This window comes from Chitinimonas sp. BJB300, assembly GCF_002735695.1.
Taxonomy (GTDB): Bacteria; Pseudomonadota; Gammaproteobacteria; order Burkholderiales; family Chitinimonadaceae; genus Chitinimonas.
In genome coordinates this window covers 1-41,102 of the sequence record NZ_PDZH01000032.1, presented here as the reverse complement: position 1 = coordinate 41,102, position 41,102 = coordinate 1, and the positions used below count along the sequence as shown (strand labels likewise).

The following is a 41,102-nucleotide window of genomic DNA, read 5'->3' as shown; positions in this document are numbered from 1 at the left end:
CAGTTCGGTTGCCGTGGCAAAAGCCAGTGCTGCCCCCATGCTATGGCCAAACAGGGCAACCGGTCGGTCGAGCAAAGGCGCGATGGATTCCAGCAATGTATCGACCAGTGCCCCGACTGCACGAAAAGGCGCTTCGCCGAATCGATTACCGCGCCCAGGCAGTTGAACTGGGCAGACATCGATGAATGCCGGCATGCGGTCTACCCAGTTGCGATAGGCCAACGCAGCCCCCCCTGCATGATGGAAACACAGCAGGCGAACCGCTGCCTGCGGGCGTGGCTTACGGAACATCAGCCATTTATCGGGCTTGGCCGTCAAGGTGTGATCCGTTGCTGGTAGAACGGTGGTGTTCATGGGGGAGTCCAAAGTGTTGTTTGAATCATGCAGGCTCTAATGCTAGGGCGCGGGCTTGCGACATCTGGACCAGGCGTTCGGCCAGTTTCTCGATGGTGGGGTAGTTCCAGATCAAGGTAGGTGATAGCTTGAGCGACAGCCGCGCTTCCAACCGGGTCAGGATCAACATGGCCCGCGCAGAGTCCAGCGCATAGCTTTCGAAGGTACGCCGTGGGTCGATGTCATCAGCGCTGACATCCAGTTGAGCCGCAACCTGTTCCATCAACCAATCGCGTATCGACTCCGCGTCGGTGGTGTCGGTATGCATGCCCTTCACAATCGTGCTGGTGCTACTGACTGGTTGACGTACAACGATGGCGGGCGGTGCGCTGCGTATCATAGCGACGGCGTTTGATGCGGCGGCTGGATATGCGGCAGCCGTCATCAGGGCATCGGCCACTTCAGCGACACGACGTGCTTCGAATGAGGCAAATACCGTGTCGGCAGCCCACTGATTGAATGCGCCCATCGCCGGGCCACACCAGATTTGATAGTCCATCGCCCGCTCGGGCACCCCTTCTATGGCCCAGCGCGACGATTGGCCCAGATACCAACGGAACACCAGGCCCATCATCACCTTTGGTTCCCGTTGGGCGCGTTCGGCCATCGTCGGATTCCGTTCCTGCCAAAAGGCAAGGGTCTGCGCCTGGACTGCTGCAAGCGGTTGTTTGTAAAGATCGCGCTCCAGCCGGTCGCGCTCGGTTTGCGGCAAGGCATCCAGGCTGGGATAAGTACGATACAGCGCCCACAAGGATGTAGCGCGGCTGGCGAACAGGGTGCCGCGCTTGAGTACCTGCACCTGCACGCCCAGTTCGAACATATCCGCCGCAGGTGCCATTGCCACATCAGCCAAGTCAGCGCCAGCCAACAGACGCCGCACGGCTGACGAACTGCCTGATTCGATGCAAGCCTGGTTGATTGAGCCCGTCACCACATAGTCGGCTCCCATGGCGAATGCAGCGCGGATGGCGGATGGCGTGCTGATGCCACCGGCAGCCCCCAGGCCAACGCTCGCAGCCGGAGGGAAGTCGCGCGCCACGCGTGCGCGCAGTAACATCATCGCCGGTAGGGCGCAAACGAGTGACTGACGGTCGGTATGCCCACCTGAGTCGGCTTCAATCGTGATGTCGTCCGCCAACGGCAGCAGGCGTGCTGCCGCGGCTTCGGTCGCGGTCAGCGCGCCTTGGTTCAACAGCGCCGTCAGCATTGCTTCGGGGGCCGGCCGCAGAAAGGGCTCCGCTACTTCACGGCGTGAGACCTTGGCAATAATACGTTGGCGCGCCACGGCGTGCCCGGTGGCATCGAAATGCGCGCCGCGTGCCCGGTAGAGCACAATCGCTGAGGTAAGCGCCATGAAAGCAGAGGCTTCGATGACCTCGATGCCGGCTGCCAGATAGAGTTCGACCAGTGAGTGTTCCATTGCCGGGTCATCAGGGGTATGGATCAGGTTGAAGCACAACGGCTGCCCCGGCAACGATTGGCGTAGTTGGGTAATGGCGGCGCTTACCCGCGCCAGCGACAAGCCGGCAGCGCCAAAGCTTGCCAGACAGCCTGCCCGGCTTAGCGTCTCAACCAGGGTTTCACCGGCAATGCCACTGGCCATTGCGCCGGCCATATACGCCAGGCGCAGCTTGTAGCGCTGGCGAAATGCCGCACTGCCGAGTTGTTCCGCTGCTGGTGCTGGGGTGAACGGAAGGGCTTGGTTCATGCGTGGACTCCGGCAAATTGAGTGGCGATGGCGGGGGTAGTGACAAGCTGGCCGACCAGGCGGATACCCAGGCCTTCTACGCGGCCTGCAACGCGGCCGTTATCGATCAGATCGACGTCGGCGATCAGATAGGGCTCGGGAGTAAGGCCGATTTCGACAATATCGGCGCGGTAACCGAAAATCTGGTTCTGTGGTGATACCTGGGCCCGAAAGCGCACCAGTACAGGCCGGCCCACCACGGGTTGAAAGCGCCCCCCGGTGATGGTGGTTTGCAGGCCTAGCGCCAACGCGTGCGTCTGTAGCAGCTGCATGGCGCCTTCCAGCATGCAGGGACCGGGGAAGACCGGGTCATCCTTGAAGTGGGCACGAATTGCCCAATGCTGGGGGTCAATGCGCCATTCGGCTTCGCTGTACCCCAGGCCACAGGTGCCGCCGGCTGTTTCGATGCGGACAACGCGATCGATAAACTGGATCACCGGTGGCGGTAGGCGTAACGATGGATTGCGGCCACCGCTGGCGTGGGCGGGCGACATCACCTCGCCAATCTCGCCGCGGGCGAGTGCGAGCAGGTCTTTATTTTCCAAGATCCTGGCGGGTGGAGCCAAGGGCGCGGTAAAGGCTGTCATGGCGGGCTGGCGCTTGGTACGGTGCTGGTCGGTGATGCCAGCCCCTTTGGCTAATTCGTCGTAAGTGAAAAAGCCCGCCGTGCAATGGTCGATCTTCAACACTGGTTTGCCATCGACATGCGCCATGAAGTCGGTGCGGAACAATGTGGTATCACCATTGCGAAAGGACTGCACGATATGGATGTCGTATTCCACCCGCTGGCCGGCGCGCGGCATATTGCCCAGGTAGGTCAGTTGTGCATCAAGCCAGCGATAGGCGCGATTTCCCTGGTTCTCGAAGTCGATACCTAGCCAACCGGCCAGGAACAACACACCCTGAGCATCGAGCGACAAGTACGATGCCTGTCCGTCAATGGCATTGAAAGCCGGGTTGGGGATATCGTATTCGGTGCGAATGCGGCTGCCTTCGAGCTTGCCGTAGCTGCCCGATAGATGCGTGATACGGCTGACTGCCATGAAGGGTGGACCGGGAATACGTACCCGGCGTGGCAGCGCGTCGATAGGCGCATATCTGGATCCGAGCACATTGGCAACGCGGCCTTCGGCAAATTCCATCACATCGGCTTCGTTGAACAATATCTCGCGCTGCGGCTGGCCGCTCGGTGTCGACGTGAAAAGTGCCATGGCAAGGTCCAGCGGTGCGACGGGGGTCGCCAGCGCCTGCAAGGGTGCCGATACCCGTGCGACGGGGCGGCGTGGACGCGCCAATATCTGGTCGAAGCCGTGTTGGCGCAGGTTGGCGGTGAGTTGCGCACGTAATGGCGGTTTACCAAACACCAAATCCTTGAGCAGCGCCGGCTTCTTTGGTGCAGGTGGAGGGAGTTGCAGCGCAGCTGGCAGATCAAACGGCACGCGCTGGGACAGCAGCAGCGACAGCAGTTTGCCAAACATCACGGTATCGTTCTGGTCACGGCGGCAAAGCGCAAACGTGGCATGAGGCCGACCTTGTAGGGTCTTGCCTATCCAGCGGCTACAATTGGCCCCCGGCCCGATTTCGAGGAAAAGCCGTACCCCTTGGCTGTAGACGCGTTCCACCAGCGCGGGGAAATCGAGTGGCGAGACAAGGTCGGCCGCTATACGCTCGGCTACCGCTTCCGGGGTCCAGTCACGTGGTGCGCCACCGGCAAACTGAAGGCCGGGCGGCCTGTCGCCCAGGGGCGCGATGAACTGTGCGGTGATGGCTTGTTGCTCCTGCGCTGCGGGTGTGCAATGCATTACCAGGCTATCTGGCGCGGGTACGGCATCCGCCCCCAATGCAGTGAGGATGCGCGCACAGGCTGCCCGCTCACCCACCAGCGTGACTTCATCTGGAGCATTGACGAGGCTGACATAGGCACGTGGTTCCTGTTGTGTGGCGGCCAGGACACGGGCGGCGGGTGCCAGTACCAATAAATTTGTCCAATCGACACGCGTACTGTCAGCCAGATTCCACGCTGCGCGCACTGCTGCCAATTCACCCGACAGGCGACCAAGACTTTCGCCCAGCGTGGTCATTCGTTGAATCCAACCATCGTCGGCCTGCCAGGCGCCGCTGGCGAACAACATGCTGGGTTGACCCAGGCTATGACCAAAACGGGCAGTGGATTGCAGACCGATGCGTTCGGTCAGTAGCTGGGTGTATTGCCAGCTGGTAATCACCCCGGCATTGATCAAGGCATCGTTGTCGGCCAGCAGGGCTTCTTCCAACTGCATGCGCTGCTCAGCGCTGATGGGCGCCAGTTGCCGGGGATAGAGCTGAGCGATATCGGCGCTGATATCACGGTGATGGCGGGTCAGTTTGTCGATACTGCCCGGCACCAATTGGCCAACTGTTGCGGCAATGCCGGTAAAGGCGGTGCTTAATGGCGGGTAGACGAAAGCTACGCCACCTTCACGGCCCAGTGGCTGCAGGCTGAAACGGCTACCACGTGGTGACTGCCAGTCGCCTGTGATGGTGGGCAACTGCACCAAAGCAGCCTGTACCTCTTCGTGCAAGCCAATGGCGTTTTCAGCCATCAGCACCAGCGCCAGTGACGCTTCGGGCTGATAGGCGCGAACGGCTTCAAGGCATAAGACGGTGGCATCGGCTCCGGTTTCCAATGCCTGTAAACGATTGGTCAGTTCCACCAGGATGTTGTCGCGGCTGTTACCGGCAATGGGTAGCAACAGTGGCAATGCGGGTGTGAACGGCTTGGCGGCGATATCGGCCGGCGCTTCGCCCAGCAAGGCCTGGGCGGCGCTGCCGTCATGGTCGCTTGCGAGAATGGCGGCGAAGCGGCAGCCGGTGCGTGGCCGAAGCCAGGGCCGGGGTTCGGTCGGAACATAGGCATCGTGTTCAGCCAGACCCAATACAAGCGATGATTCACGCCAACCTGCCCAAGCTGGTAATTGCCGTGCGTTGAGCGACAACGCGGCATGCAGTGTACCCAGCAACGGCGCGGCCATACGGCAGTGGCCAAATACCGCAGCCGCGCTGGCCAGTGCTGGCCGGCCTCCCAAGTTGGCGGCGGCAGGCAAGCCGGCACTGGTTTCCACCAGTGAGATTGCGGCAGCATGGATATGGGCATTGGCCTGCGCTTGTGTCGCTGCCGTAATGGGATCATCGGCGAACCCGGCGCCGCGCCATTCTGCATAGGCTGCACCACCACGTTGCCGCAGCGTTTCAGCTGGCTCTAATACGATGGCAACCGCCCCTTCGCCTACAGGCTCGGTAGGGTCAATGCCGTTGGCCTGGTGCACCAGCAGGTTTTCTATGGCCCCGGCCAAGTCGACTGCGCCGACCAATACGGCATCGGCTTCGTCATTGGCCAGCAGCTTGGCCCCAATATCCAGCGCGCGTACTGCGCCGGTTTCGTCGCCTGTCAGCATAAAGGCCGGGCCGGTCAAGTCCCAGGTGGCGGCGATACGACTGGCCAGCAGGCTGCCCACGTAGCTGAGCATCACCACCGCATCGATCGGGTTGTGCAAGGCTTCCCGCACCAAGCCACAAAGCGTGCTGCGCTCTTCTTCGCTCAGCGCAAAGCCAGCTGCATCCAGGCTGTCCTCCAGCCGCCAGACCGTTTCCCAGCGTGCCATCAACCGATGGCCGACATGGTCCATGGCACCGGCGATGATTACCGCCGTGCGACTGCCGGGCACGATGCCCGCATCACGCAGGGCAGCGTCACCTACCGCCAGCATCAGCAACTGTTGCGGGTACATGCGGTCGATATCATTGGGTGGTACGCGCAGGCGCAGCGCATCAATGGCGACACGGTCGAGGTAAGCCCCTTGGGGCGCGGCGAAATCCAGACCGGCATGGCGGTCGGGTTGTATTGGGCGCAGACGAGGCTCGGCTTTAGCCAGTGCGCGCGCCACGCTGGCGAGGTCGGGGCAGTCGCCGATGGCCGCGCCGAGGCCGCTTAGCAGCACTGGGCCGGCTGGCCGGCGGGGTGGTGCAGGAACCGGAGCCGGCTGGTCGGCTGCATCAAGTACCAAGTGTGCGTTGACGCCACCAAAGCCAAAGGCATTGATCGCGGCACGCCGGTTGGCGCTGGGCCAGGGCGTGGCTTCTGTCAGAATGCGCGGTTTACTGGTAATTTCGGCCGCGAGGGATTGCTCAATGCCCACCGTAGCCGGAATGATGCCCTCGCGCATGGCGAGCAGTGTCTTAACGAGGCCAGCCACGCCCGCTGCCGTCAGCAGGTGGCCGACGTTGGACTTGACCGAGCCGATGGCTTGACCCTCACCAAATACCCGGCCCACGGTTTCCAGCTCTACCCGGTCGCCCAGCTTGGTACCCGTGGCGTGGCATTCGACATAAGCCACGCTGGCGGGGTCGATGCCGGATTTGGTGTAGGCGCGTTCGCATGCCAGCTGCTGCCCTTTGGGGTTCGGGGCGGTCAGGGTTTGGCCACGGCCGTCGCTGGATAAGCCGATGGCGCGCACCACCCCGTAGACACGGCGGAGATGGTTGTCCTGGCGGCGTAGGATCAGCGCCACTGCGCCCTCTGCCGGTGCGACACCGTCAGATCGGGCGTCGAAAGGGCGGTTGGAATTGCCATCGGGTAGGGCCTGGGTTGCAGCAAAGCCGAAGGTGGCGTAAAGCGTGTCAAAGGCATTGGCGGCTACGACGACCATGGTGTCGGCTTCACCCGCAGCCAGGTGCAAAGCAGCGAGGTGGATGGCGTACAGCGAGGTCGCACAGGCGGCATCGATCGCATAGCGTGGTCCGCCCAGGCCAAGCGCCTGCGCCAATGTGGTGGTGATGCCGCCAGAGACGCGTGCGGATTCAGGATGGGTGCTGGGTGTGGGACGTCCAACCGTGAGCTGGAGCGGATCGGCCCCGGGTGCGACATCGGCAAATACCTGTGCCAGAGCATCGTCATAAAGGGGACGGGTAAGTGCATCACTGGCCGAACCTGCCGCCCAGGCATAGCTGCCAAGCACCAAACCGACCCGTCCGAGGTTCTGGCCCGGCCACATGTCGGCATCGATCAGCGCCTGGCGGGCGACATGCAAGGGCCATTGGATGCAGCGGTCCTGTGCCAGCAGGAAATCAGCCGGTAAATGGTAGCCGTGAGGATCGAAAACAAAGTCGCGCGGCTTGGCCAGTTCCAGGCTGGACACATGGTCAGCAATACCGCGGCCGGGGGCCAGGAAGCGGGTAGGTTCGACACCCCAGTCAGCCGCATCGGCATTGCGGATCGAACGCTTGCCCTCCAGCAGATTGCGCCAGAAAGTGGTGGTGTCTTCAGCATCTGGTACCAGACAGGCAAGGCCGATGATATCAAGCGGAAACATGAAGCATTCCTCAGTACAGACGTTATTGTGGATAAGCCAGGGCAGGTGACGCTGGCGCGGCAAAGGCGGGAGTGGGGGCTTGTGCCGGCAAGGTATCGCCGATCACAAACTGGAAGCCACCGGCAGCCTGCCCCATCGCCGCATCGGCAAACAGGGCTGTGCCATCGGCAACCGGCAACAGGCCAACACCGCGTTCTGCGAACAACTTTTTCAGCGCGGGTGTCACCATGCCGCCTTCCCATGGTCCCCAGGCCAGTGAAACGGCACGTGTGCCGGGCCAGCGGCGCGCCAACTGGAAGGCCAGCTTGCTAAGCGCTTCATTCGCCATGGCGTAGTCCGATTGGCCGGCATTGCCCGAGTAGCCGGCAGTCGAAGAGAACAGCAATACCCGTTGTGGCGGCAGGTCGTTCAGCGCTTCAACGAGCGTCAATAAGCCATCGAGCTTGGGGCGGAACACGGTCTCGATGTCTTGTGGCGTCTTGTCGGCAATGCGTCGGTCGGCTAACGCGCCTGCGCCATGTATTAATGCCGCGACCCGGCCATGTTGCGCGGTCAAAGTGGCGATCGTCGTGCGGGTGGTGGCTGCATCACCCAGATCCAGCGCCAGATAGCTGACCTTCGCGCCGGTTGCCGCCAGCGCCTGCATGTTCTGGCGTACCTCACGGCCTGCCAATACCGACTGGCATAGCGATTCGACAGTGCGTGGCGTGGGCATACCGCCCTCGAGGCGCAATTGCTGCAATGCTTGTGCTTTCAACAGCGTCATGTCGGTTATCCCGGCGGCCCAGGCCGGATCGGTCTGCGCCAGGTGCGTGCGGCCGATCAATATAAAGTGTGCCGGTAGGCGTGCCGCCAGCGCCTGTACACATTGGGCCGTAACGCCGCGCGCGCCACCGGTAACCAACACCAGTTCATGCGCTTGCAATGGCGGTATGTTCAGGGTGGATAGCCCAACGGCAGGGGGAGAACCGCAGACCAAGCTGCAACGGCCGCCGTGGTGCCAACCGATTTCAGCCGCTTGCGCCACTGTATCGCCTATTTCATTCAGCAAATACGTTGCCGCCAGTTCGGCGGGTAGCTCGGCAGCCAGATCGACGAAACGGGCCTGAGCGGTGGGCAACTCATGACGCAACGTCTTGATCAAACCTGCCAATCCACCCGCCACCGCGTCGCCTGTGCCGTTCAGACCGAGCCGCCCATCAAGCCGGGCTACGGCAAACAACCGAGTACCAGCCATGAGCGCAGGCAGCAATTCCTTCACCACACGCAAGGCAACGCCCAGCCGTTGGCGGCTGGCGCGTGCGTTATCGGGTGTTTGCAGCAACACGACAACCGCGGGTTGACCCGATTCATGGGTAAGGGTGGACAAGCATTCACTCAGACTGTCGAGCGTGGCCTGCCGCGATGGCCAAGCCTGCGTTCCCAATCCATCAATCGTCGGTGTCCAACCCGCCAAACGGATCAACACGGGCCGATAACCCCATTGCGCCATCTGTACAGCGAGTGTGGCTGTCAGGGCTGTGCCATCGGCGAATATCGCTGCGACTTGGCCTGGTGGCCGAAGCGGCCCGTGGGCGGGTGGCGCTGCCAGGGCAACGGACTGTACCGGCAACGGTTGCCAGCGGGATGTGCTGGTTAAGGTAGTGGTTGCGAATGGAGTGGGGGCGGACGATTGTGAGTTGCCAGCCAAAGCGACCAGTTGGGCAGCCAGTTCGGCCAAGGTTGCGGCGCTACGCAAGCCATCGTTTCCGGTATCGGCCTGGACGCCCAGCGCATCACGCACAGCTGCCAGGATTTCGACGCGCTTGATCGAATCGACACCCAGGTCCCCTTCCAGCCGCATATCGAGCGTCAGCATCTCAACGGGGTAACCCGTTTTGTCGGCAACGGTTTGCAATAGCAAACGGGCCATCGCGGCCATGTCGATGGTCGGAAGGTTATTCGTTGGCGGCAGGGCAGTTTCAGGTACGGGTGCCGGTACTGGCGCATTCGCTATGTTCGCCCTGGCAGCCGAGGCAATATGGGTAATTTCCACCGCGCCTTGTAGCAAGGCTGCTATCTGGGCCAGGGTCGTTGCGCTGCGTAACTCGTCGCTGGCGGTAGCCCCGGTGAGTCCAAGCGTATCGCGCAGGCTGGCGAGGATTTCGACCCGTTTGATCGAGTCCACGCCCAGATCGCCTTCCAGGCGCATTTCCAAGGTCAGCAGTTCGACGGGAAAGCCAGTTTTGTCTGCCACTGTTCGCAAGAGCAGTGCCCCGGCGTCGACCATCCGGTCCGTGACCGGTGTCGCCACCGGCGTGTATTGTGGCGGCGGTGCGACCGTAACTGGCTGGGTTGACGCTTCAAAGGCCTGTGCCGTTTGCAGGTGCTGGCCTACGGCCCCCAATAGCGCGGCGATTTCGGCCAGCGTACCCGCGCTGCGAAGGGCATCGCTGGTGGTGGTGTCGGTAAGGCCCAGATAGTCCCGTACGGCTGCCAGAATTTCGACCCGCTTGATCGAGTCCACGCCCAGGTCACCTTCAAGACGCATTTCCAGGGCCAACAGCTCCACAGGAAAGCCGGTTTTATCAGCCACGGTGCGGAGCAACAGTTGTGCTACGTCGCTGCCGGTATGGGCGCTTGCCTCCGCCGCCAGGGGTGAGGCGGGTACTGATGCTTTGTCTGTCACGGTTGCTGGTTCGGCTTCAGTCGGGGCAAGCGCTGCCAGTAGCGTCACCATATCCCCCAGTGTGCTGGCGCTGCGAAGGGCATCGTTGGCGGATGTTTCAGTCAAACCCAGTGCATCTCGTACCGCCGCCAGAATTTCGACGCGCTTGATAGAGTCCACACCCAGGTCGCCTTCCAGTCGCATTGCCAACGTCAGCATCTCAACCGGGTAGCCTGTCTTGTCCGCCACGGTGCGCAGCAACAGCTCGCCCAATGTGGTGTGCAGGTTGCTTACGGCTGGTATGGCAGAGATTGGGGTGGGCACAGGTGCAGGGGGCGTGGGTAGCGCAGGCTGATGCATGGTGCTGGGTTGAACCTGGGCGATGCACTGCGCCAGTTCGGCCAGGTTGCGCGTGGCGGCCATGGCTTCATTGGTAGGCAGCGTGCCGAATATATCGCGCATGATGGAAAGGATTTCCACACGCTTGATCGAGTCGATACCTAAATCGCCCTCGATCGACATAGAGGGTTCGATCAACGACGCTGGAAAGCCGGTTTTGTCCGCCACTACGGCGATAAGCCGTGTAAGCACGGTGGCCGCTACCGACGTGGTTTGCACATCAGCCTGAACGGCGGGTGCAGTGGGGAGGGACGGCGCGGCAACAGGTACCGTGGCGACAATACTGGTAGGAGGTACGCCATGTTTGTGGGTCAAGGCCGGCCAATCGCCCTCACCCCGTTGTCGTATCACCGCGGTGCTGACCCGGATTTCCAATGGCCCGGCCGGTGGCGGTAATACCTCGGTACTGTTCAGCTGCAAAGGCAGCCCAAGCACGGCTAGCCGCAACATGGCTTCGTCGAGCTGGCGGCTGTCGTTACCGGCGGGGTCTTGCGCCACAGGTAACACCGAGTGAGGCCTATCACCCAGGATGTCACCTATCAAACGGCTAAGGACGGCGCGTGGGCCAATCTCGACGAAGACCCGGCCACCTGCGGCATAGATAGCTTCAATCTGCTGCCGGAACTGCACGGTATTGAAGGGCTGGTGGGCCAGCAGGTTGCGGATGCCGGCTTCATCTGCCGGGTAGGTCTGTGCAGTGAGGTTGGCCCACACCGGGAAGCGGGGTGTTGCCAGTGGCATGTCAGCCAGTGCCGCAAGCCAGGGCGCTTCAGCATAGCTGACAAGGCTGGTGTGGAAGGCTGCTGCTACGGGAATACGCACGGCTTGGATGCCGGCTTGTTGCAATGTATTCAATGCCTGTTCGAGCACATCGGCGCTACCCCCGGCTACAGTTTGCTTGGGGCTATTGAGATTCGCCAGTGTCAGATCGGGCAATTGGCTTAGCAGGGTTTGTAGTTGTTCGGCCGGTGCGCTGATGGCGATCAACCCGCCCTCATCACAGCCTGGTGGCGGGGTGAGTGCCTCGCCACGGGCCAATACTGCGCTGCGGTAGGCGTCGTCGCTGAATACACCGGCAGCCCACAAGGCAGAGAGTTCGCCAAAGCTGTGGCCCAGCGCCATGTCGGGGCAAAATCCTGCACGTTGCATCAAACCATATAGCGCCATGTTGTAGGCCCCAATGGCTGTTTGGGCATTCTGGGTATGGGTCAGCGCTGCGCGTTGTGCATCAAGTCGACCACTATCGAAGGTATCTGGTGGGAACAGCAGGCTTGAAACCGGTGCAAGGCCACGGGCTTGGCCAGCGGCATCAAACGCCTCAAAGCATTGGCGGACCGCCGGGTGGTCGATACTCAGCCTCGCCCCCATTCCCACTGTCTGCGAGCCTTGCCCGCTGAACACGGCAACAGTTTTTCCACCGACTTCAATGGCTCGGCTACGGTAATGGATGCCATTGGGTAGCGACCAGGCTGTTTCTGCTGTGCGGCGGTTGAGTTGTTCGGCAGCGCTACGCAGCAGTGCCGGGGCGTCTTGATAGTTGCGCGCCAGTAGGCCGATCCGTGGTGCATCGGGTTGCAATGGTTGAGTCGGCCAAACCAGGGTGGCGGCATCTCCACGCGCAATCTGCTCGGCCAGCGCCAGGCAGCGCTGGGCTAGTGCGGAGGGGCTTTCTGCACCCAGTAAAATTGGAATGCCACGGTGGTGGATGGGCTGTGGATGGTGACGGTCATGTTCTTCCAGCACGACATGAACATTGGTGCCGCCAAAGCCGAACACACTTACGCCGGCCCGCCGTGGTGCATTTTCCGAACCCAGCCAGGGCTTTGCGTGACGCGGCAGGTAGAAGGGTTTTTCGCCTGGGTGGAGCCGTACGTTGGGCTGAGTGACATTAAGTGTTGGTGGAATCACTTTGTGGTAGAGCGCCAGCAAGGTCTTGATCAAGCTTGCAGCGCCGGCTGCCGCCTTGGTGTGGCCAATCTGTGCTTTCACGCTGCCCAGTGCGATGGGAGTTTGGGCGCTACCTAACACGGCTTCCAGTGCTTCAATCTCGATGGCATCGCCGACGACGGTCCCTGTGGCGTGCGCTTCCACTAAACCAATACTGGTCGGGTCGATGCCTGCATCGGCATAGGCCGTGAGCAAAGCCCGCTCCTGCCCAGCGCGGTTAGGTGCGAAAATCGCCCCGCCTGCGCCATCGGTAGAGGCACCAAACCCGCGGATAACACCATAGATGCGGTCGCCATCGGCAACGGCGTCGTCGAGCCGCTTGAGCACCAGCATGCCGATGCCTTCGCTGATCATGGTGCCATCAGCAGCCGCATCAAAGGCGCGTACCTTGCCTGACTTGGACAAGGCAGGCGTTTTGCTGAAGCTCAGGTAGGCGATGTTGGAATTGTCGGTATCTACCCCGCCCGTCAACATGACATCGGCTGCGCCGCTGCGCAATTCCAAGCAGGCGAGCCGGACTGCGGCCAGTGAACTGGCGCAGGCAGCATCCACAGTATGGCTGGCCGCACCGAGGCCAAAGCGGTTGGCGATGCGTCCCGCCACCACATTGGCAAGAAAGCCGGGGAAGGTGTCTTCATTCCAGTCGGGGTAGTGGCGGCGCATGGTGTCGGCCACTTCGGCAACGACTGCATCTTCGATGCCTGCCTGGTGCAGAACATCGACCCACTTTGCAATATCCGCACGCTTGGCCATCTCGGAAGAAAGCTTCATCGTATTGCCCGATACACCGAGCACGATGCCGGTACGCGCCATGGGCAGGCGGCGACCTTCCGTGGTTTGGTCAGGCTGGTAACCCGCATCTAGCAGTGCTTGGCGGCCAACGGCCAGTGCATAGAGCTGGGCCGTGTCGGTGAAAGCCAAGCTATTCGGTGGTATGCCATAGCGAAGTGGGTCGAAGCCGAGGTCGGGGATAAAGCCGCCCCGGTCGGCATAGGTATGATCGGCTACCTTGGGGTCGGCGTTGTAATACGCTTCTGCCCGCCAGCGATTGGTCGGCACTGGCTCGAGGCAATCCGTTTCATCGAGAATATTGCGCCAATATGCGGCAAGGTCTTGCGCACGCGGCATCATCGCTGCCATGCCGATTACGGCGATGGGCGCAGCAGGGTTGGAGAGGGCTGGATTACGGTCTGCTTGTGGGGTCGGGATAGACATTGCCGCTTTTCTCTGCGAATCGTGTGGGAAACGTTGATCGTCGCCAGTAGGGTGATGAGGCGTTGTTATGCCCTCACCCGGCTGGGTAGAAGAGGGAGGGGTAATCATGTTCCGGTAGTTCCAGTGTGCAGGCAGGCGTCGATAGCCTGGACGAGGCGGTCGGCAAGCATTGCAGCGTGGGGCTGAGTGACCATGGTGATATGGTCGCCCGAGGTCGCCAGCGTCGTTGCCACCCGTGCACAGTGCGCCGACCAACCCAGGCTTGGGTCGCTAGACTGTGGCGTGGCTTGCGCGTAGACCACACCTATTGACCCCAACCAATATCCGGGTTTGTAGTCGGCCAGTGCGGCGATACTTTGCCGGTAGCTCAACAACAAGCTGTCGATTACCTCGACCGATGCACTGGCGGCCAATGCACCGGCCGTTTGCAACCGTGTCAGCATCAATTGTCGCCTTGCCGGGCTGGCGAGCGGTGTCAGCTCGGCGCGCTCGATATGCACCGGGTGGCCAAAATAGTCACCCGCGGCCTCGGCAATCGAGACGATCCAATCGCATTCGTCGTAATGAGCAAATGCCTTGCCGCCATCGGGCACTGCGGTATCAATCAACACCAGCCCCGCGACATGTCGACCGGCCGCGCTGAATTGGCGTGCTGCTTCAAATGCCACGATGGCCCCGAATGAATGGCCGGCCAGATGCAGCGGCCCTTCTGGTTGTTGCAATCCAATGGCGCGGACCAGTTCGGCCGCCATGGTTTCGATGCTGGCGGGCTGCGCCGGATCGTGTTCTGTTTGCGCGCCAATAAGGGCATAGCGCCCTGATAGTGAACGGGCTAACGCCTGGTAGGCCATAGGGTTGCCGCTGGCCCCGGGCAACAGGTAGAGCGGTATGCCCTGGTCAGCCAACTGCAGCAAGGAAACACCGGCGCTGTTCGTCTTTCCTTCCAGCAAGCTGGCCAAGCCGGCGATGGTCGGTGTGCGTAAGAAGGCGGTGAAGGGCACGCTACGCTTGAAGCGGGCGCGCAGGCGATTCATCAGATCCAGCACTAGCAGTGAATGGCCGCCCAGTGTGAAAAAATCGTCATGGATGCTGATTTCAGTGCTGGCTAGCAAGGACTGCCAAAGCTTTACCAGTTCACGCTCAAGCGGACTGCGGGGCAAAACATGTTGCCGCTCGGGTAGGCGGCATAGGCGTGGGGTCTGCACGGGTAAACCGGCTAACACGTTGGCAAGGTCGATGTATTCGTCCATCAGGGCGGTTGCCAGTTGGGTGAAAGCATCGAGCAGTTGCTGGCCTTCGCTAGCTGGCATATAGGCCGTATTGCAGATGAGTTCACAACGCCAGCCTTCATCCGGCACGATCAACAATGTGATGGGGAAGTGCGTACGTGCGCCGTGGCCAGCGACAGCAACGATGCTGGCGGCTTCCTCCTGGTTTGGCTGTGGTGTATTTGGGTAGTTTTCGAAGATCAGCAGGGTGTCGCTGAGTGAATGGCTCGGTGGCAGTCCGGACCAACCATGGATGTCGCCACCCGTACACCATTCAAACGCGGACTGGGCGGCGGCGCGGACGTTGGCTTCCGCCAGCCACGACCAAGCAGGGCCCGTGTTGGGTAGCCGCAAGCGCAAGGGCAGGCTGTTAATAAACAGACCAACCCATTGTTCGCTACCCACCAGTTCGCCTGGTCGGCCCGATACGGTACGAGCGAACACCACGTCACGCTGGGCAGAAGCCCAGGCCAACACCAGTCCCCACAAGCCCTGGGCCAAAGCGGCCGGCGTCATCTGCCGGTGACGTGCTAACAGGGTGAGTTGTTGTATCACTTCTGCTGGAACACGCCGGCAATGGTCGGTATAGCCATCGCCGGGCGGCAGGCTGTCATCACGCTTGCCACAGGGGGTCGGTACCGTCGCTCCGGCCAGTTCAGTTTGCCAGAACGCGGCAGCCTTGATGCGATCACGCTGGGCCAGCCAACGGACATGGTCGCGGGCGTGGGTCGGTGGTGTGGTCGGCGATTGGGGGGATATCGCTTCGTTAAGCAGATGAGCGACGCTCCAGCCATCTAAAAGCGCGTGGTGGTAGGTCCAGACGAACAGCCAGCGCTCGTCCGATAACCTTAGGGTCGCGAACCGCAGCGGTGGCTTTATACCGTCGAACCCCGTCAGCTGGTCTTGCGCTAGCCAAGCCGAGACGTTCTGTTCGGCTTGCCCGCGCCAATCCAGATGCTGCCAAGTGGGGTCGACTGCCTCGAACACCACGCATAAGGGGTCGTCATCCTGTCGCCAGATAAAACCACTGCGCAGTGTTTCGTGGCGCGCAAGCAGCCGAGACCACGCTTGCATCAGCGCTTCGCGGTCAAAACTGCCATCGAAGGTAACAACGAATTGCTCCACATGCATGCCAGAGCCGGCATGCGCCATGCTCTCTAGCCACATACCGCGCTGCTGTGGCGTTACAGGTAGCAGGTCGGCGATCTCATCTGCACGCAGGTCATGTTCGTTCAAGAGCTGGTCGAGCGTTGATTGCTCGGTAATACCCGCCAGTGGGAAGTCGCAAGGTGCACGCCCGGCCAGTCCTGGTTCGGCCAGATGGTTCAGCAGCTCGTGCAGGGCATGCCAGCTTGCCTCGGCCCAGGCGTTGACGGTGACGGATTTGAGTTGGCCCTCGCTATAGCGAAAGTCGATGCGCAGTGTGTTGTCGTCCACCACCGCGACGATTTCGAGCGGGTAGGGCCGTTTGCCGGCTGGGTCGGTTGAATCGCCGCAGCCCGCCGTTACCGGCCGGAAAGGCCCGCCGGCAGCGACAATGTTGTCAAAGCGCCCAAGGTAATTGAACGCCACGGCTGGGCTTTCACCGGTGGTTTGCGACATCACACGCGGTGCACTGCGGATCAACTGCTTGAGCGTCAGTACGGCGGTTTCTAGTGACGGGGCGGTTGCCAGTTCAAGCTGTACAGGAACAATGGCGGTGAACCAGCCAACGGTGCCGGAAAGATCGGCATCCTCTGTATCGCGGCCATGCCGCTCCAAAGCCACAGTCAGGCTGGGCTGGCCTATGGCGCGTTGCAGGCCAAGCATGAGCCCGGTCAGCAAGAGTTCGGTTGGCTCGGTGCGATATGCATGGTTGGCGGGGCCTAGCAAGGCGGCAGTGGCGTTGGCCGATAGCACCCTCGACACAACGCAGGTTTCTGATTCGAGATTGCTGCCGTTGGGCCGGGCGATGGGAGGCAGCACCGTAACGGAGGCTGCTGGTGGTGAAGCGGCAGGCTGCGCCGCCAAATAGCTGGCCCAGTCGGCAAAACCCAGTGCGGCGGGTGGAATCGGTTCGCCGGTGATCGCTAGCGCCAGGTCTTCCATCAGCACGCGCCACGAAACACCATCGACCACCAGATGATGGGCAATCAACACCAGATGGGGGCAATCGTCGTGCGGCCCTTCAATCAGCAACGCGCACCATACGGGCCCGGTTGTGAGATTGAGGCTGCGCTGCGCGGTGTCGATCAACGCCAGTGCAGCGGGTTCATCCACCGCGTGAAGGCGGCGTAGTGGTGATGCCGTAACGGTGGCCACCATCAACTGCCAGCCGTGGTTGGTCTGGAAAAAGCGCAGACGCAGTGCGTCGTGGGCAGCTTCCAATGCCGCAATGGCCCGATCGAGTTGCGGCAGGGCGTCGGGCTTTACCGCCAGCCGTACCGCTTGGTTCCAGTGATGGGGATTGGCCAGCGCCAGCGAGAAAAACCACGCCTGGATTGGCGTGACGGGTAGTGGTGCATTGTCTGTCCGCCTGACAATGTTGGCTGTCTGGCGTTGCATCAGCTGGCTCTGTGCTTGCAAGGTTGGATACTTGAGCATGTCCTGCGGCCGTAGCGCCCACCCTTGGCGCGCCAGTCGCATTGACACCTGCATGGCCATGATCGAATCGCCACCCAGCTCATAGAAGTTATCCTCCATGGCGACCTGATCGTGCTGCAACACAGTCTGCCAGATGGCAGCCAACGCCTGAGACTGCATGCCTGTCGGTGGCGTATGGCTGGTTGTTTCTGCGTCGTAGTGGGGTGCAGGGAGCGCGTTGCGGTCCAGTTTGCCGTTGCGGGTTTGCGGTAATGCGTCGAGGCAAACCAGGGCGGTTGGAACCATGTGCTTAGGCAACCACGCCAGCAGGAAGTTTTGCATGCCGGCCGTATCGAGCGCTTCTACGCTTGCCTCAGGCACGATATAGGCTACGAGGCGCAACCCGCTGGGCGTCTCGCGGGCGTCCACTGCTACCTCGGCTATGGCCGGATGCGTACCGAGATATGCTTCAATCTCGCCCAGCTCGATGCGGAAGCCGCGAATCTTCACCTGGCGGTCGGCGCGGCCCAGGAATTCCAGCACGCCGTCGTCACGCCAACGTACGAGGTCGCCTGTGCGGTACATACGCGCAGTGGGGGTGTTCACAAAGGGATCGGGCAGAAAACGTGTCTCGGTCAGGTCGGGGCGATTGATATAGCCAATCCCGACATTGCCGCCACCGATATACAGCTCGCCAATCACGCCGGTCGGCGTCAATTCACCCTGGGTGTCGAGTACGTAAAGCCGGCTGCTGCCGTAGGCTTTACCAATGGGCAAAGCGCCGGCATGTTCGGCCACATCCTGCTTCCCGATTGGGTGCAATGTGGCGAATACCGTGGTTTCAGTGGGGCCGTATCCGTTGTAGAGCCGTACACGGTTTCCTACTGCCAATACGTCGTAGGCAGCGGATACCGAAACTCGGTCCCCCCCCGATATGAGGATATCGAGACTGGCCAAGGTTTTTGGACGGACTTTGCTTAATGCGGAAAAGAGGCCGGCAGACAGAAAGCTGACGCTGACAGTATGCCTTTCGATTAGATCGGCCAATGCATCGAGCCCAGGCAGACCGGGAGGGGCAATCACCAGTTGTGCGCCGGTTAATAGCGCACCCCAGATTTCCATCACCGAGGCATCGAATTCACTGGGGGCAAAGTGCAGGTAGACCGGCTGGTTTTCACCACTGCAAGGCGGCAGGCCAGCAACGAAGTGCAACACATTGGCATGGCTGACTTGCACGCCCTTAGGCTGGCCTGTCGACCCCGAGGTAAACATGACGTACGCTGTTTGTGTCGGTACGGTCTGTACCAGGCGCGGCGGCTGGCTTGTCTGGTCAGCCGTGAGGCCGGTCAGGTCGATGGCCATGCGGAAATGAGTCGCCAAGGCCATGCCGGCTTTGTCACTTGCCAGCATGATGCTGGCGCCACTGTCTTCGCACATCTCAGCGATACGGGCTGCGGGGAGATCTGGCGTAATGGGCAGATAGCTGCCGCCCGCTGCCAGAATGCCCAACATACCTTCGATAAAACCCATTGAACGTTCACCCGCGAGGGCAATCACGTCACCTTGCTGCATGCCGATGTTGTGCAAGGCGGTGGCTATGGTCTCGGCCCTTGACCATAGCTGGCCATAACTGCACGATACGGTTTCGGCATCACCCCAGTGCAGTGGCGCAAGCAGAGCAGGCCGGTCAGGTTCTGCCAGAGCAATACGGTGCAGACGCTGTGGCAGCGTTTCGGCGAATTCAATACAGGACGCAGGTTGCGCCGCCAGCAAGGCTGCACGCTCGGTCGGGGTCAGCAATGCGAGGCGGGATATGGGCGTGTCGGGTGAGGCTACGGCTGCATCGGCCAAGTACAGCAAATGGTCGAGCAGTGCCTGCATGCGTGGTGCATCAAAACGGGCGGTTGCGTATTCCAGACCCAGCGTGAGCGCATCACCGACTTCGTCGATCGCCAGGAAAAGCGCGAACTTGGCGGTATCGCTGGCGATAGGCAGCGCCTCTACCTCCAGGTCGGCGAAGCGCAAGTTGCTCCGAACAGTATTTTGCAAAGCAATCATCACTTGGAACAACGACTCACGGGCTTCGAGCGCCACCGCTTCGGCAAGGATGCGCTCTGCCGGCACCTCGGCGTGTGATAGCGCACTGGCGGTTGAATGGGCTACCCGGCCAACCAGTGCCTGGAAGCTCGGCTCGCCCTCCAGGTCAAGCCGTAGCGGCAAACGCCCGGCGAACAGGCCGATTACTTCTTCCAGTTCAACCCGGCTTCGGCCGGCATTGGCGGTGCCCAGCAGCAGATCGGATTGACCGGTATAGCGATACAACAGGGTGCCAAACAACGCAGCCAGGGCACTGAACAAGGTAGTGCCAGCTTGGGCGGCGATGTGGCGTAAGCCCTGTGCCGTGGCGGCGGGCAGGGTTGCCTGTAATGAAGCGCCGGCAAAGTCATCATCACTGGCCGCGGCAGTTTGCTTGGTGGGTAAATCCAGCGGTGGAGGCAGTTGGGCCAGTGTGCTGCGCCAATAATCGAGGTCGGCGCGGTCTTCTCCTCGTTTGCTGCGGTCTCTTTGCCAGACGGCAAAGTCTGCATAGCCTAGTGGCAGGTTCGTGTGTGTGCTGGCAATGGCCTTCCCATCGGGTCGGTAGAACTGGCTGAGTTCACGCACCATGATGTCGATGCTCCAGCCATCGGCCACAATATGATGTGGTGTCAGCAACAACACATGCGAATCAGCAGCGCATTCGATCAGGGTGGCCCTCAACAATGGGGCTTGGGTGAGGTCGAACGGCTGGCGTGATTCTTCCGCCAGTAGTCGCGCTAGCTCGGCCTCCTGCGCTGTTGGGTCCAGCCGGGACAAGTCAAGTCGCGGCAACTGAAATTGCACCGCAGGCAGTACGAACTGCATGGGCGTGTCATCGACCAGCCGTATGGCGGTGCGAAAGGCTTCATGCCGGTCCACCAGTGTCTGCAAGGCCTGGCGCAATGCATCGGGTTGGAGTAGGCCACGGATACGCAACGCGCCAGGGATCAGAAAGGCTGCCCCGCCGCCTTGCTGCTCGGCCATCCAGACAGCGCGTTGCTGAATCGATAATGGAGCTGGGGCATCGGGTGGCCCTTGCCGACGTTCGATCTCTGAGTCAATGGTGCTGGCACGGCCTAATAGCGCTAATAGTTCGCTACGGTGCTGTGCCAGTTCCGCCTTGAGCGCGTCGGTAAGCCGGCCCTTGGGAGAACGGAAACGCAGCTGACCTTCTTCGGCCCAGATGGCAATACCGATGCTGTTGAGTTCCGCCAGCAAGCGGATGGCGTTGTCGCTCATAGCGTTCCCTCCTCGTATTCATCAGTATTTTCGTCAGCGTCCGGGGTGGGCGAGCCTTGCATGGCGCGAATCGCAGCAGCCAGCAATCGTACTGTTGGTGCCTGCAGCACCAGCCCCACCGACAAGGGCAGGCTGGTAGCACCACGCAGGCGGGCAATGACACGGGTCGCCACCAGGCTGTCGCCGCCCAAGGAGAAGAAGTCGTCGTTCGGCCCGATGGCGGCCAGCGCCAGTGTGTCTGCGATTGCCTGGGCGACCATGGCTTCCAATGGGTCGTCATAACCCGAGATAATAGGATGTTGCTCTGGGAGGGCATCGGTAGCGTCGTTGGCGTAGGCGCACCAACGGGCAAGGCGTGTTGGCAATTCGCCGGCTGAGACCAGCACCCGGCCGCTTAAGCCCGCAGCCATGGCTTGCATTGAGAGCGCAATGGCGGTTGTTGCCGATAAAGCATGTTGCGTCGATGGCTGGCCGTCGAAATGCCAGCCATCGTAAGCCAATGCCAGCCATTGCACGCCGCTGTCACGTGCCTGTTGTTCGGCGAATACCTCCATCCAGCGGTTGCCAGCCGCATAGGCGGCAAAACCCAACCCGCCCAACACCGTTGAAATGGATGAACACAGCAGCACATGGCGTACCGCGACGCCATTGAGTGCCGCGGCGAGCTGTACCGTGCCGCTCAGTTTGGCAACCTGTATTCGTGCGCAAGTTTCGGGGTCGTATTCGAGCACAGGCTGGTGCGCCATCTCGCCAGCAATACCTGCGGCATGGACCACGCAGTCGAGGCGGCCAAAGTGCTGTAAGGCCGCGCGGACAGTACTGCTTGCTACGCCATCGATACAAATATCGCCCGCGAGCACTAACACTTTGGCTCCGAGCGCGCGCAGTGACTGCAGGCGTGGGTCGTCCTGCGTCGGTGCATGACGGCCCAGTAAAACCAAGCGCGACCGAGGCTGAGCTGCCAAATGGTGGGCGAAGGCCATGCCCACATTGCCAAAAGCGCCAGTTATCAGCGTGACGTCACCCTCCTGCCAGGGTGAGGCGGCATCGGTCAGGGTCAGTGACTCGATAGTAGGCAGACGACGGCGCCCATCACGCAGTACAACGCTGGCAGGGCCATCAGTAAGACACTCGGCGGCCAACGCAATCAATTGGCGGCGGTTGATAGGCCCGGAAAGATCGATCTGGCGCAGTTGTAGTTCGGGCAGTTCTTGCCCAATCGATGGCACTGCCGCCGCTACCCGTGCGGCTTCAGCATCCGTGTCTGCGTCGGCTTCCTGGGCGTTGGTGGTAACTACCAGCAACTTACCCCGATGCTGGCCTGCCAGCCGCTTGGCCAGAATCAGCAACGGGTCGAAAGCCGGGTTTAAGACAATTAATCGATCGGCGGCGGGGGGCGTCAGCAGGCCATCCCAATCCAGCACAGTGGCACCGGCTGCGGCCAGTTGTGTAGTCAGGCCATCTAGTGTGCTACCCGTTTCGCCATACAGGGCTACGTGCAGACCGGTATGTGGTAAAGCCGGCTCGGCATAACGCCAGTCGAGCATGGCTAGTGTGGGTAGACTGGCTGTGTGCTTCGGCTGGCCGGCTGGCGCTGCCAACCAATGGCGGTTACGCGCAAACGGATAAGTGGGCAGTACGATGCGCCGCGGCGGATGGACGTGGTGCAGTGCTTGCCACTTGGGGGTCAATCCCGCCTGCCATAGCTTGCCCAGTGTAGCCAGCCAAGCTGTGTCGCTGGCTTCATGGCCGATACGGCCCAGCATGGACAAGGCTGGTATACCGGCAAAGCGGGCAAACCCCGCCAGGGTGGTGCCCGGCCCGACTTCCAGCACTAAGGTATCGGCTTGGTCGAGTTGTGCAATGGCTGGCGCAAACTGCACGGGTGCACAGAGTTGACGGGCCCAACGCCCGGCGTCGAGCGCTTCGGACTCGCTCATCCAGTCGCCACTCAGGTTGGATAAGATCGGCAGCTTGGGCGTTTGCAGCGATAAGGTGGCCAACAGGGGACGCAGTTGCGCAGCGGCCGGTTCCATCAATGGTGAGTGGAACGCATAGTTGCTACGCAGGCGTTGCCAGACGATGCCGTGCTGGTCCAGCGTGATGGTGAATTGCTCCACTTCCGCCACAGTGCCTGTTACCACGGTCAGCTCCGGGGCGTTGAGCGCCGCAATGGCGAGGGTCTCTGGCAGCAGTGCAGCCAGCGTAGCGGCAGCTGTTTCGACCTGTAGCATCGCACCCTTGGCGCTCTCGTGCATCAGCCTGCCACGCAGCACTACAAGGCGTAACGCCTCGGCTGGCGATAACATGCCGGCGACCGCTGCCGCCGTGATTTCGCCCAGGCTGTGGCCAACCAGGCCGGTGGGGTGGATATCCCAACTGGTCAATAACTGGGCCAGTGCATATTCAAGGATGAATAGCGCGGGCTGGGCGATATCGGTGCGCGCCAGTAGTGCTTCTTGGTCGGCATCGCCTGGCTTGGCGAAGGTGCTCGTCCGCACATAGTTCGCCAACTCGGCTGGCAGTGCAGCGAGGCATGTATCCACCACCTGGCGGAAAATGGGTTCATTGGCATAGAGCGCACTGCCCATACCGGCACGCTGGCTGCCCTGACCGGGGAAAGCAAAATACAGCCGGGGGCGGCGGCTTGAGGTTGCCAACGAGGGCAGGGGGGCTGCCAGTAATACGTGCTTGGCCTCGGCGGGTTCTTTCGCCACGATAGCAAGCCGCCAGGACAACTCGCGGCGTCCACTTTGCAAGGTCCAGGCGATGGCGGCCAAGTCCACATCGTCGCTGGATAGTGCATCGGCAAGCTTGTGTCGGTAGCGTTCCAGCGCTGCGGCATCGTTGGCCGATAGTAGCAATAGCTGCGGGCGTTTCTCTGCGGTTGCTTCGTTCAGGGTGGGTGGTTGCTCGACAATACAGTGCGCATTGGTGCCGCCAATGCCAAAGGCACTGACCCCTGCCCGGCGTGGTTGGCCATTGTCAGGCCAGGCGGTGGTTTCGGTGACAACCTGAAAGCGTTTGGGTTCCTGGCATAACAAGGCATTGGGTTGTGCCACGTTCAGGCTGGCGGGAATCAGACCGCGTTCGACGATCAGCGCTGTCTTGATCAACCCTGCAATGCCTGCCGCTGCATCAAGGTGGCCAATACTGGATTTGAGCGAGCCGATCAGGCAGCGTTGACCCTCGTCTGCTGTACTGAAAGCACCTGTCAGCGCGGTCAGTTCCACCTCGTCACCAAGCCGCGTGCCGGTGCCATGGGTTTCGACGTAGCCGATATCGGTCGCAGTTATGCCCGCTTTGCGCAGCGCGGTTTGTAATACGGCTTCCTGGCCGCCAATTGAGGGCGCAGAGAACCCTACCTTGTCGGCCCCATCGTTGTTGATGGCCATGCCGCGGATGACGGCGCGAATCGGGTCGCCATCGGCGAGGGCCTGCGACAAGCGCTTGAGCACCACCACGCCGACGCCGTTACCGGGCACTGTCCCCGCTGCATCGTGACTAAAAGCGCGGCAATGGCCGTCAGGCGACATGATCGAGCCTTCCTCATACAAATATCCCACGTTGTGCGGTATCGATATGGATGACCCGCCTGCCAGTACCACGTCGCATTCATTGCTTTGCAAGGCGCGTACCGCTAGGGCGACCGCCACCATGGAGGTAGAACAAGCGGTTTGGACGCCGACTGCGGGGCCATGTAGGCCAAGTTTGTAGGCGACGCGGCTGGCGAGGTAGTCCTTATCGTTGGCAAATAGGACACGGAATAGCTCGGTATCCGCCACCGCTGGGCCACGCAGGGCCGACAATACATAGGAGCTGATGGAGCCGCCTGCGTAGACGCCGATTGGACCTGAAGTACGGGCAGGGTCGATACCTGCCGTTTCCAACGCTTCCCACGCGCATTCCAGGAACAGCCGGCCTTGCGGGTCGATGAGGGCGGCATCGGCGGGGCTGTAATTGAAGAGGCGTTCGTCAAACTGGTCGATCCCCTCAAGCGTGCCGGCATAAGGCACATAGCCTGTGTGGTCTAGCAGGGCAGGGTCCGCGCCATCTTCCAGCGATGTCTCGCGGCTGATTTCACTGATGCCGGTTTGGCTGGCGAGCAGGTTACGCCAGAGTGTTTCCACATCGGCCGCGCCTGGGAAGCGGCCAGACATGCCGATGATGGCGATGGCCGTGTCTTTCTCGCTGTCTTCCTGGTGTGCAGCAGCACTGGCCTGGTTGGATTGCGATGTATTGGCTTGTTCGATGTGTGTTGCCAATGTCGCCACGGTGGGGAATCGGAACAGATCGATCAGCCGTGGTGCTGGGTCGAACAGCTGCTTGATGCGTGCTTGCACACGCATCAACAATAGCGAGTTGCCACCGACTTCGAAGAAGTTGCTGTGTGTATCGATTGAGGGTATTTCGAGTACTTCACACCATATGGCGGCGATTTGCCGCTCGACATCATTTGAAGATGCACTGCTTGCCTGGCCGGCGTTCTGTGGTAAATGGCCCAGTAGCGCACGTCGATCGGTCTTACCACTGCTGGTAAGTGGGAAATGAGCGCAAGGTTGGAACACCGAGGGCACCATGGCTTCCGGCAGGCATGTTGCCAGTTGCCGGCGTAGCTCGGCGATATCCACCGTCGCATCGGTTTCGATCAGTAAAAACGCCACCAAGCGTCGTGTTTCCGCCTGCGCCCCTTGAACCAGAACAACGGCTTCTCGTATTTGAGGGTGTTGGCGCAGGGCAGATTCGATTTCACCGAGCTCAATCCGGTGGCCGCGTAGTTTGATCTGATTATCACGGCGGCCGATGTATTCGATCTCGCCATCGTCTCGCCATCGACCGGTATCACCGGTGCGATAAAGCAGTGCGCCCGCTTGTGGGTTGAAGGTGTCGGCCACAAAGCGCTCGGCGCTGAGTTCAGGGCGGTTCAGATAGCCTTGTGCAACCTGCACGCCGGCAATGCAAATTTCGCCTGGTACGCCGATGGGGACTTCCTGACCCAACTCGTCAACGACATGGATGCGGCAGTTGGCGATGGGATGGCCGATCGGTTGTGGCTGACCACGTTCTATCAGGTTGCAATACGAACAGGTGACTTCCACCGAGGCTTCGGTTGGGCCATAGAGGTTGACCAACTGGGCATTGAAGCCACGATCGAAGAAGCGATCGCGTAGTTCAGGCGACAGCGCTTCGCCACTGGTGAAGACATGCCGCAGCGAGGCGCAGCGGGAGGGCTTGGCATCTGCAAGGAACATGTCCAGCATCGATGGTACGAAGTGCAGGGTGGTGATGCCGGCACGCTCTATCAGTTCGCAAAGATAGTCGGGGTCACGTTGGCCGCCAGGACGGGCCATGACCAGGGTTGCGCCACTGATCAGCGGCCAGAAGAATTCCCAGACTGAAACGTCGAAACTTGCGCTGGTTTTTTGCAATATTTTGCTGTGGCTATCTTGCGGAAAGGCGGATTGCATCCAAAGCAGACGGTTGACAGCCCCTGCATGCGGCACCATTACACCCTTGGGCCTACCGGTAGAACCGGAGGTGTAGATGACGTAGGCGACATTCTGGGGATTGCGCACTGGCATTGGCGCTGTCAATGGGCTGATGGCAACAACAGGTGTGAGTACCGGCAAGGTTGTCGTCAGCCAGCTGGTGGTGTCGGCATGCGCGATGATGGCGACCGGTGCAGCATCCTCGACCATAAAAGCGAGCCGTTCGTTAGGCAGGTCTGGATCAAGCGGCAGATAGGCTGCGCCTGAACGCAGTACGGCCACCAAGGCCACCGGCAAGTCCACACCGCGTTGCAGGTGCACCGCCACAATACGGCCAGGGCCCGCGCCGTGTTGCATCAACTGGGCTGCCAGCGCATCGGCGCGCGCCAGAAGTTCGGTAAAGGTAAGCCGACCATCTTCGGCTTCCACGGCGCAATGGAGTGGTGTACGCGCTACTTGGGCGGCAATCAGTGCATCAATGGTCGTTGCTGGCCCAAAATCAACGGTGGTGTTGTTCCAGGCTGCCAGCATTTCCCTGTCCAAGTCACGCAGCAAGGAGGTACGAAAGAGTGAGCATTCCGGTGTTCCGGCGTCTCCAAGTAGCCGCAGGAAAGCTGCCGCCATGCGCTCCGCTGTCCCGGCCTTGAAAAGGTCGCTACGGTAGACCAGCTGGGCGCTAAGACCGTCTGGATTTTCTTCGGCGTAAAGGCCGAGATCGAACTGCGCCGTGTTGCTTTCCACTACCAGCGTTTCGACTTGGAGGCCATCCCAGTTGTGCTGGTGGAAATCGGTGTGCTGGTAGTTGAACAGCACTTGGAACAGCGGATGCCGACTCAAGTCATGGGCTGGCCGAAGCGTGTCCACCAGCCGCTTGAAAGGCATCGTCTGATGGGCAAAGGCATTCAGGCAACGCGCTTTGACCCGCTCAAGCAGGGTACGGAAATCCGGTTCACCGTCGAGTTCGGCCCGGATAACCACCGTATTGACAAAACAGCCAACGACATCATGTGTTTCAAGTACATCACGGCCTGATACCGGTACACCCACCGCAAAATCACGCTGATTGCTCCAACGCGCTAGCAGCACTTGGAAGGCTGCCATCATGACCATGAAGCGGCTGGCGCCCACGCTGCGCGCCAGTTGGTCTATCTGTGCACATAGAGAGGCTGGGATATCAAAGCGAAGATGGCCGGCAGGGTTAGCTGACTGCGATGGACGTGGGTAATCGGTAGGCAATGCCAGCACAGGCAAGTCGGCCAGTGCACCTACCCAATAGGTTTGGTCGGCTGTGTTGGCACCTTCGTCGCGCTGTACGGTTTCGGCGTGAGCAAATGCCGCATACTGCAAGGCAGGCTCAAATTCCGGTGCGCTGTTTGTGCGCAATGCCGTGTAGATATGCACCAGCTCGCGCCAAAGAATGCCGAACGACCAGCCATCCGCGATGATGTGGTGCAGCGTAAGACTGAGTACATGGTGATCGGACCCCAACACAAGCAGCTTGGCACGTAATAGCGGTGCTTGCGTGAGGTCGAATGGCTGGCATGCTTCGCTATCGATACAGCTGCGCAGCTCGGCCTCCTGCCGTGCGGTATCAACCTGCCGAAGGTCCACAACAGGCAGAGGGATGCCTATCGGTTCAATGACACGTTGCTGTGCGATGCCTTCGATCTCATAAAATGCTGTTCGCAACACTTGGTGCCGTCGTTGCAATAAGTCCAACGTGTTCGATAGCACGCTGCGCTTGAGCGGCCCCCGGATACGGAGCGCCCCCGACAACACATATGCCGTGCTGCTTGGGTCGAGTTGCTGGATAAACCACAACCCGAGCTGTGAGGCTGATAGGGGTATGGGTGAGGTGGCAGTGAAAGCAGGCAATGTCTGCGCTGCAATGGGTGCGGTAGCTTTGGCAACGCGGGGAGGTATATTCGCTGCAGCCACAACGGTATCGATGTGCGCTCCCAATGCCGCCAGTACCGGGTGGTCAAACAAGGTGGACATTGGCAGGCGAATACCAAAATGCTTGCCCAGCCGCGAGGCAACCCGGGTTGCCAGCAGCGAGTGGCCGCCTAAGGCAAAGAAGTCATCCTGACGGCCTACCTGCGGTACGCCTAGCAAGGTTTGCCAGAGTTCAGCAATGCGTTGCTCGACTTCATTCTGCGGCGCTTCAAAGGTGTGCATCGCGAATGCGTCTAGGTTGGGCGGCGGCAATGCGCGCCAATCCAGCTTGCCATTTGACGTCATCGGAAAGGCATCAAGACAGACAAAAGCACTGGGCACCATGGTGTCAGTCAGCATTGTCGTCAACTCGTTACGCAATACCGTTGCTGACAACGTTGTGCCGGACTTAGCCAGCAAATAGGCCACCAGACGTTTGTCGCCAGCGATGTCCTCACGTGCTAGGACGACCGCATCGCGGACACCTGTGCAACGGCATAGATTGCGTTCGATCTCGCCCAATTCGATTCGCTGTCCACGTAACTTGACCTGCTTATCACTGCGGCCGAGATATTCGAGCGAGCCATCGGGCAACCAACGACCCAAGTCACCACTACGGTACAGCCGCGCTGTAGCGTTGGTTGCGAACGGGTCAACAATAAATTTCGCTGCTGTCAGTTCTGGGCGGTTCAAATACCCGCGAGCGACACCTGCGCCGCCAATATGGATTTCACCAACCTCACCCGGCGACAACAACTGTGACTGGGCGTCGAGGATATAAATCTGTGTATTGGCAAGTGGGCGGCCAATTACCGGCGTATCCCCTGCTTCGTGCAACGTACAACTGGTGGCATCTACTGTGCATTCAGTGGGGCCGTAAACATTATGGATACGGGTGCCTACCACATTACGTAGCGTACGCCAGCTATACGGCGAGATGGACTCGCCCCCCACTAGCACACACTCAGGCCGATAAGGCGATGTGGATGCAAAGCCGGCGGCTAGAAGCAAATCCATGACCCCTGGGGTACAGTCGAATGCATGGATTTGATGCGTGGTAAGAAAATCCAACAGCGCGGCACCATCTGCACGTAGCGCTTGTGGTATCTGCACCAGGCAGTGGCCTGACAGCAGTTGCAGCAAGGATTGCAGGGATGCGTCGAATGAAATCGATGCGTTCAGCCCGACTTTCGCCTGCGGCGGCAAGCCAGCCAGAAGCGGCTTTAGCCCTACCCACAAGTTCGTGACCGAACGATGCTCGACCATCACTCCCTTGGGCTGGCCGGTTGAGCCGGAGGTGTAGATAACATAGGCTAGATGGCTCGCATGTAAGCCCACATCAGCCGGGTCGAGGTTGTGGTCCGACTGCGTCGCCAATAAAGCAGTTGACGCCGGTGCATCCAAACACAGCGATGGTAGCGTGCCCAGATTGAATCGGGGCAGGATAGTGGCTTCGGTTAATAGTGCGACGGCGGCGCTGTCGCTAAGCATGTAAGTCAGCCGCTCGGCCGGGTAAGTTGGGTCCAGCGGCACATAAGCGCCACCCGCCTTGAGGATGGCCCATAGACCAACTACCTGTGAAATACCACGCTCACAACATAACGCCACCCGTTGATCAGGCTGTACGCCAAGGCTGCGGAGATAATGCGCGAGTTGGTTGGCGCGACTGTTGAGCGCGTCGAAAGTGAGTGTTTCACTTTTGTATTGGAACGCCGGTGCATGGGGAGTGCTTGCTACCTGTATTTCCAGCAGGCGATGCAGCAATTGTTCTACCGGCAGGTCTTGTCGGGTATTGTTAAGGTCAGATAACAAACGTGACTTTTCGATGTCGTTTGCTAGACGCGCCTGCGCCTGGGCGTGTAGGGGTGACCTGCCAGCAAACAAGGCCCGTAGCGATTGCGTTTGTTCGCCTGTCGCGGCAGTCAACATCTCACCAAAGCGCTCGGCAACCCAGGCGATGGTGTCGGGGTGGAACAACGCGCTGTCATAGTCGAGGGTGGCGGTATAACCCTGCGCGCTGTCAGTCACTTCCAACACCAGGTCGGCCTTGGCTTCACCACTGCGCAGCGGTGAGGGCAGAACAGTCAGGCCGGCCATATCGATGGCGGTCTCAGCAGTGTTTAGCGAGAACAGGGTCTGAATCAGCGGCGTACGGCTACGGTCGTGCGGCCGTTTTAAGCGTTGGACCAAGCGGTCGAACGGTGCGCCGGCATAGGCCAATGAATCACGCCAGACATCGCGCACCGCTTGCAGTGTGTCACCCACGGTGGGGTTGCCCACTACGCGGAAACGCAGTGCCGCCGTTTCGGCGAACAAACCGACGATGCCTGCCAGGGCGGGGTCGTTGCGGGCGCTGACCGGGGTGCCAATAGCAAAGTCATCCTGCGCCGACCAACTGGCCAGTGTCATGCCCCAGGCTGCCAATAACACTGTAAACGGTGTCGCACCCAATTCACGTCCTACTTCCCCTGCCGCGCGATGCGTAGTTGGCGGCAAGTCAAAGTAGTGACGGGCTCCCTTGGCTGCGCGTAGGGAAGGGCGTTGGTAGTCGGTTGGCAAGTCGAGGTCGGGCACGCCGACCAGTTGAGTTTCCCAAGCGGCCAGCAAGGTTTCTGTTTCGGGTTTAGCAAGTTGTTCCAACTGCCACTCGGCAAAGTCGGCAAACTGTAACTCCAGGTCATCCAGCCTAGGTTGGCGAGGGTCGATGCGATGGCTGTAGGCCTGCGCCAGGTCGGTCATCAGCAGGCCCAATGAGGGGCCGTCGCAGATGATGTGATGAATCGCCAGCGCCAGCAGCCAGTTGTCCTGACCCAGTTTGAACAACGCTACTCGCAGGAGTGGCGGTTGGGACAGGTTGAACGGTTGATGCGCCAACGCTTCGGCGGCTTGATGGGCATGTGCCAGCTTATCTACGGTTGGCATGTCGCCCAAGTCGATGACATCCAGCACCAGCGTTACGCTCGGTTCAATTGCCTGCATCGGGTTGCCGTCCATCTCAACAAAACCGGTGCGCAGGCTTTCGTGTCGGGCCAAGCAGTCATTGAGTGCCAACTGCAATAGGTCGGGCTGTAGCTGCCCGGTGAGGTGCAGGGTGCCGGCGATGGTGTAATTGGTGTTATCTGGTTCCAGTTCACAAACCAGCCAGAGCCTTTGCTGCGCCGCAGACGTGTTGCATAGAAAGACCTCACTGTTTGCAGCGTCGACGGCGCTTGCAACGATACCCAGTTCTTGCGTGCTCATTTTGCAGCTCCTTCAACCATCATGTCGTTCGTCAGCTGCTCACGTTTCACTCGTTGACGGTTTCGCGATCTCAAGCCGCTATTGGCGGCCGAGTTGGTGTCATCGTGTTCTGCTGCCTCAATGAGCGCGCCGAGCTGTGCCAGCGTTGCGTTCTCAAAGAAGGCTTTGAGCGCCAGTCGTACCGACCAGTGCTGTTGCACCCAGGTAATCAACTGCGCAGCGGCAAGCGATTGCCCCCCAGCGGAGAAGAAGTTTTCGTCGACACCGCTGATGGCGATTTTCAAGGTCTCGTGGACGTAGGCCAGCAGTTCGGCTTCGATGGGTGTACGGGGTGGTTGTGTTGCGATGGTGTCGGCGATGAAGTCCGACTCGATGAGTGCGCTGCGATCAACCTTGCCATGCCGGCTGATGGGCAGCGTCGCGATCGTCATAAACTGGGTAGGCACCATATAGGCCGGCAAATGTGCCAATAGCCAGTCGCGCAGGATGGCGTCGGATGCGGCGTGACCCGGCCGAGGCACCAGCCATGCAATCAGTTGCTGGCTGACCACGCTGTCGCCGCGCAGGTCCACCACGGCTTCCTGCACTGCCGGGTGTAGCCGAAGTACGTGCTCGATTGCGCCTACTTCAATCCGCAAACCGCGCAGCTTCACCTGGCCATCGATGCGGCCCAGATATTCCACCGCACCGTCTGCCCGCCAGCGTGCCCTATCGCCTGAACGATAGAGGCGTTCTCCACTGGCAAATGGGTCGTCCACAAAGGACTGGGCGTTCTGCTCCGGTCGGTTAAGGTAACCACGCGCCAGCGCACTGCCGCCGATAAGGAGTTCGCCTTCCATACCAACCGCCACAGGCCGGCATTGGCTATCGACAATACGGAGGACGGTGTTAGCGATGGGATAACCAATGGGCACCGGCCCGTTATCGCCAGGCAGGCATTGGCAATGCGTCACCATGATGCAGGTTTCGGTCGGCCCATATAAGTTGTGCAGCTCAGTTGACAGGCCTCGCTGGAAGAAAGCCTCGCATAAGCTGGTATGCAACGCTTCGCCACCGGCAAACACATAACGCAGCGAATGGCACTGTGCAGCTTCCGGCTCGGCAATAAAAGCCTCTAGCATGGCTGGTACAAATTGGGCGACAGTGACGCGCTCCACATTGATCAAGCCAACCAAGTAGGTCGGATCGCGATGTCCATCGGGCGCCACTACCACCAGCCGGGCGCCGGCAGCCAGGGGCCAGCATAGTTCCCATAGCGAAATATCGAAGGTATACGGCGCTTTCAGCAGTACCGCGTCGTCCTTTTCAAGCGGAAAGCGCTGCTGGGTCCAGGCCAGTAGATTGGCCAGACTGCCATGGGTGCACTGCACCCCTTTGGGTTTGCTGGTCGAACCGGAGGTGTAGATCACATACGCAAGCTGCGTAAAGTTGACCTCAACGGGTTCGGTTTGCGCTTCGGGTAGGGAAGCCAGTACTTCCGGTGTTTCGATGATCAGGACCGGGCAAGCGACTGCCATGCGGGCCATGATGTCGCTGGTTGTGACCAGCGCGATGGGTTGTGTTTCGGCGAAGATTTCATCGCGTCGCAACGCGGGTTCGCTCGGGTCGAGTGGCATGTAGGCCCCGCCGGCGTAGAAAATGCCCAGCACCGTGACAACGAGTTCCAGCGAGCGCGGCAGCATCACCGCGACAATCTTTTCTGGGCCTGCGCCCAGGCTGATCAGATTCCCTGCTATAGCGCGGGCGGCAAGATCAAGCGTGCGGTAGTCGATTCGCTTGCCATCGGCTGTTGCCGCAATACGGTCGGGGTAATTGGCCGCCATGCGTGCGACTTGCGCCGGTACCGTCAGGACAGCGTCAAGATCCAGCTTTGGGCCATCGAAATCATGTAGCAGCTTGGCAAGCTCGGCTGGCGGCAACGCACTGCGCTCGTCCAACACGGCGCTAGGTGTAGCCGCAATACGTGCCGCCCAATCCATCCACCATTTGCCAAGCTGCACAATATCGTCTCGTTGGTGGCGTTGATGCTGGTAGTCGAGGTCGAGCAGCCAGCCGGCGTCGGATTGCAACAGGTTGATGGCGAGGTCAAACTTCACCGCCTTGACTGGTGCGTCGAGCAGCGTGGTCGGCATGCCAGCGAAGGACGACTGACGAATACGGTCGAGATTGAAGGTGACAGTTAGCGAACCTGGGCGGTCGTCGCCGCCAGCCAGTACAGGCTCGAGGATGCGGGCCAGTGGATAGGTCTGGTAGGCTGACATCGCCTCCAACTCGTCGCCTAGCCAGTCGAGCAATTGATGAAACGGGGTGCCGCGTTGCAAACGCGACCGCATCGGCATGATTTGCACGGCTTGACCTACCATGCACTCCAAGCCATCCAGCCGGCCATGGGTAGGTATGCCGATCAGAACATCGTCACGATCACACAGGCTGTGGAAGAAGGAGAGCGTCAGGCCCAGTGCAGCGGTAAACAAGGTGGTTTTCTGCTGGACAGCTAGGCCCGTCAGCGCGATAGCCAGTTCGGGGGGCACCGACAGCCTTACCCGTTCGCCTTCCCAACGCCCGACTTGCCGGGTGATGCCTGTATTGGCAGGGGGCGGCGTGAACAGCAGCGGAGCAGGCGCATCAGCCGTACGCTCACGCCAGAAGGTTTCAGCCGTCGCATCCTGAGCGTTCCGCAACCTTTCAAGTTGATGGCGGAATGGTTGTGCGGCGGGTAGGGCGGCACTGATTGTGCTGTCGCACAGGGTGCCCAGTTCGTCGACGATCAAAGCCAACGACCAGCCGTCAATCAAGGCGTGATGGGCCCGGAGCGCCAGGACATGGCGGTCCTCAGCCAATTTTAACAGCCCGGCCTGTAGTGGGCCCGTTCCGGTCAATTCGAATGGCTCGGCAACGAAGTGTTGCAGCCAGGGTTCTACCTCGGCCATTTCGGCGTAGCGAAGCGGTGTCTTGAGGGTAGATAACACGGTTTGCATGCCCGTTTCAGCATCAATCGTGGTGCGTAGCGCTTCGTGGCGCAATGTGAGCTGGACAAGTGCACGTTCGATCGTGGCGGCATGGATGACACCGTTCAATTCAAACGCTACTGTCTCGCAATAGGCATCCGCCGCAGCCGGGTTGAGCAAGGCTGCGAGGCAGATTTGCCGTTGGGTATCTGACAGCGGCAGCATATTGCTGCTGGTGTCGAAGGCGGGTTTGGGGATGGTGCTGGTTTTGGCGGGCAGATAGTCGCCATCACGTAATGCGGCGACCGAATCCATGACGCCTTCGACGATGGCGTCGATCTCGGTGTCACCGTGGGCATCGCACAGAAAGCAGTTACGGCCTTCCCACACAAACAGGCCACGATGCAGCAGGTGGTAGTAGAACAGATCCAGGTTGCCGGCATGCTTGAAACGGAAGACCGAACCAAAGCGGATCATCGACAGCGGGACAGCTTCTGCGGCAAAGCGGGCGTTGAGTCGGTCAGTCAGGTTTTCAGTGCGCGCATTGAGGTTGTCCTGGAATGCCGGCCCGCGCAGTTTTAGCTCGCTCAGCACCGCGTGGGATAAGGCAAAGCCCAGTGGGTGGTTGTTGAAGGTGCCGGCAAAGAAGGTGGTGCTGGCGTCGGGTGCCGAATTGTCTCCAAAGCGCCAGACGCCGCCATCAATTCCGTCGAGCAGGCGGCCCCGTGCAGCCAGGGCTGCCATGGGGACGCCGCCGCCCAGCGTCTTGCCATAGGTGACCAGGTCCGCTTCGACACCGAACACTTGTTGAGCGCCACCGGGCGCAGATCGGAAGCCGGTAATCATTTCATCAAAGATCAGCAAAATGCCGTGGCGTGCCGTCAGTTCGCGCAGGCGTAGCAGAAATTCACGTGGCTGCACGTCCAGCGCCCGGCTTTGGACTGGTTCAACCAGTACTGCTGCCAGTGTGTCGGCATGGGCTTCGATTGCATTGAGTGCGGCATCGCTGTCGTAATCGAGTACCAGAAGATCAGACACAAAATTCGGCAGGATGCCGGGCGTGACCGGCTCGGCCCATTCACCTACCAGAGCACGGTCGCCCAGCACCCCATCAAAGTGGCCGTGGTAAGACTTGCGGAATACCGCTACTTTGGCGCGTTCCCGCACCAGTCGGGCCAGCCGTAGTGCGGTCATAACCGATTCACTGCCGGACTGGCAAAACAGCACACGGTCCATGCCGGTCATCTCGCATAGCATCTGCGCGACATCGGCAGCGAGCGGCGAGCGAGTGCCCAGTGCCAGGCCAAGATCAGCCTGGCGTTTAATAGCATCGGTCAGAAACGGTGCGCCATGGCCAAACAGGTTGACGCCGAAATCCATCGACAAGTCAACGTATTGGTTGCCATCCACATCCCACAGGTTTGCACCGGCGGCACGCTCGCCGCTGATGGGGTAGATGATTTCTTTGAGTGAGGGACGGAATCCGGCAGAAGCGCGCACATCGGCCAACCGCAGTCGGCGCTCATCAGCCAGCCGCTTGGAGGTGGAAGTACGGGCCACATACGATTCGGTAAAGGCTGCAAGGTGGGCCTGTTGCTTGGCACTGGCTGCGGCTCGGGGAGGGGAGGCTGCAACCGTGGTTACTAAGGGGAGCGTTACCCTACTGGCATGCGCAGGCACCGCCGGCTTGTCTGTCTGAGTGGTACCGAGCGCAGCCAGTTGACTGTTGATAACCTGTTGTACCAGTTGCAACTGTTTCTGAAAGAGGTCGGCCAGTGCCATTGGCGTGTTGCCGGGTAAGGCGGTGCTGGCAGCCGATAGCGCGGTCTGCTGTGGTGGTGCTGTACTAGCTGGTTCGGCAGCCGCTATCGCATGCTGTGCCAAATGAAGGCTCAGCGCATCAATGGTGTTGAGGTCATTCAGTAGTTGCCGCGCGCTGATTTTCACACCGTAGCTCGCCTGGATGCTGCGCATCGCTTCGGCCATCATCACCGAATCAGCACCCATTTCGATAAAGGGGCGCTCTGTTGGCAGGTTGCTGGCCGATTCCCCCAGCGCTCGGGCGATCTGGTTGACGACGTCGGCGCGAATAGTTTTTATCTGGGTTTCAAGCATGTCGGCAGACGGGGCCGGCATGGTGGTGCAATGGGGCATGGCGGCTTCCTGGCGTGGGGCAGAGGCGGGGGCGGTACCGCTGATTGATGTACTAGATGAGTAAGGCTGGTCGAAAGCGGTCCAGTCGATATCGATTCCTAACTGGTAAAGACTGGCGAGGCTATCGAGTACGCTGATCCAGTCGCGGCCGGGGCCGTCGAGCGTACTGAGCCAAGTCGCATCGCTACCGCCAGGCTGGTTTGGCCCCAGATTCACCAACGCTGCTTGTGGACCCAGTTCAACGAACAAGCGATGGCCATTCGCCAGCAACGTGGCGATACCTTGGCGGTAAAGCACGGTATGGCGCGCGTGATTGACCCAGTAACGGCCATTGGGCGCATTGTCAAAAAGACGGCCTGTCAGGTTGGAAACCAGCGGCAGCTTGGGCGCTTGCCAATCGATGGCATCGGCTAATGTGAAGAGCCTGTCGAGAATGGGCTCCATCAACGGCGAGTGAAAAGCCGCCGTGACCTCAAGCCGCCGGCTGCGAATGCCTTGACTTGCCAGTTGTGCGGCAATGGCGTCTATTGCGGCAGCATCGCCGGCCAATACGCAGTGTGATGGGCCGTTATCGGCTGCCAGCGCTATCTGCGTAGACATTGCGGTCACTAGCGGCGTAACTGTCTCAGCCGGCACTTTGACTACCAGCATACGGGCGTGTTTGGCGGTTTCCTGCATCAATGCGCCACGACGCGCCACCATGGGCAAAACCTGCTCAAGTGACGCCATGCCAGCCAATACTGCGGCGACGTATTCCCCCAGGCTGTGGCCAATCAGTGCCGTGGGCTGTACCCCCCACTCTGCCCACAATTGAGCCAAGGACCACGCCAGGGCGAATTGGGCAGGTTGGGCGTAACGCGTTTGCTGCATCAATGGGCCACTCAGGGCGGCATCAAACAGCAGGGTGGTCAGTGGGATATCAACCAAGCCCTCAAGCAAGGCAGCGCAGCGGTCTATCGCCTGCCGAAAACCAGGGTGGTCGCGATATAGTTCGGCCCCGGCTCCGGGCGCGGTATTGCCTTGCCCTGTGATTAAGAACACAACCCCGCGCCCAGGCCGGTTGGCGGCAATGGCAGCGTCGAGTTGTGTTGGCAATAATCCAAGACGCAGCTCATCACGTGTCGAGGCGGGCACTGCGACACAGATCTTGCCCCTCAAGGCGCGCGACGGGGCATGTCGGCAAAGGTCTGCAACGGGTGGTGCTGTCGGTTGTTCAAGCTGCTTGCGTAGCTGGCTGGCTTGATTATGTAGGGTTTCACGGTCGTCAGCAGACAGTACGAGTACATGACGGGGCCGTGTTGCTGGCGCAGGTTCGTCTTGGGTAAACCAACAGCGACGCCGCTGCCAGGGGTAGAGGGGTAATTCAACCACGTACCCTGACAATGCCACCGCACGCCAGTCAAGCGTGTGTCCGAGCACGTAGAGTGCCGCCCCCATGGCCTGGAGGCTTTGTTCTGGCGTTGCCGTCGCTGAAACCACGCAGCGTATCCGTTCGGGCAGGGCAGCTATTACGGCGTCGCTCGGAAGCAATAAATCCCAGCGTCCATTCAACTGTTCTGAGATAGCGTCATCTGACCCTAATACAGCCGCTACATCTATGCCCCATTGGCGTACCTGCATTTCAGCATCGGCCATCTCGCATACCATCGCCAAGCGGCGAGGTCCGGTTGCAGGGCGGGTTCCACGCAGCAGGGCAGGGTGGTCGATACCGGCTTTGGCGGAGGCCAGTGCGTCGATCAGCGTTGGCAAGGTGCCGAATGCTGCCAACCGGTGGTCCATATGGTCTCGCCGTAAGGACGCGGTATAGATGACATCGGGCAAGGCGGCAGGGTCAACCGTCTGCAAATGCGTGAGCATTTGCGCCGCTTGTGCGGTAAGCGCCGTTGCAGACGCGGCAGACAAAGGTAGCAGCCAGAATTGTTCTGCAACTTGTGGCGCGTGCGGACGGGATACTCGTGGAGCAGATTCGAGAATAACGTGGGCATTGGTGCCACCAAAGCCGAAGCTGCTGACGCCGATGCGCGCTGGGCGTGCTACTGTAGTCAATGGCTGAGTGCTGATGGCTACTTCAAGGCGCAGCTGATCAAGATCAATCTCTGGATTGGCGTGCTGGAAATTCAACGACGGCGGCAGTTGTCCTGCGTTCAGAGCAATGGCTGCCTTTATCAACCCCGCAATGCCGGCCGCGGCTTCGAGATGGCCGATATTGGTTTTGATTGAGCCAACACGTAGTGGATGTTGGCGATGTGTTGCGAAGACTTCCCCCAAAGCCTGTGCTTCAATTGGGTCGCCTAAGGGTGTGCCTGTGCCGTGCAGTTCGATGGCATCGATATCGCCAGGTAGCAAACCGGCATCGGCCAGTGCTGCGCGAATTACCGATGCTTGTGCCGGACCACTGGGTGCTGTGAGCCCGTTCGTACGGCCATCCTGATTCACCGCAGAGCCTGCAATCAGCGCCAGCTGGCGGTCTCCCGCTGTGGTTGCGTCTTCCGCGCGCCGTAAAATGACCACACCGCAACCTTCGCCGCGAACATAGCCATCTGCTTTTGCATCGAATGTCTTGCAACGGCCATCGGGTGACAGCATTTTTGCGCCGGCAAAGACCTGCATCAGTTCGGGCGACAGCAATAAGTTGACGCCACCGACAATGGCGAGGTCGATTTCACCGCTACGGAGGGCGCGTACTGCGATATGCACTGCGGTAAGCGACGATGAACAGGCGGTATCAACCGCCATGCTTGGCCCCGCCAGATTGAGAAAATACGAAATACGATTTGCCGAAATACTGAAGGCATTACCCGTACCTGAATACAAGTCGGCCGACTCACGCCGCGTCATTTGTAGACGGCTGTAGTCAAAGGTAGACACGCCGATATAGACGCCCGTTTTGCTACCCGAGAGTGATAGGCGCGGGAGACCGGCTGATTCCAATGCTTCAACCACCAACTCCATCAGCAGGCGTTGCTGAGGGTCCATATGATTGGCTTCGCGCTGTGCAATGCCAAAAAATTGAGGGTCGAATAATTCAGGCGCCTGAATCAACCCTGCCCGTTCGATGTCCGCTGTCGCAATGGTGGGACGTAGTAATGGGATTGCACCTATCGCTTCTTGCCCAGCAAACAATAAGTCACTTAAGGCTTGCAGGTTTTCGGCACCAGGGAAGCGGCATGCACCGCCAATGAGTGCGATACGACCTGTAGGAGTCGTATCAGAGGGTGTCGATATGGAGGCTGTTTGAGAGGATGCCAGCGCATCTAAGGACCGCTTCTTCGTCGCCATAATCTCCGCCGTGTAGTTATATTTCCGGCGACACGATCTGTACTAACCACAACCTAATGCAGCAACAGCCGTAACCACCAGAGAAACGATTTCGAGTCACCACTCTACATGGGGGGATGCATGCCTAAAACCTCTAAGATCCTTGCCAAATGGGGATCTCAGGAGTTTTTTAATATGTAAATCTACTGAAAGTCGAATGAAATCAAATGCTAGGAAGTCTCAATTTGTCTGAAGCGCTATGTACGTAGTGTGATTACATTTTTTATATAAATGTGGCTTTGCTGCACAAAGCCTGAAATGAGGGCTAAAACCTGCATTCAACCAGACAGCGGACACGGGTAAAGCCACCCCTTGCCAGCTTGAGTAAAACAGCGTGCAAAACTTTCCAGATGGGGGGCGGCAGAAAACTTGGACTAATTTATGCTGCGATTCCCAAGGGGCTCTGTTGCAAAAAGTCCGGAGGAGCGCACGAAGGGTGGGGTTCTGGCCTTTTCAGGCAACCGCAATCACAGTGGTATCTAGCAGGCTCGTGACGTGTTCGATGGCTTCAGCCAGGGCATTGAGTCCCAGACCGAACGCCCGCTCCACCAGGCGCACCTCACCCCGGATGCCGTCCTGGATCTGGAAAACCCGGGCCTGCCGTTTCTTCAGCGCCCGCATCACCTCGAATCCCTTGAGGGTGGCATACGCGGTCTTCAGTGACTTGAAGCCCAACGTGGGTTTGATCAGGCGCTTGAGTTTGTCGTGATCGGCCTCGATGACATTGTTCAGGTATTTCACCTGTCGGTGCACCAGCTCAGCGGGACAGCGGCCTGCCCGCTTCAATGTGGCTATGGCTACGCCATAGCTGGCAGCCTTATCGGTATTGATGACCGAAGGACGCGCCCAGTCCTTGCAGTGATCCCGTAGCGGCAATACCAGCGGACGGTCCAGAGAATGATTTCTCCTTCGACGTGGCGCCATTTGAAGTCTGTATTCATCGCCTTGCCCCCCAAGATGCTAGCTATATGCATAGCAGAGACCGCCCCCTAAGCGGAGCGCCGGCACGACAATATTTATTGCAACAGCGCCGGATTTTTCCGTTTTGTAACTGATGTTACGCAGTAGCTGCGAGAAGCAGCTGTAACTGATCATAAGCCGCGCGGGAGGCGTTGATCAGTAACTTGCGGCAAAGTGCGAATGGGTTCTTCTGCGTCTTGATGCTCAGGCATTC

7 protein-coding genes and 1 pseudogene are annotated in these 41,102 nt (G+C 60.1%); all 8 read right to left on the bottom strand.

Annotation, left to right across the window (positions count from 1 at the left end; translation table 11 throughout):
- Nucleotides 1-354, bottom strand: a 354-nt coding sequence (locus CSQ89_RS07535; RefSeq protein WP_199065305.1) for a thioesterase II family protein, incomplete at its 3' end; no start/stop codon positions are given.
- A gap of 25 nt (nucleotides 355-379) precedes the next feature.
- Entirely contained in the window at nucleotides 380-2,101 is a 1,722-nt protein-coding gene (locus CSQ89_RS07530) for a PfaD family polyunsaturated fatty acid/polyketide biosynthesis protein (RefSeq protein WP_099405558.1), read from the bottom strand.
- Nucleotides 2,098-7,488 carry a beta-ketoacyl synthase N-terminal-like domain-containing protein gene (locus tag CSQ89_RS07525; protein ID WP_099405557.1) on the bottom strand — a complete coding sequence of 1,797 codons (5,391 nt, stop codon included), beginning with the start codon at nucleotides 7,486-7,488 and terminating at the stop codon, nucleotides 2,098-2,100. The genes CSQ89_RS07530 and CSQ89_RS07525 overlap by 4 nt, the downstream gene beginning before the upstream one ends.
- Before the next feature lie 22 nt (nucleotides 7,489-7,510).
- Nucleotides 7,511-13,696, bottom strand: a complete 6,186-nt coding sequence (locus CSQ89_RS07520) for a type I polyketide synthase (protein ID WP_158228936.1) — start codon at nucleotides 13,694-13,696, stop codon at nucleotides 7,511-7,513.
- 104 nt (nucleotides 13,697-13,800) lie between these two features.
- The gene (locus CSQ89_RS07515; protein WP_099405555.1) at nucleotides 13,801-20,844 is read right to left on the bottom strand and encodes a non-ribosomal peptide synthetase; all 7,044 of its coding nucleotides are present in this window, start codon (nucleotides 20,842-20,844) and stop codon (nucleotides 13,801-13,803) included.
- Nucleotides 20,841-31,508, bottom strand: coding sequence for a hybrid non-ribosomal peptide synthetase/type I polyketide synthase (locus tag CSQ89_RS07510; protein ID WP_099405554.1), 10,668 nt, complete (start codon nucleotides 31,506-31,508; stop codon nucleotides 20,841-20,843). The genes CSQ89_RS07515 and CSQ89_RS07510 overlap by 4 nt, the downstream gene beginning before the upstream one ends.
- The gene (locus CSQ89_RS07505) at nucleotides 31,505-39,889 is read right to left on the bottom strand and encodes a hybrid non-ribosomal peptide synthetase/type I polyketide synthase (protein ID WP_099405553.1); all 8,385 of its coding nucleotides are present in this window, start codon (nucleotides 39,887-39,889) and stop codon (nucleotides 31,505-31,507) included. The genes CSQ89_RS07510 and CSQ89_RS07505 overlap by 4 nt, the downstream gene beginning before the upstream one ends.
- A 492-nt stretch (nucleotides 39,890-40,381) precedes the next feature.
- Nucleotides 40,382-40,792 (bottom strand): annotated as a pseudogene (locus CSQ89_RS07500) (DDE-type integrase/transposase/recombinase); the annotation flags it as partial.
- Nucleotides 40,793-41,102 lie beyond the last annotated feature (310 nt).

Excerpts from the sequence above, each read along its gene's own strand:
- CSQ89_RS07510 (WP_099405554.1), bottom strand. The coding sequence starts at position 31,508 with ATGAGCACGCAAGAACTGGGTATCGTTGCAAGCGCCGTCGACGCTGCA.
- CSQ89_RS07530 (WP_099405558.1), bottom strand. The coding sequence starts at position 2,101 with ATGAACCAAGCCCTTCCGTTCACCCCAGCACCAGCAGCGGAACAACTC.
- CSQ89_RS07525 (WP_099405557.1), bottom strand. The coding sequence starts at position 7,488 with ATGTTTCCGCTTGATATCATCGGCCTTGCCTGTCTGGTACCAGATGCT.
- CSQ89_RS07515 (WP_099405555.1), bottom strand. The coding sequence starts at position 20,844 with ATGAGCGACAACGCCATCCGCTTGCTGGCGGAACTCAACAGCATCGGT.
- CSQ89_RS07520 (WP_158228936.1), bottom strand. The coding sequence starts at position 13,696 with ATGTCTATCCCGACCCCACAAGCAGACCGTAATCCAGCCCTCTCCAAC.
- CSQ89_RS07505 (WP_099405553.1), bottom strand. The coding sequence starts at position 39,889 with ATGGCGACGAAGAAGCGGTCCTTAGATGCGCTGGCATCCTCTCAAACA.